This window comes from Falsiroseomonas sp. E2-1-a4, assembly GCF_051433165.1.
Taxonomy (GTDB): domain Bacteria; phylum Pseudomonadota; class Alphaproteobacteria; order Acetobacterales; family Acetobacteraceae; genus Falsiroseomonas.
This window is the reverse complement of the sequence record NZ_JBHMFS010000009.1, coordinates 111,161-165,119: the sequence shown is the minus strand read 5'-3', so window position 1 is coordinate 165,119 and position 53,959 is coordinate 111,161. Positions and strand designations below refer to the sequence as shown.

General features: G+C 70.4%; 54 protein-coding genes, 4 tRNA genes and 1 pseudogene (2 of these 59 cut by a window edge). 32 read left to right on the top strand and 27 right to left on the bottom strand.

Annotation, left to right across the window (positions count from 1 at the left end; translation table 11 throughout):
• The 3 genes and pseudogenes from ACFHNC_RS12250 to ACFHNC_RS12240 all read right to left on the bottom strand — a co-directional run.
• Window positions 1-1,529: the 5' portion of an ABC transporter substrate-binding protein gene (locus ACFHNC_RS12250; RefSeq protein ID WP_437169499.1), read on the bottom strand. Its footprint begins 40 nt before the window's first position; the window shows 1,529 of its 1,569 coding nt (coding positions 1-1,529); it begins with the start codon at window positions 1,527-1,529; the stop codon falls past the left edge of the window.
• Window positions 1,530-1,544: 15 nt separating this feature from the next.
• Window positions 1,545-1,816, bottom strand: a pseudogene (locus ACFHNC_RS12245) (alpha/beta hydrolase family protein).
• A 688-nt stretch (window positions 1,817-2,504) separates the two neighbouring features.
• Window positions 2,505-2,594: transfer RNA gene (locus ACFHNC_RS12240), tRNA-Ser, on the bottom strand.
• A gap of 142 nt (window positions 2,595-2,736) precedes the next feature.
• Here ACFHNC_RS12240 and ACFHNC_RS12235 point away from each other — a divergent pair.
• Together ACFHNC_RS12235 and ACFHNC_RS12230 are read left to right on the top strand one after the other, a co-directional pair.
• Complete coding sequence (locus ACFHNC_RS12235; protein ID WP_437169498.1) at window positions 2,737-3,060, top strand: hypothetical protein; 324 nt, start codon at window positions 2,737-2,739, stop codon at window positions 3,058-3,060.
• Window positions 3,061-3,136: 76 nt separating this feature from the next.
• Entirely contained in the window at window positions 3,137-3,385 is a 249-nt protein-coding gene (locus ACFHNC_RS12230; RefSeq protein WP_437169497.1) for a DUF3126 family protein, read from the top strand.
• Window positions 3,386-3,395: 10 nt separating this feature from the next.
• Here ACFHNC_RS12230 and ACFHNC_RS12225 read toward each other — a convergent pair whose 3' ends face one another.
• The 3 genes from ACFHNC_RS12225 to ACFHNC_RS12215 are packed head-to-tail and all read right to left on the bottom strand — an operon-like array spanning window position 3,396 to window position 6,846.
• Complete coding sequence (locus tag ACFHNC_RS12225) at window positions 3,396-3,707, bottom strand: hypothetical protein (protein WP_437169496.1); 312 nt, start codon at window positions 3,705-3,707, stop codon at window positions 3,396-3,398.
• 43 nt (window positions 3,708-3,750) lie between these two features.
• Window positions 3,751-5,814: a protein-disulfide reductase DsbD family protein gene (locus ACFHNC_RS12220; protein ID WP_437169495.1), complete on the bottom strand. Its 2,064-nt coding sequence runs from the start codon at window positions 5,812-5,814 to the stop codon at window positions 3,751-3,753.
• Window positions 5,815-5,856: 42 nt separating this feature from the next.
• The gene (locus ACFHNC_RS12215) at window positions 5,857-6,846 is read right to left on the bottom strand and encodes an alpha/beta fold hydrolase (RefSeq protein WP_437169494.1); all 990 of its coding nucleotides are present in this window, start codon (window positions 6,844-6,846) and stop codon (window positions 5,857-5,859) included.
• 490 nt (window positions 6,847-7,336) lie between these two features.
• On the opposite strand from ACFHNC_RS12215, the gene ACFHNC_RS12210 reads away from it, so the two are divergent.
• Window positions 7,337-7,413, top strand: a tRNA-Pro gene (locus tag ACFHNC_RS12210).
• A 539-nt stretch (window positions 7,414-7,952) separates the two neighbouring features.
• On the top strand, window positions 7,953-8,597 hold the full coding sequence (locus ACFHNC_RS12205) for a class I SAM-dependent methyltransferase (RefSeq protein WP_437169493.1): 645 nt from the start codon (window positions 7,953-7,955) through the stop codon (window positions 8,595-8,597).
• 77 nt (window positions 8,598-8,674) lie between these two features.
• Here the strand turns inward: ACFHNC_RS12205 and ACFHNC_RS12200 are convergent, their stop codons facing one another.
• The gene (locus ACFHNC_RS12200) at window positions 8,675-10,006 is read right to left on the bottom strand and encodes a PRC-barrel domain-containing protein (protein WP_437169492.1); all 1,332 of its coding nucleotides are present in this window, start codon (window positions 10,004-10,006) and stop codon (window positions 8,675-8,677) included.
• A gap of 315 nt (window positions 10,007-10,321) precedes the next feature.
• Between ACFHNC_RS12200 and ACFHNC_RS12195 the strand changes: the two genes are divergently transcribed.
• Window positions 10,322-10,471, top strand: coding sequence for a hypothetical protein (locus ACFHNC_RS12195; protein WP_437169491.1), 150 nt, complete (start codon window positions 10,322-10,324; stop codon window positions 10,469-10,471).
• Window positions 10,468-11,826, top strand: a complete 1,359-nt coding sequence (locus ACFHNC_RS12190; RefSeq protein WP_437169490.1) for a sigma-54-dependent transcriptional regulator — start codon at window positions 10,468-10,470, stop codon at window positions 11,824-11,826. Before ACFHNC_RS12195 ends, ACFHNC_RS12190 begins: the two co-directional genes overlap by 4 nt.
• A gap of 37 nt (window positions 11,827-11,863) precedes the next feature.
• On the opposite strand, the gene ACFHNC_RS12185 is transcribed toward ACFHNC_RS12190, so the two are convergent.
• Window positions 11,864-11,934, bottom strand: a tRNA-Leu gene (locus ACFHNC_RS12185).
• Window positions 11,935-12,065: 131 nt separating this feature from the next.
• On the opposite strand from ACFHNC_RS12185, the gene ACFHNC_RS12180 reads away from it, so the two are divergent.
• The 5 genes from ACFHNC_RS12180 to ACFHNC_RS12160 all read left to right on the top strand — a co-directional run bounded on the left by ACFHNC_RS12180 (window position 12,066) and on the right by ACFHNC_RS12160 (window position 18,006).
• Window positions 12,066-13,319 carry a tyrosine-type recombinase/integrase gene (locus tag ACFHNC_RS12180; RefSeq protein WP_437169489.1) on the top strand — a complete coding sequence of 418 codons (1,254 nt, stop codon included), beginning with the start codon at window positions 12,066-12,068 and terminating at the stop codon, window positions 13,317-13,319.
• A gap of 837 nt (window positions 13,320-14,156) precedes the next feature.
• Entirely contained in the window at window positions 14,157-14,408 is a 252-nt protein-coding gene (locus ACFHNC_RS12175; RefSeq protein ID WP_437169488.1) for a hypothetical protein, read from the top strand.
• Window positions 14,395-15,402 (top strand): hypothetical protein, encoded by a 1,008-nt coding sequence (locus ACFHNC_RS12170; protein ID WP_437169487.1) that lies wholly within the window; start codon window positions 14,395-14,397, stop codon window positions 15,400-15,402. The genes ACFHNC_RS12175 and ACFHNC_RS12170 overlap by 14 nt, the downstream gene beginning before the upstream one ends.
• Window positions 15,399-16,898: a YfjI family protein gene (locus ACFHNC_RS12165; RefSeq protein WP_437169486.1), complete on the top strand. Its 1,500-nt coding sequence runs from the start codon at window positions 15,399-15,401 to the stop codon at window positions 16,896-16,898. Before ACFHNC_RS12170 ends, ACFHNC_RS12165 begins: the two co-directional genes overlap by 4 nt.
• A 670-nt stretch (window positions 16,899-17,568) precedes the next feature.
• On the top strand, window positions 17,569-18,006 hold the full coding sequence (locus tag ACFHNC_RS12160) for a hypothetical protein (protein WP_437169485.1): 438 nt from the start codon (window positions 17,569-17,571) through the stop codon (window positions 18,004-18,006).
• 1,076 nt (window positions 18,007-19,082) lie between these two features.
• On the opposite strand, the gene ACFHNC_RS12155 is transcribed toward ACFHNC_RS12160, so the two are convergent.
• A tRNA-Thr gene (locus ACFHNC_RS12155) sits at window positions 19,083-19,157 on the bottom strand.
• Between the two features lie 101 nt (window positions 19,158-19,258).
• Between ACFHNC_RS12155 and ACFHNC_RS12150 the strand changes: the two genes are divergently transcribed.
• The 3 genes from ACFHNC_RS12150 to ACFHNC_RS12140 are packed head-to-tail and all read left to right on the top strand — an operon-like array spanning window position 19,259 to window position 22,253.
• Window positions 19,259-20,329, top strand: a complete 1,071-nt coding sequence (locus ACFHNC_RS12150) for an efflux RND transporter periplasmic adaptor subunit (RefSeq protein ID WP_437169484.1) — start codon at window positions 19,259-19,261, stop codon at window positions 20,327-20,329.
• Entirely contained in the window at window positions 20,326-21,570 is a 1,245-nt protein-coding gene (locus ACFHNC_RS12145) for an ABC transporter permease (protein ID WP_437169483.1), read from the top strand. The genes ACFHNC_RS12150 and ACFHNC_RS12145 overlap by 4 nt, the downstream gene beginning before the upstream one ends.
• A complete protein-coding gene (locus ACFHNC_RS12140) occupies window positions 21,570-22,253 on the top strand; it encodes an ABC transporter ATP-binding protein (RefSeq protein WP_437169482.1) in 684 nt (227 codons plus the stop codon). The genes ACFHNC_RS12145 and ACFHNC_RS12140 overlap by 1 nt, the downstream gene beginning before the upstream one ends.
• Window positions 22,254-22,257: 4 nt before the next feature.
• On the opposite strand, the gene ACFHNC_RS12135 is transcribed toward ACFHNC_RS12140, so the two are convergent.
• The 4 genes from ACFHNC_RS12135 to hemC form a co-directional block, all read right to left on the bottom strand.
• Window positions 22,258-23,529, bottom strand: coding sequence for a heme biosynthesis HemY N-terminal domain-containing protein (locus tag ACFHNC_RS12135; RefSeq protein ID WP_437169481.1), 1,272 nt, complete (start codon window positions 23,527-23,529; stop codon window positions 22,258-22,260).
• A 10-nt stretch (window positions 23,530-23,539) separates the two neighbouring features.
• Entirely contained in the window at window positions 23,540-24,793 is a 1,254-nt protein-coding gene (locus tag ACFHNC_RS12130) for a hypothetical protein (RefSeq protein WP_437169480.1), read from the bottom strand.
• Window positions 24,794-24,855: 62 nt separating this feature from the next.
• A complete protein-coding gene (locus ACFHNC_RS12125) occupies window positions 24,856-25,599 on the bottom strand; it encodes a uroporphyrinogen-III synthase (RefSeq protein WP_437169479.1) in 744 nt (247 codons plus the stop codon).
• 7 nt (window positions 25,600-25,606) lie between these two features.
• A complete protein-coding gene (hemC, locus tag ACFHNC_RS12120; protein WP_437169478.1) occupies window positions 25,607-26,635 on the bottom strand; it encodes a hydroxymethylbilane synthase in 1,029 nt (342 codons plus the stop codon).
• Between the two features lie 75 nt (window positions 26,636-26,710).
• On the opposite strand from hemC, the gene tsaD reads away from it, so the two are divergent.
• The 4 genes from tsaD (at window position 26,711) to ACFHNC_RS12100 (ending at window position 29,930) form a co-directional block, all read left to right on the top strand.
• Window positions 26,711-27,823 carry a tRNA (adenosine(37)-N6)-threonylcarbamoyltransferase complex transferase subunit TsaD gene (gene tsaD / locus ACFHNC_RS12115; RefSeq protein WP_437169477.1) on the top strand — a complete coding sequence of 371 codons (1,113 nt, stop codon included), beginning with the start codon at window positions 26,711-26,713 and terminating at the stop codon, window positions 27,821-27,823.
• A complete protein-coding gene (locus ACFHNC_RS12110) occupies window positions 27,820-28,038 on the top strand; it encodes a YMGG-like glycine zipper-containing protein (RefSeq protein WP_437169476.1) in 219 nt (72 codons plus the stop codon). Before tsaD ends, ACFHNC_RS12110 begins: the two co-directional genes overlap by 4 nt.
• 63 nt (window positions 28,039-28,101) lie before the next feature.
• The gene (locus ACFHNC_RS12105) at window positions 28,102-28,929 is read left to right on the top strand and encodes a 23S rRNA (adenine(2030)-N(6))-methyltransferase RlmJ (RefSeq protein ID WP_437169539.1); all 828 of its coding nucleotides are present in this window, start codon (window positions 28,102-28,104) and stop codon (window positions 28,927-28,929) included.
• A gap of 11 nt (window positions 28,930-28,940) precedes the next feature.
• Complete coding sequence (locus tag ACFHNC_RS12100; RefSeq protein ID WP_437169475.1) at window positions 28,941-29,930, top strand: NAD(P)H-dependent glycerol-3-phosphate dehydrogenase; 990 nt, start codon at window positions 28,941-28,943, stop codon at window positions 29,928-29,930.
• An 86-nt stretch (window positions 29,931-30,016) separates the two neighbouring features.
• Here the strand turns inward: ACFHNC_RS12100 and ACFHNC_RS12095 are convergent, their stop codons facing one another.
• The gene (locus ACFHNC_RS12095) at window positions 30,017-31,336 is read right to left on the bottom strand and encodes a UDP-glucose dehydrogenase family protein (RefSeq protein ID WP_437169474.1); all 1,320 of its coding nucleotides are present in this window, start codon (window positions 31,334-31,336) and stop codon (window positions 30,017-30,019) included.
• Window positions 31,337-31,536: 200 nt separating this feature from the next.
• Here ACFHNC_RS12095 and metW point away from each other — a divergent pair, with 200 nt between their 5' ends.
• Window positions 31,537-32,136, top strand: coding sequence for a methionine biosynthesis protein MetW (gene metW, locus ACFHNC_RS12090; protein ID WP_437169538.1), 600 nt, complete (start codon window positions 31,537-31,539; stop codon window positions 32,134-32,136).
• Window positions 32,137-32,226: 90 nt separating this feature from the next.
• Here metW and ACFHNC_RS12085 read toward each other — a convergent pair whose 3' ends face one another.
• Window positions 32,227-32,424: a hypothetical protein gene (locus tag ACFHNC_RS12085; RefSeq protein WP_437169473.1), complete on the bottom strand. Its 198-nt coding sequence runs from the start codon at window positions 32,422-32,424 to the stop codon at window positions 32,227-32,229.
• A 238-nt stretch (window positions 32,425-32,662) separates the two neighbouring features.
• On the opposite strand from ACFHNC_RS12085, the gene phbB reads away from it, so the two are divergent.
• Genes phbB through yddG form a run of 3 tightly spaced genes read left to right on the top strand, consistent with a single transcriptional unit; the run spans window position 32,663 to window position 34,903 of the window.
• Window positions 32,663-33,385 (top strand): acetoacetyl-CoA reductase, encoded by a 723-nt coding sequence (gene phbB / locus ACFHNC_RS12080; protein WP_437169472.1) that lies wholly within the window; start codon window positions 32,663-32,665, stop codon window positions 33,383-33,385.
• Between the two features lie 12 nt (window positions 33,386-33,397).
• Window positions 33,398-34,036, top strand: coding sequence for a YciI family protein (locus ACFHNC_RS12075; RefSeq protein WP_437169471.1), 639 nt, complete (start codon window positions 33,398-33,400; stop codon window positions 34,034-34,036).
• A gap of 21 nt (window positions 34,037-34,057) precedes the next feature.
• On the top strand, window positions 34,058-34,903 hold the full coding sequence (gene yddG, locus ACFHNC_RS12070; protein WP_437169470.1) for an aromatic amino acid exporter YddG: 846 nt from the start codon (window positions 34,058-34,060) through the stop codon (window positions 34,901-34,903).
• Between the two features lie 13 nt (window positions 34,904-34,916).
• On the opposite strand, the gene ACFHNC_RS12065 is transcribed toward yddG, so the two are convergent.
• The 4 genes from ACFHNC_RS12065 to gloB form a co-directional block, all read right to left on the bottom strand.
• Entirely contained in the window at window positions 34,917-35,525 is a 609-nt protein-coding gene (locus ACFHNC_RS12065; protein WP_437169469.1) for a methyltransferase domain-containing protein, read from the bottom strand.
• The gene (locus ACFHNC_RS12060; RefSeq protein WP_437169468.1) at window positions 35,522-35,971 is read right to left on the bottom strand and encodes a cupin domain-containing protein; all 450 of its coding nucleotides are present in this window, start codon (window positions 35,969-35,971) and stop codon (window positions 35,522-35,524) included. Before ACFHNC_RS12060 ends, ACFHNC_RS12065 begins: the two co-directional genes overlap by 4 nt.
• Window positions 35,972-35,984: 13 nt before the next feature.
• Window positions 35,985-36,584: a glutathione S-transferase N-terminal domain-containing protein gene (locus ACFHNC_RS12055; RefSeq protein ID WP_437169467.1), complete on the bottom strand. Its 600-nt coding sequence runs from the start codon at window positions 36,582-36,584 to the stop codon at window positions 35,985-35,987.
• Between the two features lie 95 nt (window positions 36,585-36,679).
• On the bottom strand, window positions 36,680-37,417 hold the full coding sequence (gene gloB, locus ACFHNC_RS12050; RefSeq protein ID WP_437169537.1) for a hydroxyacylglutathione hydrolase: 738 nt from the start codon (window positions 37,415-37,417) through the stop codon (window positions 36,680-36,682).
• Between the two features lie 62 nt (window positions 37,418-37,479).
• On the opposite strand from gloB, the gene ACFHNC_RS12045 reads away from it, so the two are divergent.
• Both ACFHNC_RS12045 and ACFHNC_RS12040 read left to right on the top strand, forming a co-directional pair.
• Window positions 37,480-38,337, top strand: a complete 858-nt coding sequence (locus ACFHNC_RS12045) for a class I SAM-dependent methyltransferase (RefSeq protein ID WP_437169466.1) — start codon at window positions 37,480-37,482, stop codon at window positions 38,335-38,337.
• Window positions 38,328-38,939: a hypothetical protein gene (locus tag ACFHNC_RS12040; RefSeq protein WP_437169465.1), complete on the top strand. Its 612-nt coding sequence runs from the start codon at window positions 38,328-38,330 to the stop codon at window positions 38,937-38,939. The genes ACFHNC_RS12045 and ACFHNC_RS12040 overlap by 10 nt, the downstream gene beginning before the upstream one ends.
• Before the next feature lie 13 nt (window positions 38,940-38,952).
• Here ACFHNC_RS12040 and ACFHNC_RS12035 read toward each other — a convergent pair whose 3' ends face one another.
• From ACFHNC_RS12035 to ACFHNC_RS12025, 3 genes are all read right to left on the bottom strand, one after another.
• The gene (locus tag ACFHNC_RS12035; protein ID WP_437169464.1) at window positions 38,953-40,140 is read right to left on the bottom strand and encodes an acetyl-CoA C-acetyltransferase; all 1,188 of its coding nucleotides are present in this window, start codon (window positions 40,138-40,140) and stop codon (window positions 38,953-38,955) included.
• A 116-nt stretch (window positions 40,141-40,256) separates the two neighbouring features.
• A complete protein-coding gene (locus ACFHNC_RS12030; protein ID WP_437169463.1) occupies window positions 40,257-41,351 on the bottom strand; it encodes an alpha/beta fold hydrolase in 1,095 nt (364 codons plus the stop codon).
• Entirely contained in the window at window positions 41,275-41,799 is a 525-nt protein-coding gene (locus ACFHNC_RS12025; protein WP_437169462.1) for a hypothetical protein, read from the bottom strand. The genes ACFHNC_RS12030 and ACFHNC_RS12025 overlap by 77 nt, the downstream gene beginning before the upstream one ends.
• Before the next feature lie 156 nt (window positions 41,800-41,955).
• On the opposite strand from ACFHNC_RS12025, the gene phaR reads away from it, so the two are divergent.
• Together phaR and ACFHNC_RS12015 are read left to right on the top strand one after the other, a co-directional pair.
• Complete coding sequence (gene phaR, locus ACFHNC_RS12020) at window positions 41,956-42,609, top strand: polyhydroxyalkanoate synthesis repressor PhaR (protein WP_437169461.1); 654 nt, start codon at window positions 41,956-41,958, stop codon at window positions 42,607-42,609.
• Window positions 42,610-42,787: 178 nt separating this feature from the next.
• On the top strand, window positions 42,788-43,219 hold the full coding sequence (locus ACFHNC_RS12015) for a helix-turn-helix domain-containing protein (RefSeq protein ID WP_437169460.1): 432 nt from the start codon (window positions 42,788-42,790) through the stop codon (window positions 43,217-43,219).
• Between the two features lie 8 nt (window positions 43,220-43,227).
• On the opposite strand, the gene ACFHNC_RS12010 is transcribed toward ACFHNC_RS12015, so the two are convergent.
• On the bottom strand, window positions 43,228-44,904 hold the full coding sequence (locus ACFHNC_RS12010) for a DUF6311 domain-containing protein (RefSeq protein WP_437169459.1): 1,677 nt from the start codon (window positions 44,902-44,904) through the stop codon (window positions 43,228-43,230).
• Window positions 44,905-45,146: 242 nt separating this feature from the next.
• Between ACFHNC_RS12010 and ACFHNC_RS12005 the strand changes: the two genes are divergently transcribed.
• A complete protein-coding gene (locus ACFHNC_RS12005) occupies window positions 45,147-45,887 on the top strand; it encodes a superoxide dismutase (protein WP_437169458.1) in 741 nt (246 codons plus the stop codon).
• 36 nt (window positions 45,888-45,923) lie between these two features.
• On the opposite strand, the gene ACFHNC_RS12000 is transcribed toward ACFHNC_RS12005, so the two are convergent.
• Window positions 45,924-46,256: an NIPSNAP family protein gene (locus ACFHNC_RS12000; protein ID WP_437169457.1), complete on the bottom strand. Its 333-nt coding sequence runs from the start codon at window positions 46,254-46,256 to the stop codon at window positions 45,924-45,926.
• 186 nt (window positions 46,257-46,442) lie between these two features.
• Between ACFHNC_RS12000 and phnC the strand changes: the two genes are divergently transcribed.
• Genes phnC through phnE (ACFHNC_RS11975) form a run of 5 tightly spaced genes read left to right on the top strand, consistent with a single transcriptional unit; the run spans window position 46,443 to window position 51,162 of the window.
• Window positions 46,443-47,255, top strand: a complete 813-nt coding sequence (gene phnC, locus ACFHNC_RS11995; RefSeq protein ID WP_437169456.1) for a phosphonate ABC transporter ATP-binding protein — start codon at window positions 46,443-46,445, stop codon at window positions 47,253-47,255.
• Between the two features lie 24 nt (window positions 47,256-47,279).
• Window positions 47,280-48,347: a phosphate/phosphite/phosphonate ABC transporter substrate-binding protein gene (phnD, locus tag ACFHNC_RS11990; protein WP_437169455.1), complete on the top strand. Its 1,068-nt coding sequence runs from the start codon at window positions 47,280-47,282 to the stop codon at window positions 48,345-48,347.
• A 27-nt stretch (window positions 48,348-48,374) separates the two neighbouring features.
• Entirely contained in the window at window positions 48,375-49,406 is a 1,032-nt protein-coding gene (gene phnD / locus ACFHNC_RS11985; protein ID WP_437169454.1) for a phosphate/phosphite/phosphonate ABC transporter substrate-binding protein, read from the top strand.
• 3 nt (window positions 49,407-49,409) lie between these two features.
• Entirely contained in the window at window positions 49,410-50,303 is an 894-nt protein-coding gene (gene phnE, locus ACFHNC_RS11980; RefSeq protein ID WP_437169453.1) for a phosphonate ABC transporter, permease protein PhnE, read from the top strand.
• Window position 50,304: 1 nt separating this feature from the next.
• Window positions 50,305-51,162, top strand: coding sequence for a phosphonate ABC transporter, permease protein PhnE (phnE, locus tag ACFHNC_RS11975; protein WP_437169452.1), 858 nt, complete (start codon window positions 50,305-50,307; stop codon window positions 51,160-51,162).
• Between the two features lie 77 nt (window positions 51,163-51,239).
• Here phnE (ACFHNC_RS11975) and ACFHNC_RS11970 read toward each other — a convergent pair whose 3' ends face one another.
• The 3 genes in view from ACFHNC_RS11970 to ACFHNC_RS11960 are tightly spaced (at most 4 nt apart) and all read right to left on the bottom strand, a layout consistent with a single transcriptional unit that may run on beyond the window.
• On the bottom strand, window positions 51,240-52,253 hold the full coding sequence (locus tag ACFHNC_RS11970; protein ID WP_437169451.1) for a cytochrome d ubiquinol oxidase subunit II: 1,014 nt from the start codon (window positions 52,251-52,253) through the stop codon (window positions 51,240-51,242).
• The gene (locus ACFHNC_RS11965; protein ID WP_437169450.1) at window positions 52,250-53,632 is read right to left on the bottom strand and encodes a cytochrome ubiquinol oxidase subunit I; all 1,383 of its coding nucleotides are present in this window, start codon (window positions 53,630-53,632) and stop codon (window positions 52,250-52,252) included. The genes ACFHNC_RS11970 and ACFHNC_RS11965 overlap by 4 nt, the downstream gene beginning before the upstream one ends.
• Before the next feature lie 4 nt (window positions 53,633-53,636).
• On the bottom strand, window positions 53,637-53,959 hold the 3' portion of the coding sequence (locus tag ACFHNC_RS11960) for a GbsR/MarR family transcriptional regulator (RefSeq protein WP_437169449.1). It continues 253 nt past the right edge of the window; 323 of the gene's 576 nt are visible here — the last part of the coding sequence; the start codon falls outside the window, past its right edge — the gene reads right to left on this strand; its stop codon occupies window positions 53,637-53,639.

The following is a 53,959-nucleotide window of genomic DNA, read 5'->3' as shown; positions in this document are numbered from 1 at the left end:
GGCACGATGTCCTGCACGCTGGTGCGATGGGCCGTCGGGTTGAAGTGCTGGCCCGTCGGGATGTAGGGCACCTCCTCGAGTGCGATCCGTTGCATCTGACGTGCAATGGACTTGCGGGCGTTGAGGTCCGGCGCGTCCAGCCACTCGCTCCGTAGCGCTTCGAGGCGCGGCGAGACAGGCCAGCCGAACCAGCCCGCAGGCCCGTTCCCACGCAGCGGGACGTGGGTGGAAGGATCGGCAACGGTCAGGCCTTCAAAGGTCGTGCAGAAGGCGCTCCAGCCGCCGCGGTCCACCGGCTCCTTGCTCGTGCGCCGCTGCACCAGCGTGCCCCAATCCATCGCGGCAAATTCGGTGTTCAGGCCGAGGCGCCTGAACAGGGCGTTCGCGACCTGGGCGAGCGCCATAGTCGCGGGATAATCCGTCGGCGCCATCAGTACTACGCGCTCGTTGTTGTAGCCGCTCTCAGCGACCATCTGGCGCGCTCGGGCCAGATCGCGCGGGCCGGTTAGCACCTCCATCGCCTCGTCATTCGCCATGGGCATCCCGGGGGTGAAGGTGCCGACGGGCACGCGGAAGAGCTCGGGCTCGCTGCCCAGCGCCGCGGTGACGAAATCTTCTTGGCTCAGGGCGGGCAGGAGGGCCTGGCGTAGCTTTTGGTTGTTGAAGGGCGGCTGCGTATGGTTCAGCGCGATCATGCCGGTCACACCGATCCGGTCGTTGACGGCAACGCGGATCCTACGGTTGCGGCGCATCAACGGCAGCAGGTCGACCTGGGGCTGCTGCACCCAATCCACCTCGTTGTTGCCGAGGGCAGAGACGGCCGTTGCGGAGTCCGGTATGATCCGCCACTCCACGCGGTCGAAATTCGCCACCTTGCCGCCGGCAATGAGGCTCGGCGCCTCGGGGCGGGGCTGGTAGTTCTCGTTCCGAAGATAGATGGCCTGGGCCCCGGAGATCCACTGATCCCGCACAAACCGGTAGGGGCCGGAGCCGACGTATTCATTGATCTGCGTGAAGGCGTTGGTCCTCGCCATCCGCTCCGGCATCATGAAGCAGGAGTCGCTGAAGGCTTCGAGCATCAGACCGAAGGGCTGCTTGAGGCGGATGACGAAGCTCCTGTCGTCGGGCGCGCTCATCTCCTCCGTGCGCTCGAGCAGCGTCTGGCCCATGGGGCGCCGGCGGCCCCAGCGCTGAATACTGGCGATGCAGTCGGCGCCGCGCACCGGCACGCCGTCATGGAAGACCTGTCCCTCGCGCAGCCGGAAGCGCCAGGTCAGGCGGTCCTCCGAGACCTCATGCGCTTCGACCATCTGCGGCCTGGGCGTGAAGCTCTCATCCAGTGCGAAGAGCATGTCCCAGATCATCAGCCCGTGGTTCCGGGCGACGGTCGTCGTCGTCCAGACCGGGTCGGGGTTGTTGAGATTGCCCTCGGGCACGAAGCGCAGCACGCGGGTCGGGTTCTGCGCGAGGGTGGGGCGAGCCAGGGCCAACAGGGCGGCGTTGGCGGCAATCAGGGTCCGGCGGTGCATGCTTCGTCTCCTGGCTCAGGCCTGCTTCAGTAGATGTCGCGCGAGGAAGGCCATGACTGCGCGATAGGCCGTCCGCCGGTTGTCGCGCTTGAGGAAACCATGGCCCTCACCGGGGAAGGTCAGATACTCCACGGGATATCCCGCCGCCACAGGGACGCGACGATCTGCTCGCTCTCATGCGGCGGCACGCGGGGGTCCGTCAGCCCCCGCGCCACGAGGAGCGGGCAGGCAATGGCATCGGCCTTGTGCAGGGGGGAGAGGGTCTCAAGCAGTTCCGCGTCCCGCACGGGATCGCCGTATTCGGCGGCGCGGTGCGCGATGCGCCAAGCAGTGCGCCCCCGTCCCTGGCGGACCGTGCTGGGCGGATTTCGTTGAAAAAGGCCGTTGAGGCGGGAGGCGCGAAGCTGCCGATCTCGGGCGCTAGCCAGCGATATCTGCTTGCGCCTCAACACCGCATATCAGCCGCGAGCACGAGAGTCGCCTTTGGTTCGACTTTTCCGCCGCTTTCTCCACGTCCTCTCTGCGGCCGAGGACGTGCGAGAGTTGGTCATCGAGGTCACTCGGATGCCGAGCGGAGATGCGAACCGCTCGGTTGGTCGGCTGCGGCAAACCACTGTTCTGCTTGGGTGTTGTCGGGCGTACTAAATCGGGCGGGTCAATAGGTTCGGAGAGAACGGGCACCTGGAGAGCGATTTCTGCGCTTCGCCGCCGTAGGCCAGTCAACAGGTCACCTCGGAACACCCCAGGAACCGTGCCAGTCAGCGCGGCGGTCGGTCCATCGGAGAGCGCGACGCCCAGGGAAACTGGCGGACCGAGAGCGATTCGAACCGACGGTACGCCACTGGTCCGGGTCCCGTTTGCGTTCTGACGTAGCCTTTCATCCGGCGCCGTTCGCCCGCAGCCGCCAAGCGATGTGGGGAAGGATGTGGGGAGACCCAATAACAATGTCAAAAAATGGCGGATTTGTTGCTTGTCTGGCGGACGGGGTGGGATTCGAACCCACGAGACGCTTTCACGTCTACACACTTTCCAGGCGTGCGCCATCGACCACTCGGCCACCCGTCCTGCGCAAGGCGGGCTATCTACCAGACGTCCCGCGCGCCGCAACCCCGCCACCGGTCCCTTTGCCGATTTTGCGCCCCGGCGTTGCCAGCGTCCGCCGAGGCGACCATACGCATCGCACCACCGGCCTCGGGAGAATCACGCCATGGACAAGGAAGAACTGACCGCCTGGGCGCTCGCCAATGGCTGGCAGATGCTGGCCGGCCACCCGAGCCTGACCAAGCCGCGCGCGCCCAAGGAAGCGATCGTCCGCCTGATCCTCAAGACCACGGTCGTGCATGTCGAGGTGAAGAAGCCGGCCGGAAAGTGGGAAAAGATGACCGGCGCGGCCTATGGCAGCATCAAGCCGGACCCCGACACGGGCCTGCCCATCGGCCTTGGCCTCGACAGCATCACCGGCTTCACCATGCTGATGCAGGACAACAAGGACCGCCAGGTTTTCGCCCGGATGACCGGCGGCGCCCCCTGAAACGCGGCACCGGCCTCGACCTGCGCCGCCCGCCGGTGCATAGGGGCCGCTTGCATGAGACTGGAGTTCCCCACGGATGAAGCCATCCGATATCGCCCGCGTGCAGGCCTATCTGCGCCGCCTGCTGGCCACGGACCGCATCACCCTGCTGGCCCCCGCCCGCCCCGGACTTTCGGTTGAGGTCATGGTGCAGGATGAGGTGATCGGCACGGTGCATCGCGATGATGAGGAGGGCGAAGTCTCCTACGCCGTGATGCTGACGGTGCTGGAGGAAGACCTGCCGCCCGCCTCCGCCCCCGCCGCGCCCCCGCGCGGCCGGCGCTGAAGCCGGCGCCTCACCATCGGCCGCGTTCCGGCTTGGCACCCGGCGGCAGGCTCTGCTGAAGCATAATCTCCGGCATCGGCGCTGACGGCATGGCCGGTGGCACGATCCCGGCGCCGCAGGCCGGGCGCAAGATCCCGCAATCCCAGGCGTGGCGGTCCGGCCGCCCGGTCATCGTGCCACCGCGGGTGAAGCGGCAGACGCAGAGCCGCCCGGCGAGGCAGGCCACCGCCCCTTCGCGGGCCGAGGTACAGGCCGGCGGGTCCTCCGCCCGGGCCGGCGTCGCGCCCAGAAGCAGGATCAGCAGGGTCAGGATCAGCCGCATGGCGCACTCTGCGCCGCCGCTGGTGAACCGAGCATTGACGGCGTCAGGCGCCGCGCAGCGCCTCCAGCACCACATCCTCGGTCAGGATCTGCGGCAGCAGGCGGGGCGCGGCGGCGCCGGGCGCCCAATACAGGTACATCGGCACCCCATCCCGCCCCTGATCCCGCAGCAGGGCGGAAATGGCCGGGTCACCGCGGGTCCAATCGGCCTTGAGGTAGGCAACATCCTGCGCCGCGAAGGCATCCCGCACCCCGGCCGCCCGCAGCGCCACCCGCTCATTCACTTGGCAGGTGATGCACCAGGCGGCGGTGGCATTGACGAAGACGGGGCGGCCGGCGGCGCGAAGCTCCGCCACGCGGGCGGCGGACCAGGGCTCGGCCTGGGCATCGGCGGCGGCGGCCACGGCGGGTGCGGCGGATAGCCGCGGCAGCAGCGCCAGCGCCACCAGCACGGCCACGCCGGCTGCCGCGGTGCCGGTGATCCGCAGGCGCCCCTCGGCGCGCTGCGCCTGGCCCAGCCCCCAAAGCCCGGCCGCCAGCACCACGGCGCCGGCCAGGCCGAACAGCACCCCATCCGGCCCCGCTTGCAGGGACAGCACCCAGATCAGCCAGGCGGCCGTGGCATACATCGGGAAGGCGAGCGCCTGGCGCAGCCTTTCCATCCAGGCACCCGGCCGCGGCAGCGCCCGCGCCAGCCCCGGCAGCACGCCGAGCAGCGCATAGGGTGCCGCCAGCCCCAGCCCGAGCGCCAGGAACACCGCCATGGTCGCCGCCGGCGGCATCACCAACGCGGCGCCGAGCGCCGCAGCCATGAAAGGCGCGGTGCAGGGGGTGGCCAGCAGCACCGCCAGCCCGCCGGTGGCAAAGGCACCCAGCGGCCCGCCCCGCCCAGCCAGTGCCTGCCCGGCACCCACCGTGCGGCCAAGCGCGAACACCCCCGAAAGGTTCAGCCCCACCGCCAGCACCAGCCAGGCCATGGCGGCGACGAAGGCGGGCTCGGTGAACTGGAAACCCCAGCCGGCGGCCACGCCCGCCGCGCGCAGCGCCACCAGCAGCCCGCCGATCGCGGCGAAGCTGACCAGCACCCCGGCGGTATAGGCCGCCGCATGCAGGCGGATCTCGCCCCGCGCCGCGCCGCCCATGCGGGCCAGGGCCATGGCTTTCATCGCCAGCACCGGGAAGACGCAGGGCATCAGGTTCAGCACCAGTCCGCCGGCCAGCGCCAGCAGCAGCGCGTACCACAGCGGCAGGGTCCCGGCCGGCTCCACCGGGCCGGTGATGGGCGCGGCGATGTCGAAGGCGGCGCGCTGGCCGCCGCCATCGCGCAGCACCAGCGTGCCGGTCAGCGCCGCGGGCGCGGCGTCGGGCAGCAGGGTCAGGTCGATCGTCAGGCTGCCGTCGCGCAGCCGCATCGGCTGGGCCGCGGTGTTGTCCAGCACGCCCGGCTCGGCCGGGAAGAAGAAGGCGTCTTGTACCGCCGCGGCGGTCAGGCCGGTGCCGGCGAGGGTCAGGCTCGCCCGCCCTGCCCCGCCACCGGCGCGCACGGCCCAGGGCAGTGGGCGCGGCAGGCTGGCCTCCGCGGCCTCGAACAGAGGCTCGGCCAGGGGGGACGGCACCGCCGCATCCGCCACCGGCAGGGTCAGGGTGAAGCTGCCTTCCTCCGGGATGCAGACATCGGCGCAGACCAGCCAGGTGGCCTCCGCGCGCAGCGTCAGGATCTCGCCCGGCGCCAAGCTGGCCGGCAGGCTCACCCGCAGCGGCAGCAGCACCTCACCGGTATAGCCGTAATTCACCAGCGGTCCGTAGGGGATGCGCTCCGGCGCCGGCCAGGTGATCGGCCCGGCGCTGGCGCCCTCCGGCAAGTCGAGGTCCAGCTCCGGCGCGGCGCCGGCATCGCCCGCGTTCTTCCAGTAGCTGTGCCAGCCCGGCGCCAGCCGCAGCCGCAACCCGGCCTGGAAATCCTGGCCCGGCGCCACCGCCGCCATATCCGCGACCAGGGTCGCCGTGGCGCGAGGCGATTGGACGGCGGCGCTCTCCATCGCCGAAGCGGGGGCGAGCGCCGGAAGGGCGAGGCTCAAGCCGAGCAGGAGGGCGGTGCGGCGCAGCATGCTGTCTACATAGCATGCCGCGGGGAATTTGCGCGGTCGGACTCAGGCGGCGGGCGGCCCGGGCGGCAGTCGCGCGGCCAGGTCCCGGATCGCCTGCGCCACCTCCTCCGGCGCCTGCCAGGGAATCTCATGCTCGCTGGCGGCGGTGATGCGCAGCGTCGCACCCGGCAGCCGGGCCGCCAGCCTGCGCTGTGCCAGCAGCGCCAACTCATGCGCCACAGCCGGCGTCAGGTCACGCGGCACGACAACGGCACCCTGGGTGGAGGCCAGCACGATGCAGGGCTGCAAGGGCGGCGGCGCCGCCTCGACGGTCTCGGTATCAGCCACCAGGCAGGCGAGTTCCGCACGCGTCGCCTCCAGCCCCCAGGGCGATTGCGAAAGCCGGGCCCAGGCGGCTTGCATGGTGGCGGGTGTGACCTGGGCCGGTCGCGGCGGCAGGCCCTGGCGCCAGCGCCGCAGCCGCCACAGGCCGAGCCGTGCCGCCGGCAGCTTCCACCACAAGGACCGCGCGAAGCTGGATTGTGTGATGGCGCCGGCGAGGTCGGCCGGGATCGTCTCCACCAGCACCAGCCCCGCGACTTCTTCCGGATGCCGCGCCGCGTGCAGCCGGGCGATGTGGCCGGAACAGGAATGCGCCACCAGCAGCCAGGGCGGCGCCAGGTGCAGCGCGGCCAGCAAGGCGCGCTGGTCCGCCAGGCTGGCCTCCACGTCACGCGGGCCAACGGCCCGGTCGCTCCACAAATGGCCGGCCCTGTCGAAGGACAGGGACAGCCACTCCGGCCCGAGCGCCGCGACCACGGCGGGCCAGGCCAGGCTGCCATTGGTCAGCCCGCCATCGAATACCAGCACCGGCTGCTCGACCCTCAGGCGGCGGCCCTGCAGCACCGCGTGGAGCCGCACTTCGCCGATGTCGACGAGGACCCCTGGCGGCGCGATCCGCCGGCGTTCGCGCGCCGCCTGCCATGCCTCCCACCCCATGCCGGCAAGCGACAGCACCGCAACCCCGGCCAGGGCCAACCAGAGTATCGTCATGCGGCGTAGCCAAAGGCTTTCATCGGCGCGCGGGGCGGGCGGTCGCGGCTTCGGCGCCGAGGTCACGGACGCCGCCCCGGGCCGGGGGCGCCACGCGCCTCGGCGGGCTGCTGCTCCGATGGGCCATCGCGCGGTCTCCGGGGTGGGTAAGGCGCTTAACCTGCGACGCATGTGAAGATGACGCAATGGGACAAAAGGATCGGTTGCGGCCGTCGATGCCAACGGTGCCGGAGGAGAAAGAGACGCGATTCATTGCGGCGTAGCCGGGTCGGTGGGAGGAAAAGGCCTGCCGGGTCGATGTCGCTAAAGGTCATGTCGTGCATGCTGGCGGGACCGGTGCTCCTCGGCATCTGGCGCCTGATGGGCGCAGCCGGGCGGTGCCGTGACCGGCCTGGCCCCAGCCGGGGCAGAAATCGCACACCGGCCAGGCTGCCCCCCGCTTGCCGGGGGGCGGGGGCTTCGCTATAGCCGACGCCTCACCGCGACCCGCCGGAGTGTAGCTCAGCCTGGTAGAGCACTGTGTTCGGGACGCAGGGGCCGGAGGTTCGAATCCTCTCACTCCGACCAATCGGAAGCGGTGGGCAGCACCCCGCCAGGACAATGTCCTGGCGGGGTTCTTTGTGTCCGGCCTGCCCGCCCTGCTGCGAGGCACTTGGCGGCCGGCGCGTGGCGACAGCCTGATTTGCGCTCCGCGCGAGGGGCGTTCGTCGGCTTCACCGCCCGTTCGCCGGACTTCACCGGCAAATCCGGCCTCGGCAGCCATCTCGATGGACCGGCGCCACGGTGTGCGGCGGCTCAGCCGACCACTCTGACGGGATTCCGCAGCGACTCCGCGATCCCATCCCGGGCGCCGCGGCATCTGGGCCGCGCCAGGCGGAGGCCGGCCTTCGCGCCCGCACGAACGGCCGCATCAATCCTGCAAATACCCCCCATGTTGGACTGGCCAAGCGGACGCGGAGATCGCATGTCTCCACAGGCATCCGGCACGGCCCCTGGCCTGTCCACATCAGGGTTGAACACCCCATGGGTTCGTGGCTCGAGGAACTGGACCACCGGCGCATGTCCGGCGCCACGCGCAAGGGCGCCGGCGCGCGGAGGTCCGCCATTTGATTTCCTGGTTCCATCAGCAGCGGCTGGATGCGGTGCATGCTGCCGTCATGGAAAGCGGTGCCACGACCGTGCTCGATCTCGGCTGTGGCGAGGGCCATCTGCTGACCCGCCTGGCGGAGGAGCCACGGATCCAGCGGATCGTCGGCATCGATCTGTCGCGCCCCGCGCTGGACCGCCTGCGCGGCCGGCTGGACGCCGCCCCGTGCAGGACCGGCGCCCAGATCGACCTGATCCATGGCTCGCTGGTCGAGGTGGGGCTGTCATTCCGGAATTTCGACGCAGCCCTGCTGGTCGAGACCGTCGAACATGTGCGGCCCGAGCATCTCTCGGCGATCGAGCGATCCGTCTTCGGGACGATGCGCCCGCGACTGGTCGTGATCACGACGCCGAATGCGGAATTCAATGCGCTGCTCGGCGTGCCGCGCCACCGATTCCGCCATCCGGACCATCATTTCGAATGGGACCGGGCGATGTTCGGGCGCTGGGTTGCCGGCGTTGCCGCACGCAACGGCTACGACGTGGTGCGGCACGATATCGCGGGGCGGCACACGGTGCTGGGTGGCGCGAGCCAGATGGCGGTGTTCACCCTCCGCCACGCCAGCGACCACCTGCCTGCCGGGCGGCAGGAGGTGGCCGGGTAGAACGAATTTGGCGTCGCACGGGCCGTGCCCGTGGCGTGATGCGCGGGCGGCGTGGTGTGCCGCCCGCGCCAGGCTCGTCAGCGATGCAGGCGCACGCCCTCGCCCCAGCCCTGCTGGCGACCGTAATTGGCGACCTGGCCGGCCTCATAGCGGGGCAGAGCCTCAAGCTGCGCACGGGTCAGATCCATCCGCACCCGCTCGCCTTCCGCACCGAAGCGCAGCTGCTCGATCGGCACGACGGCCTCTCGCGTGCCGATCCCGAGGAACCCGCCCCACTCGATCACGGCGGCCCGCACCTGGCCGTTGCCGTCGATCAGCAGGTTCTCGACCTCACCGGAGTCGCGGCCATTGGCGCCGACGACATTGGTGCCGACCAGGCTGGAGACGCGCGCCAGCGGCATGCCCATCGCGGCCTGCGTCGCGCCACCGGACTGTGCCGGCGCCGGCACGGCGGAGGCCCCCGTCGCGGTGCTGCGATCACTCGCCCCACGAGCCGGCGACGTCGCGGCCGGCTGCTGCTGGGCCTGGGTCTGGCCCTGCTGGGCGGCCGCCTGGCGCTCGACGCGGACCACCGGCTCACCGGTGCGCTCGAAGGTGATTTGCGGCTGACCCGGGGCCTGCTCCACGCGGACCCGCGGCTGCGCCTGCTGCACCTGCACGCGTGCCTCGCCCTGGGTCGCCTGCACCTGCGGCTGCGTCTCGGACACGCGGACCTGCGGCTGCGCCTGCTGGACGCCGACCCGCGGCTCCGGCATCCGCACCGTGATCTGCGGCGCCGGCTGGCGGACGATGATCTCGGGCTGCGGCACCATCACGGTAATCTCCGGCGTCCCCTGCTCCACGCTCACCTGCGGCGGCGCCTGGGTTACCTGCAGGGTCGAGGAAGCCTGCACCTGCGAACCTGCGGTGGTACCGGCCTGGGTGCCACCAGCCTGGGTGCCACCAGCCTGGGCAGTCTGGGCGCCCGGCATGGCCGCCAGCACGCGCTCCACGGCGGTCCGCGCCTGCGGCGCCTGGACGGCATCGCCCTGCAGGGTCTCGCGGGCTTCGGTCACGCGCTGGTCGAGGGTGCGGCTGCCCTGGCTGGCGCGCTGGTCGGCCGGCCGCTGCTCAAGCGCCTGGCCCAGCTGGTCGATCGCCTGGCGCGCCTGCTGCACGGCCTGCGGCTGCGCGCGGCCGGTCGCATTGCCGAGCTGCTGATGCGCCTGGCGCAGCCGCTGCTCCACCTGCTGCACGGAGCCCGGCTGGCCCGCCTGCTGGGCACCCTGCTGCTGGGCGGCGCCCGCCTGCGGCGCCTGCTGCGCCTGCGCAGCGGAACCGGCGACGAGCGCAAAGGTCGCGGCGGTGGCCAGCAGTGTCGCGCGGATCGGGCTGATGCGCCGGCTGTTCATGTTGATCATCATGGGCATGGTGTCCTTTTTCATGAGAAGTCCGGCTGGGCCGGTCCCGGGCTGCCGCCCCGCAGATGCGGTGGACAACCTGGCATTCTCGTCACCTGACCAGGACAGAACGAGGTCCCCGCTGGTACGTTCGGAAGTCTTCCCCCTGCCCAATGAGTTCTTGAATCCGCGTTGATTCGTTCAGAATCCGGTACTTTCTGTTCGGACCTGCCGACACGATGTTCAGATTCCTGAACTGGCATTCCACGCCCGGCCCATCAGGCATGCACCCATCGCCCGCGTCCCGCGTTGCTGCTGACGACACCGGTCGGTTTTAGCCTTTTCATGCATCTGCAATGGCCCTCCCTGCCCGTTTCGCTCGCCGCCGCCTTCAGCGGCATGGTCACCCATGTCGCGGAGCGGGAGCGCGGCGCGGCGCTCGGCCGCCTGCCACCAGCCGCCGCGCCGACCGAGGCTGAGGGGCTGCCGGCATGATCCGGGACCTCGCCGGCTGCACCGTGGTGATGATTGAGGATGATCCGGTTTTCGGTCGCGCCTTGGCGCAGCGCCTGCGCCTGGCCGGCGTCATCACCCATTGGGCACAGACCGCCGCGGCCGGGGAGGCACTGCTGCGCTGCCACCGCCCGCATCTGGTCCTCTGCGACGTCCAGCTGCCGGATGGCGATGGGGAGGCGCTGATGGTCCGGCTGATGCCGGAACTCGGCGGCGTGCCCGTGGTGATGACGACCGCCTCTGGCGGCCTGGACCAGGCGGTGCGGCTGCTGCGCGCCGGGGCCGATGACTACCTGGCGAAGCCCTTCCCGGCGCAACGCGTGCTCGACAAGCTGCGGGCCTCCGATCGCGCCGATGACGGGGCCGTGGATGCCGCGGACCTGGCCTCCGTGCTCGACCCGCCCGGCTGGCGGTCCCCGCCCATGCTGGCCTTCCAGGGAGAGCTGGAGCGCGTGGCCCGGGCGGAGGCCACGGTGCTGCTGACCGGTGAAAGCGGCGTCGGCAAGGGGGTGGCCGCGCGCCGGCTGCATGCCCTGTCCGGCGCCCGGGCCGCGGCGCCCTTCGTGGTGGTGGATTGCGCCGCCCTGCCGGCCGAGACGGCCGCGGCCGAGGCCGCCCTGTTCGGCGGCGAGGACACCCCCGGCCTGGTGGAGGCCGCCGGCGCCGGAACCCTTTTCCTGGACGAGGTTGGCGACCTGCCCGCCGCCTTCCAGGCCCGGCTGCTACGGCTGATCGCGGAACGCCGCTTCCTGCGGATCGGCGCCACGGCACCGGTGGAGACCGAGGCGCGCATCATCGCCAGCACCAATGCCGACCTGCCCGCGCGCGTCGCCGCGGGCGCCTTCCGCGCCGATCTGTGGTTCCGGCTATCCGGCATCCCGCTGGCCCTGCCGCCGCTCCGCACCCGTCCGGACGACCTTCAGGACCTGGCGCGGCACTTCCTGCAACGCTTCGCCCCATCCGGGCGCAGCTTCGCCGGGGATGGCATGGCGGCGATGCTGGCGCATCCCTGGCCGGGCAATGTGCGGGAACTGCGGAACCGGGTGGAGCGCGCGGTGCTGCTGGCGGACGCCCCGGCGCTCGGCGCCGCGGATCTGTTCCCGGAACGCGCCACGATGACGGTGCCGCGCCCGGTGCCGCCCAGCGAGGTGATGAATGCGGCGACCGAGACAGAGCCACTTTCCCTGGCCGAGGCGCGCGATACGGCGGAACGGGCGCATATCCAGCGCGTGCTGGCCCGCTGCGGCGGGCGGCTCGGTGATGCGGCCGGGGCGCTGGGCGTTTCGCGCACGACGCTGTGGGACCGGATGCGGCGGCTTGGGGTTTCGGCGCGGTGAAGGGTGGCGCCGGGCAAATATGTCGGCGGAGGGCGGATGGTGCCGACACCCGGGATTGAACCGGGGACCTACTGATTACGAATAAGCGTTTGGGGTCCGCCACGCGGCGACACGATGCGCCATAACCCTACGTTTTCCTTGCCTTTCAGCCCGGACCATCTGATTATTCCCGCCATGGATTGCCTTGCGGACCCGCCTGCCGGGTCCGCACGGGGTCCGCAGGTGGAGATAAGCGGGCCATGGCGAGACTGACCGAAAAGCTGATTGCGTCGCTCGACCTGCCGGACGGGAAGCGCGAGGCCTGGGTATCCGATGCCGAGGTTGTGGGGCTGCGCGTGCGGGCCACGGCAGGCTCCAAGACCTTCTATGCCGCATGGACCGACCGGGCGACCGGCGAGCGGCGGCGGGAACGCCTGGGGGTGTGGGGCGGCATCACGCTCGACCAAGCCCGGACGGCGACCCGCGCCATTCTGGGGGAACTCGCCAAGGGCGATGATCCGAAGGCCAAGCGCGCCGCGCGGAAGGCGGCGGCGGACCTCGACCGAGCCGAACGCGCTTTGACCCTTGAGACGCTGGTGGATGATTGGGCGAAGCTGCATCTGGCCGGAAAGCGCCCGCGCTATGCCGCCGAGGCGGTCCGGGCGATCAAGCACGCCTTCCCGGCGCATCTGACGAAGCCCGCCGTAAGCCTGACGCGCGCGGAGGCGGTGAACACGCTGGATGCGCTGGTGAAGGCCGGCACCGTCGCCATAGCTGGCCGGACCCTCGCCTATGGCCGCGCCTGTTATTCGTGGGGAGTGAAGCGCGGGAAGCTGGCCGGCAACCCGTTCCTCAATCTGCCCATTCCGGCCGGTGTGGTGGCCCGTGAGCGGGTTCTGTCCGATGCCGAGGTGGGGAGGGTTTGGACCGCCGCCGCAGCCATGGGTGAGCCTTGGGGGCCGCTGTTCCGCGTGCTGCTGCTGACGATGGGCCGGCGCGATGAAGTGGCCGGGATGCGCTGGTCGGAACTGTCCGCAGACCTCGCCACATGGACCATCCCCGGCGCGCGCATGAAGCGTGGCGCGGCGCATATCGTGGCGCTGCCGGAGGCTGCGCACGATGCGCTGCGCGTCGTCACGCGGGTGGATGGGCAGGACTTGGTTTTCTCCACCACCGGCAAAACCGCAGTCTCGGGATTCACCAAGGCCAAGACGGCGCTCGACGGGGCGGCGAAGGTTTCAGGCTGGCGGCTGCACGATATCCGTCGCACGGGTGTCTCCGCGCTGGCCGCGATGGGGTTCAACCCGATGGTGGCGGACAAGCTGCTGGCGCATCAGCCGAGCACGCTGCACGGGGCTGGCCGGGTGTATCAGCGTCACGATTTTGCGGAGGAACGGAAGCGCGCGCTGGAAGCGTGGGCCGCGCATATCCTGCGCTGCGCCGAGGCGAAGCCGGAAGCCGATCCGAAGGTGACGGTGCTTTCCGCGACACGGGCGAGGCACCGCGCGGTCTGAGAATGTTGCACTTTCTTTACGCGCACATTGCGGGGTGACACCGGACATTACGAAGCCCCGCCATTTGCGCTATCTACCCTCCATGGGCCGCGCCATCCGGGCATGGCCCTGACGCCAGAACAGCAGCTCGAAATCGACGCCGCGATCTGGCTTCGCAAAGTTTGGTCCGGCGGGATCATTGCCATGGTGGCAGCGATCCTCGCAGCACCCTCTACGGGGGAAAATCCGGCGCCGATCGGCACAAGGATGGCCCCCCCCACGTTTGCCGCGTGGAGAGGGCCGGACTTGATTGTCAGGATCAAGGGCGGCCGGGGCCGCCGGACGGGATCATAGTGCCGAACTGCACAAAGCAAAGCGTAATTGGCACGCCTTATGAAACGACCGGTGCCCGACTGACCCCTGAAAGGGGTATTCGTGGCAGTTATGTATTTGACGGAACGTGATTTTTCCGCGCGCTATCAAATCTCCACGCGAACGCTGCAACGCTGGCGTTTGACCGGGGACGGTGCGCCCTATGTCCGCATCGGACCGCGCCGGATCGTGTATCCGCTGGCCGCAGCCGAGGCCTGGGCCGCTGCGCGGACCTACCCGCACCGCGCCGCCGAATTGGCCGGCGCTGCGCCGCTCCGCGACCGCACCACCGCATAAAACGAAAACCGCCGGGCGCATGGAGCGACCCGGCGGCGATGCGTTTGGTGGTGGGATAAGGCGGTGGTGACGCTCGCCTTTTAGCATACCGCGCGCTTCGCGCCACGCTCCTGTTGCGTCCTGGCCTCGTGACAGGACCTCGACATGCGACCTCCGAATCCCTGCCCTACCTGCGGCCGGCGGCACCGGATGCGGCGTGCCATCACGCTCGCGCCGTTGCCTCTGTTCCAATGGATTGCGCCAGACCCGCCACCACCACCGCCGGCAGCGCGCCGGGACTGTGGTGCGCGCCTCGTGCTGCGCGATGACCTGCGCGATGCCGATGGCGAACCGCGCGCCTGCATCACGATCCCCGGCCGGCGTCTGCCGTTGGCCTATCCGAATCTCCGCGCCGCCCTGGCCGCGCTGCAATCCATGGAGGCCGCACATGCAGGCCGCTGAGACGCTCGACCCCCACGCCATCACGCTCGCCACCGCACGCGGCAGGCGCCTATGCAAAACGCGCCACGCGGACGGCACCACCGCAGATTACGACCGCGCGCGCATCCTCGACCTCAACGCGGTGGTGGCGCCCGACCTCAACGCGCTGCACCAGCTGCTGCACGACCTGCTGACGCGCCGCGACACCTGCATCCTGCGCGGCGCCATCCGTGATCCAGCACGCGCACGGGCGGTGCGCCGGCTGGTGCATCCTGACCCGGAAACCGGGGAGGCGCCGACGCTGGCCGAGGCGGCGCGGCAATGGCTGGCGCTGGATATGGACAGTCTGCCGCTGCCGGGCGGGACCGATATCCTGGATCTGATCTGCTGCGGTGAACTGGCGCGGGCTGCGCTGCCGCAAGCGTTTGATGGTGCCGCCTGCATCGTGGGTGCCACCGCCGGCCATGGCTTCAAACCGGGCGCCCGGTTGCGCCTTTGGTTCCTGCTGACGCGCCCGCTTGCTGGCGCCGAGTGCAAGCGATGGCTGCGCGGACACCCGGTTGACCGCAGCGTGTTCGGCGCGGCGCAACCGATCTATTCGGCTGCGCCGCTGTTCATCGGGATGGCGGACCCGCTGCCCTGCCGCATGGTGCTGCTGCCGGGTGAAGATCGGGTGACGCCACCAGCGCCTGCCGAACTGACGCCACCACCGCCACCGCAGACCATGGGGAGGCCGATAGCGCCCGCTGGAATTGATTGGGGTATCGGCAGCACCGAACGCCTGGCCGGGCTGATCTACGCGGTCCGCAGCGCGCCCGATGGGGAGCGGCATCCCATCCTGTTTTGGGCCGCCTGCCGGGCCGGTGAAATGGTGGCGGCCGGTGAGCTTGAAGCCGGCGCCGCTGCGGCGGTGCTGGCAAACGCCGCCATGGATGGGGGCGGACAGGACAAGCACCGCACCGAGGCCACCGCCTGCGACGGCATAGCGCGCGGCATCGCGGAGGGCAGCCGATGAAATCCGATCCTCGATTCCATGAAGCCCTGGCCGCCGCCAGCATGGCCCGCGGCCATGGTGAAAAGCGCCCGCTGTTCCGCCCGCTGCCGCCCGCACTCGACTACCCGGCGCAAGCCCTGGGTCCGCTGCGCTACGCGGCTGAGGCGGTGCAGATGCGGACGCAGGCGCCTTTCGCTCTCTGCGCGCAATCCGTGCTGGCGGCGACAACGCTGGCGGTGCAGGCGCAGCGGAATGTGGCGCTACCCGGTAGCGGGGAGAAGCCGTTGACCGGCCTGTTCGTTTCCGTGGCTGAAAGCGGGGAGCGGAAATCCTCTGTGGATCGCGTGGCGCTGGCGCCGGTCTATCGGATTGAAGAACGGTGGCGGGGTGAAAACGGGGCGCTGGTGGATCGGTTCCGCGCGGACCTCGCGGCGTGGAAAGAGGCCTGTGAGGCGATGAAGAAAAAGCACAAGGGCGACCGTGGCCTTATCCGTGATGGGCTGCTGCATCTTGGCTCCGAACCCAAGCCCCCGCCGCACCCAATGCTGCTGATCGCGGACCCGACGCCGGAGGCGCTGGTGCTGCACCTGGCGGAAGGCCGCCCCTGGGCCGGTGTGTTTACGGCGGAGGGCGGCGTGCTTATCGGCGGGTCCGCCTTCAACGATGAAAGCCGGATGCGGACCGGCGCGTTGATGAACACGCTTTGGGACGGCGATCCAATCCGCCGCCGCCGGGTGATGACCGGCGCCACCTTCCTGCCGGGCCGGCGGTGCAGCGCGCATATCATGATGCAGGCGGTGGTGGCGGACCGGCTATTCGGTGACGCTACGCTCGACGGGATCGGGATGCTGGCGCGGGTGCTGCTGGTGGCGCCGGAGAGCACGGCGGGAACCCGCATGTTCAGCACGCCACCGGATGCCTGCCGGGCCACGCTCGACGCCTACAACGACCGCCTGACCCTGCTGCTGACGCGCCCGCCAGTCACGCGCCCGGACGCATCCGACGTGCTCGACCCGCCCGCCCTGACCCTGACGCCAGAGGCGGAAGCGGTGTGGATCGCGTTCCACGACCACGCCGAGCGGGCCATCGGTGACGGTGGCGCATGGCGTCCGATCCGCGCCTTCGGTGCCAAAGCGCCCGAGCACGCGGGGAGGCTGGCGGCGGTGCTCGCCACCTATGCGGACCCGGATGCCATGGAGATCGGCGCCGAGTATGTGGCGTGCGGCATCGCGCTGGCGCAGCACTACGCCGCCGAAATGCTGCGCTTGATTGGTGCCGCCAGCGTCACGCCCGAACTGCGGCAGGCGGCGGCGCTGCTGCGCTGGTGGCAGGATCGGCGGGACCCGCAATGCCACCTGGCACAAATCTACCAGACCGGACCCGGCGCCATCCGATCCGCAGCGGCGGCACGGGCGGCGGCTGCGACCCTTGAAGATCACGGTTGGCTGCGGCGGCTGCCGGTCGGGAGCGAGGTTGATGGTGCGAGCCGGCGGGAGGCCTGGGAATTGGTGGAGTGAGCGAATCCGCTTTCGACCCCTGGGCCGCGCTGGCGAAAATCCGGGCCGAGGGGTCCGCCCCTGCTAAAGCTGCTAATCCTGCTAATCCGGCGCCTCCGATTAGCAGCCTTAGCAGGATTAGCAGGGGGCCACCCTGGCAACCGGAAAACCGGGATGCCGCCGCCGAGGCCGCCGCGATGGCTGCCGAGGCGCGCGGTGACTTCGGGCAGCCCGCGCCGGAGGCGGACCACCGGGCCACTGTGGCGGGCTATATGGCGGCCGGGCTTCAACGCCCGCCGTCATGGTCCGACCCGACGCCACCACCGGCCGGCGCCTGGTGTTCATGTTGCGGCCGGGCGGACCGGCGGGCCGGGCGATGGTGGACGGAAGTCAGCAATTCGCGCGGCTGGCGCTGCCGCACCTGTCACCCGCCGCCGCCGGGACTGGCGGTGGTGGAGCGCGCGGCCTGACTGAATTTTTTCAACTATGGGAAATAATCTCCGCGTGCGGATGGGCGCGGTCCCGGGGGGGGTGGAAGCTGGCGTGATTCTGCCCCCCCCCAAGCAGCACGAACAGTCACAGCCGCCGGGTTCCGTCTCCCTGTTTCGGGTGTGCGACCTACGCAAAATTGTGCGACACGGCAACGAAGCCGTGCCACCGTTGGCCTGTCAATGCGGCGGGGAATGGGGCCATGTTCCGGATCATTCAGTGGCTATTCAATCAACCGATTGATCCACCCGAGCAGCCGGAAACGACCAGCGACAGGTCAAACCCGGAACCGAACACCAACGAAGGTTACCGAACAAATGTTCGGACCGTTCTAATCCCGAACCTCGCGAGTGGAGGACACTACGAAAAAGACCTGAGCAGTCCATTTTGGAACGCAATGTCGAAAATGACAGAGGGTTCGTTTGTCCGTTACGAGAGTGTAGATCGGGAGTGGCATGTCTTTGCCGTGGTTGATCCGCCCGCCTACGGGCGACTTGGCCATCACGATCTGAGTATTGTCGTGCGCCGGGTTTCGACCCTGCGGGAGTTTACCATGCCAGCGAGGCTGCTGAGTCCGTGCGACGCATCATTCAGACGTCGCGATGGTAGCCGCATCCGGCCGGGCGAAGGGCACCGCTGAGGCACAGCCACGGGACGGCAAAACAGCGGGAGGGGAAGCCGCTTCGCCGAGTTGCCGCCCACGCTCTTGGTGCAGCTATGTGCCCCAAGGGAAAGGCGCGGCCCCTGCGAGCAAGGCGCGCGAAAATTCAAGGCCGCCCCAGAGGGGGGGTGTCATTTGTCGGATGGGGCTGCCGTCGGGACCGGCGGTAAAGGAAAATAGCCGCGTCCACGTTTCAAAGTGCAGGGGGGCGGATACTCTGGCCGGATTGCCTCCGGGACCGGCGCCAGGTCCGCAGATCAAACGCAAACACGGGAAATCACGCGCGCGCGCGCACGCAAGGGGGGGGTAAAATCTCTAGCGGCGAGCCAAGCCCGGACCGGACCTCCCGCACCGCATCTATAAACCACGACATTTCCGGTTCCCCGCGCGGGTCCCTCTTGGGAGCCGGCACCGAAGCGGTTCGGGGGGCGGCCGGACGTTAGGCGCCGAATGGACGAAGGGGTTCCTCATCCTCGCGAGGGGTGATGCTACCCGGCCGAGGCGGCACGACTACCTGACCTGCGCGCCAACGCCCCCCGTATTCACACGGTCCGGCCGAGGACCCGAACAGGCTTTGCCTCCTAGGCAATAGGCGTATTCTCTCCTAATGCCCCGCCAGCTTGATCCGGATTCGCGACACAACGGCCCTCTTGCTGCCGATGGCTATGTCCGCATCGGTCGCCAGCTTGCGGACGCGGACAGGATCTATTTCACAATCCATTGCGCGGGTGCGAGCGGATGCCATCGGGTCCGCCCCCTATCCATTCGGGCAGCCTTCCGGCTGTTAGGCCAGGACCCAGGCCGCAGCGTGAACGCTCTGCGGCGCCGGCTGGTGTGCGCCGCGTGTGGCGGGCGGCACATTGTAATCGACGTGCGGGCGGATGCGCGCCCTTGGGAATTGTTCGTGCAAGCCGGGCCGCTGCCGGAGACGCGAGCGGACCTAACCGACACCTAAAATTCGACCGAGTTTCTGCCCGACGGGTCCGCCAGGGGTCCGCAAGCCTAATCGAAATGTCCGATCCGGCCACATGCGCGCTCTAAGCCATTGGAAAGAATGGTGCCGACACCCGGGATTGAACCGGGGACCTACTGATTACGAATCAGTTGCTCTACCGCTGAGCTATGTCGGCGCACCAACAGCGCGGCCCTATAGCGCCGCGCGCGCCGCGCGACAACCCGCTTCCGAACCCTCCCATGACCGCGCGCCGCGAAGCTGCTAGCGTCGGCGCGCATGCGTCGCCTCCTCCTCCTCCTCGCCATCCTCCTCGTGGGCGGTCTCGCCGCCTGGGTCCGGTACGGATTGCCGCCGCGCGTCGGCATCGCGCTCGCAACCCAGGGCACGGCGCTGGAGGCGGTCTATGCCACCGGCACGGTGGAGCCGGAGCAATGGGCCCGCATTGGCCCCGCCATCCGCGGCCGCCTAACCGAAGTGCTGGTGGAGGAAGGCGAGCGCGTCACCGAAGGCCAGCCCCTCGCGCGGCTCGATGACCGCCAGGCCCGCTCCGCCGCGACGGAGGCCGAGGCCCGCGCCCGCTTCGCGGTGGAGGATCTGTCCCGCACCCGCACCCTGGTGGCGCGCGACATCACCGCCCGCACCACGCTGGAACGCGCGGAGCGGGATGCCCAGACCGCCCGCGCCTTCGCCGATGCCGCGAACCAACGGCTGGATGACTATGTCGTGCGCGCCCCCGCCTCCGGCCTCGTCCTGCGCCGCGATGCGGAACTGGGGGAGGTGGTAGACACGCCCGCCGCCCTGTTCTGGGTGGGCGAACCGCGCCCCCTGCGCATCACGGCGGAAGTGGATGAGCAGGACATCGCCCGCATCACTCCCGGCCAGCGCGCCCTGCTGCGCGCGGATGCCTTCCCCAATCGCCCGATGACCGGGGAAGTTGGCCAGATCACGCCAAAGGGCGATACGGTCCGCAAGGCCTATCGCGTGCGCTTGACCCTGCCGGATGACACGCCCTTGCGCATCGGCATGACCGTGGAGGCGAACATCGTGCTGCGCGAAACGCCGGATGCGGTGCTGGTGCCGCCGGCCGCCGTGGTGCTGCCGCCGGCGCCGCGCGATGCCTCCCCCACCGCCCCGCCCGCAGCACCCCCCGGCACCACGCGCCGCGCCCATCTCTGGGTGGTGGAGAAGGAAGTGACACAGCGGCGAGAGGTGGAGATCGGCGTGCAGGCGCCGCGCAGCATCGAGATCCTGCGCGGCCTGGCCGCCGGCGAAGCGGTGGTGCTGAACCCGCCGGAGGGGCTGCAGGATGGCGCCGCGGTGCGGCTGGAACGCACGGCCGCGCCATGAGGCTGCTGCTGGACCTGGCGCGCGGCATGCTGACGCGGCGGCTGCGGCAGACCCTGGTTTCGGTCACCGGCATCGCGCTGGGCGTCGCCTTCTTCATCGCCACCGCCGCCATCATGCGCGGCTTCCAGACCTATTTCGTCACCCAGATCATCGACGTCTCGCCCCACATCACCATCAAGGACGAGACCCGCCGCCCCACGGCGCAGGCGGCGGAGCTCGCGCATCCGGATGGCGCCGTGCTGGTGCATGGCGTGAAGCCGCGGGACCGGGTGCGCGGCATCCGCAATGCCGGGCAGAAGGTGGCGATCCTGGAGGCGATTCCGGGTGTCGCCGCCGCCCCCGTACTGCAGGCGCAATCCCTGTTGCGCTACGGGTCCCGCGATGTCTCCGCCGTGCTGACGGGGCTGGAGCCGGAGCGGCATCGCCGCGTCTCCAACATCGAATCGGACATGATCGCCGGCACGCTGGAGGATCTGCGCCGCTCGGCCAACGGCATCATCGTCGGTGAGGCGCTGGCCTGGCGGCTTGGCATCGGCATGGGGGATACGCTGTCGGCCGTGGCACCCAACGGCACGGTGCTGTCGATGAAGGTGGTGGGCATGTTCCGCACCGGCATCCAGGCGGTGGATCAGGGCCACGGCTTCGCGCTGCTGAAGGTGGCGCAGGTGCTGGCGGACCGGCCCAATGTGGTGAACCAGATCCTGATCCGCCTGGCGGACGTCACCCAGGCCGAGCCGATGGCCCGCCAGATCGAGGCCCGCTTCGGCGACCGCACCGAAAGCTGGGAAGAACAATCGGCCAATATCCTGACCGTCTTCGTCATCCAAAACGCCATCATGTTTTCCGTCACGGGCGCCATCCTGCTGGTCGCCGCCTTCGGCATCTACAACGTGATCTCGACGGTCGTGATCGAGAAGACGCGCGACATCGCCATCCTGAAATCCCTCGGCTTCACGGAAGGCGATATCCAGTTGCTGTTCCTGGTGCAGGGCATTGTCGCCGGGCTGCTCGGCGCGCTGGTGGGCTGCGTGCTGGGGGCGCTGATGATCGAGGGGCTGGCCCTGGTCCGCTTCGGCACCAACACCCCCTCCGGCCAGGGGCAATTCCTGCTGGACCGGGACTGGCGGCTGTATGTGCTGGCCAGCTTCTTCGCCATGGTGGCGGCGGCGCTCGCCTCCGTCATCCCGGCCCGGCGCGCCAGCCGGCTGGACCCGGTGCAGGTGGTGCGGGGCGCCGCCTAGTGCCGCCGCTGCTGGAGGCGCGCGGCGTCACCAGGCGCCTGCCGGAAGGCCCGGTGCTGGTGCGGGACATCAACCTGACCCTGCGGGCGGGGGAGTTCATCGCCGTCACCGGCCCTTCGGGTTCCGGCAAGTCCTCGCTGCTGTATCTGCTCGGCCTGCTCGATCGACCGAGTGAGGGGCATGTCCTGCTGGAGGGCAAGGATACGGCGCGGCTGCCAGCCTCGGAACTCGCGGCGCTGCGTCTGGCGCGGCTGGGCTTCGTCTTCCAGTTCCACTTCCTGCTGCCGGAATTCACCGCGCTGGACAATGTGCTGATCCCGATCCGCCGCCGCGGCCTGCTGCGCGGCGCGGCGGCGCGGGACCGGGCCATGGCGCTGCTGGATGCCTTCGGCCTGGCGCCAGCGGCGCAGAAACTGCCGGAACAGCTTTCAGGTGGCATGCGCCAGCGCTGCGCTATCGCCCGTGCCCTGGCCAACGACCCGGCGCTGATCCTGGCGGATGAACCGACCGGGAACCTGGACAGCGTCAACGCCGCCGCCGTCTTCGACATTTTTGCAAGGCTGACGCGGGAGGAGGGCTGCGCGGTGGTGGTGGTGACGCATGACGCGGCACTCGCCGCCCGCGCCAGCCGGCGGGTGAACCTGGTGGACGGCGTCATCGAAAGCGACGCCGCCCAGGGTTAGGCGCCTACCCCACCGTCGCCGGCAGCGTCTGCGGGCTGGCCCAGTTGATGGTGCCGACGGCCTGGCATTTCGGGCAGACCGGCGTCCACTGCTCATGGTCGGTGCCGCAGGAGGCACAGCGCCAGCGCGGCTCCGGTGCGGCCGTTGCGGCCTGGCGCAGCCAGCGGGCCTGGGCGGCGCGGCCCTCCGGCGTCTCGCCGTGCTCGGCCTCCTCCAGGTCGCTCATTGCCAGGAAGGCGCGGCGATCGGCCTGGCCGGAGGCGACCAGCGCATCCAGCTCCTGCCGCGCCCGGCCGGTCAGCCCGGCTTCCAGCGCCGCGCGGCCCACCAGCAGCCGGCTTTCGGCATGGCGCGGGTTGCCCTTGACCAGCACTTCGGCGGATTTCATCCGGGCCAGCGCATCCACGTCGTCGTGCAGATAGTCGCGCGCCAGGTCGGGATGCGGCTGCGCGGTCCAGGCCTGTTCCAGCACGGTCCGCGCCCGGCGCGGGCTGCCGCCATCCTTCAGGCGCTGCGCATGGGCCAGTGCCACCGGCGCGAAGGCCGGGTCGGCGGCAAAGCCTTGGCGTTCCAGTTCCGCGGCGCGCGCCACATCCGGCTCCTGCCCCGCCGCGGCCAGCGCCAGCGCGGCCTTGCCGGCGCCGGGCGGGGCCAGAGTCAGCGCCTCCCGCCAGTCACGCATCCGCAGTGCCAGCGTCTCGCGTTCCTGGCGCAGCCAAGCGGCGCCGGGCTGGGCGGCCTCGGCCTCCCGCGCCAGGCGCTGGGCGGCGGGCCAATCCTCGCGCTGGATCGCCTGGCGCAGCAGGCCGCGCAGGCCCAGGAAACGGGCATCCGGCGTGGCGGCGAGCTGGCGGAAGATCTCGGTCGCCGCTTCCTCCCGCCCGGCCAGGCGCTCAGCCTCGGCGGCCAGCAGCAGGGTCTGCGGCGTGTCGCCCAGCCCCTTGCGGGCGCGCTTGACCTCGATGCGCGCGGCATCCGGCGTGCCGGCGGCCAGCGCCACCAGGGCACGGGTCACCGCGGTATCGCCCTCGTCACGGCGCCGGGCAACCTTGCGGGCGCGCATCCGGCCCGGCAGGCGCCGCAGCGCGGAGATCGCCACCAGCAGCAGATGCAGCACCATGAACAGCACCGCCAGCAGCAGCAGCGCCACCGGCAGGCCGACCAGCACCTCCGCATCGCCGATGCGGATTTCCACCGCGCCGCCGACCTGGGCGAGCCACAGGATGCCGGCGATGCCGGCGATGAGAAGAACCAGGTAGATCAGGGCGCTCCGCATGATCCGGTCCTCAGCCCGCGGCCAGGGCGCGCAGCGCGGTGCGGGCGGCGATCAGCGCCTCCGCCTGCTCGACCCAGGGCTGCATCGCCGCCTGGGCCGCTGGCGAGAGGCGGCGCAGCGGCGGCAGGCTGCCTTGCAGGTCACCAGCTTCCAGCGCCCGGCGAGACTTCTCGATTTCCGCGGCGGCGGCGTCGCCCCACAGAACCTCCTCACCCCGCCGCACCGTCACCAGGCCGGAGAGGCGGGAGACGGCGGAATCCAGCACGCCCTGGCCCTGGCGGGCCGGGTCGCTGGCCGCATGGGCGGCGCGGGCGGCATCCTCAAAGGCGAGGCGCAGAGCGGATTCGGTCGGCGGTGCGACGGCCGCGAAGCGGGTCAGTGCCGCTGGCGCCTCGCGCAGCGTGCCGAGCGCGCCACCCAGCGGCGCGCCGGCCTCGAGCGCGGCGCGAAGCTGGTCCAGCGTGGCGAGCCGGCCGGCGCGACCTTCCAGCGCGGCGAGCCGCTGCGCCTGGCCTTCCAGTTCCTGGATGCGCGCCGCCTGCGCGGTGTTCTCCGCGCGGCGCTCGGCCAGTGCGGCGTCCAGCGCGGCCAGCCGCTCCGTCAGGCGCGTTTCCAGGGTGCCGAGGCGTTCGCCAACCTGCGATTGCGCCTGTTCGGCGGTGCCAAGCCGGGTCGCCAATTCGCGGGCCACGCCCTCGATGCGGGCGGAACTGGCGGTGGCGCGGGCTTCCTCCTGCTGGATCGCCGCCTCGGCGCGCTGCGCCAGGCCATCGACGCGCTGACCCAGGGCTTCAACCGCCGCACGCGGCGCCAGATTTTCCAGCGCGCTGCGCGGTGCGAGGCCCTCCAGCGCGCTGCGCGGTGCGAGATCCGCCAGCGCACTCCGCGGCGCAAGATCCTCCAGCGCGCTCCGCGGCGCGAGATCCTCCAGCGCGCTCCGCGGCGCGAATTCGCTGGTATCCGCCGCCGGCCGCGCAGTGGCCTCCCGCGCGGCCTGTTCGGCGGCGGCGATGCGGGTCTCCAGCGGTGCGAAGTCCGGCCCGCCACGTCCCTCCAGCGCGGCCAGCCGCTGCTCCAGCGCCGTGATCTGGCCGGTCAGCGCCGGGTCCGGCGCGCGGCCGGCCTCCTGCGGCAACGGCCGGGCCAGCAACCAGGCGACAGCGCCCACGAGCACCACGGCCGCGACCAGGATGGGCAGGGCGGCCGGGTCCAGGCGGAAGCGGCGGAAGCGCTCGGCGACGGAGGGGGGCGGGGTCTGGCTCATGGGTCTCCTGGCGCAGCTAGAGCATGTTCAGGTCGGGCAAGGCCGCTGTGACGTCTCGCAAACTAAGGTCGGGCTGCCCCGCTCCGCGGGACGGGGCCGAGCAGCGCCAGCAATGCATCCTCGGTCGGCCGTGCCGCAACCCGCAGGTCGCGCCACGACAACGGGGCGAGCGCCGTCCGGGCCGCTTCCGCAACCCGGGGGCTGATCACCAACGCCGCCATCCGTGCGATCGTCTCCGCATGCCCGGCCTCCCGAAACAAAGTGATGGCACAGCGCGCGGACCGAGGCGAGTGGAACAGGATGGCGGCCGGCACCGTACCCGCCGCCAGCGCATCCCGCACCGGGTCCGGCAGCGTGCTGGCGGGCCGTGCGGCATAGGCAATTCGGCGCATCACCCGGAAGCCGCGGCCGCGCAAATCCGTTGCAAGATCCAGCGCATAGCCTTGCCCCACCGCCAGCAGCAGCGGCCCCGCCTGCGGGTCGAGTCGCGCCGCGGCCAGCCGGGCGAGGTCCTCCGCCGTGCCCGCCGCCGCCTCCGCCAGCGCCCAGCCGGCGGCGCGTGCCGCCTCCGCCGTCGCGTCCCCCACCGCCAGCAGCGGCAGGGAAGCGGGTGCGGGCAGCGCGCGGGCGGCGGCGCGGCTGGTCAGCAGCACGGCCTGGCAGGGCGGCAGGGCAAAGCGGCGCGGCGCCAGCACCAGGGCGGGCGCAAGCAGCGGTTGCCAGCCCAGCGCGGAGATCCGCGCGGCGGTCTCAGCCCCGCCCGGCTCCGGGCGCGTTACCAGAACCGTGGGGCGCTCCGCCGGCAAGCGGCTCTCAGGCGAACAGGTCGGCGGGGCTGTCCCGGCGCAGGCTGTCGCCCAATTCCCGCCCGAGCGCCACCGCATCTGCCACCGTGCCGAGGGCGCTGCGCTTCAGCAGGAAGGACCCATCGGCGCGGGCCACCAGCCCGGTCAGATGCAGGCTGCCATCGCCCAGCAGCCGCGCATGTCCGCCGATCGGCGTGCGGCAGGAGCCATCGAGCGCGGCGAGCAGGCTGCGTTCGGCCTGGCTGACCGCCGCCGCCTCCCGGTCCTCGATGGCGGAGAGCAGTTCGAGCAGGTCCACATCATCCGCCCGCACCGTGACGCCGACGATGCCCTGGCCGGCGGACGGGACCATCGCATCCGGGTCCAGCACGACGGAGGCGCGATCCTCCATCCCCAGCCGCCGCAGCCCGGCGAGCGCCAGCAGCGTCGCCGCCGGGCCGCCCTCGGCCGCCAGCTTGGCGAGCCGGGTCTGCACATTGCCGCGGATCATCTCGATCTTGAGGTCCGGCCGCGCATGCAGGATCTGCGCCTGCCGACGGACGGAGGCGGTGCCGATCACCGCGCCGGCCGGCAGCGCGGCGAAGGGGTCCGATGGGTCCGGCGTGCCGCAGCGGGGGCCGAGGATCAGCGCATCCCGCGCATCCTCCCGCCGCAGGGTGCAGGCCAGCACGATGCCGGGCGGCAGTTCGGTTTCGAGGTCCTTCAGGCTGTGGACGGCGAAATCGATCCGGCCATCCAGCAGCGCCTCATGAATTTCCTTCGCGAACAGGCCCTTGCCGCCGATATCGGCCAGGCGCTTGTCCTGGATCCGGTCGCCGGAGGTGGCGATGGCGTGTTCCTCAAAGGCCTTCGCATCGCGCAGCACCGGGCAGAAGCGGGTGATGATCGACACGAAGTGCCGCGTCTGCCACAGCGCCAGCGGCGAGCCGCGGGTGCCGACACGAAGCGGTAGGCTGCGGAAATGCGGCCGGATGGGGTTCGGCGCCTGGAGGGCATTCGGCCCGTCATAGGGCTTGGCAGGATGAACGGCGGACATGCCCGCCTATTAGGCCCCCCATGGCGCCGTTGAAAGTAGCGCCGCTGAAAGATGCGGCCGATGAAAGGGGCCAGGATGATGGAACCGATGCGCGCGTTACGGAACGAGGATCTGGTGCTCGGCCTCGAATCCTCCTGCGACGAAACCGCCGCCGCGATCCTGCGCGCCGATGGCACCATCCTGGCGGAGGCCGTGCTGTCCCAGCTTGCGGAACACACGCCCTATGGCGGCGTGGTGCCGGAGATCGCGGCGCGGTCCCACCTGGCGCATCTGCCGGGACTGGTGCGGCGCGTGCTGGACCAGGCGGGCACCACCCCGGCCGGGCTGGCGGCGGTGGCGGCGACGGCCGGGCCGGGTCTGATCGGCGGGTTGATCGTCGGTGCCACCTTGGGGAAGGGCATCGCGATAGCCCAGGGCATCCCCTATCTCGGCATCAATCACCTGGAGGGCCACGCGCTGACGCCGCGGCTGCCGGGGGTGCATCCGGGTGGCCTGGCCTTCCCCTATCTGCTGCTGCTGCTCTCGGGCGGACATTGCCAATGCGTGCTGGTGGAGGGGGTGGGCCGGCACCGCCGCCTCGGCACCACGCTGGATGACGCGGTGGGCGAGGCCTTCGACAAATCCGCCAAGCTGCTGGGTCTGCCCTGGCCGGGCGGGCCGCATCTGGAACGGCTTGCGGCAGATGGCGATGCGAAGCGCTTCACCCTGCCGCGGCCGCTGCTCGGCCGGGCGGGCTGCGACTTTTCCTTCAGCGGGCTGAAGACGGCGGTGGCCAACATCGTGGCCAAGGGGCTGGATGCGCAGGGCCGCGCGGATCTGGCCGCGGGCTTCCAGGCCGCCGTCTCCGCCACCCTCGCGGACCGCGCGGCACATGCGCTGGCCATGGCGCCGGAGGCAACGGCACTGGTGGTCTCGGGCGGGGTCGCGGCCAACCAGGGCGTGCGGACGGCGCTGGCCGGGGTGGCGGCGCGGGCCGGGCTGCCGCTGGTGGCGCCGCCGATCCGGCTGTGCACGGACAACGCGGTGATGATCGCCTGGGCCGGGATCGAGCGGTTGCGCGCAGGGCTGACGGAAGGGTTGGACCACGCGCCGCGGCCGAGGTGGCCGCTGGCGGAACTGGCAGGACAGGAACCCGCAAGGTTCCCTGGCGTTCTGCCCGTCCAATCCCTCGGAGGCCACCCGCAATGACCATGCTCCCCCGCCTCGCCGCCGCCCTGGTTCTCACCGCCGCGGTCGCCGCCTGCGGCCAGACGCCAGGCCAGCGCGCCGTCTCCGGCGGCCTGCTGGGCGCTGGCACCGGCGCCGCGGTCGGCTCGCTTTCGGGCAATGCCGGCACGGGCGCGCTGATCGGTGGTGGCGTGGGTGCCGTCGGCGGCGCGGTGACCGCGCCCCGTCGCTATTAATGGGCCGCTACTGAACAACCAGCCGGGTTGCGCCGCCCCAGCGGCGGCGCTACCCGCAGCGGCGTGAATTACAGACACGCCTTCCACGCCGGCAACGCCTGCGACGTCGCCAAGCACGCGCTGCTGGTGGCCCTGCTCCAGGCCCTGCGCGGCAAGGACAAGCCGTTCCGGGTGCTGGACACCCATGCCGGCCTCGGCAGCTACGTATTGACCTCGGCCGAGGCGGAGCGCACCGGCGAATGGCGCCAGGGCATCGGCCGCGTCGCCGATATCACTGAAGGCCCGCTAGGGGATTACACCGCCCTGGTTCGCGCCGCCGGCTTCCCGGACATCTACCCCGGCTCCCCCGACATCGCCCGCGCCCTGCTGCGCCCGGATGACCGGCTGGTGCTGTGTGAGCTGCACCCGGAAGACCATGCCACCCTCCGCGCCCGCTACAGCCGGGATCGCCAGGTCGCCGTGCATCTGCGCGATGCGTGGGAGGCCGTGGGGGCGCTGACCCCCTTCCCTGAGCGCCGCGGCCTGGTCCTCATCGACCCCCCCTTCGAACAGCCGGGCGAGTTCGATCGCTGCGCCGCCGCCCTTGCCCGCCTGCGCCACCGTTTCCGCGCCGGCATCATCGCCTGCTGGTATCCCATCAAGCACCGCGCCCCCGTCCGCGCCTTCCACACCGCGCTGCGCGATGCTGCCGTGCCGGATTGCATCACGGCGGAGCTGCTGCTGCGCGAACCCACGGACCCCACCCGCCTGAATGGCTGCGGCCTGCTGGTCGCCAATGCGCCGCATGGCTTCGCCGAACAGGCGGAGGCGATCCTGGCCGTGCTGCTGCCGCATCTGGCCGCCGGCGAGGCCGGTGCCGCCGCCGCCGTCCAGCGCATCACCCCGGAATAGGAAGCCAGGCCATGCCGCGCGCCCGCCGCATCGCGATCCTCGGCGCCGGCGCCTGGGGCACGGCGCTTGCCCTGCAGGCGGCGCGGGCGGGGAATGGGGTGGCGCTGTGGACGCGCGACGCCGCCCGCGCCGCCGCCATGGCGCAGGCCGGGGAGAATACGCGCTACCTGCCCGGCCATCCCCTGCCCCCCGCCATCAGCGTGACCGCGGAGGCCGCAGCGGCGCTGGAGGGCGCCGCCTTCGCCCTGGTGGTGGTGCCGGTGCAGCATCTGCGCGCCGTGGTCGCGGGCCTGCCGCCCGGCGGCTGCCCGCTGGTGGTCTGCGCCAAGGGGGTGGAGCGCGGCACGCTGTGCCTGCCGCTGGAAATCCTGGCCCAGCTTCGCCCGCAGGCGCATGCCGCCGTGCTGTCCGGCCCCAATTTCGCGCATGAGGTGGCGGCCGGCCTGCCAGCCGCCGCCGTGGTCGCCAGCCGCGACGCCGCACTGCGCGGCCTGGCGGCGGATCTGCTCGGCACCTCGGGCTTCCGGCTTTATGGCGGCGACGATCCGATGGGCGTGCAGGTCGGCGGCGCCGCCAAGAACGTGATTGCGATCGCGGCCGGCGCGGTGATCGGCGCCGGGCTGGGGGAGAATGCGCGCGCCGCGCTGGTCACCCGCGGCCTGGCCGAGCTGTCCCGACTGGCCGTGGCCCTTGGCGGGCGGGCGGAGACGGCGGCGGGTCTGTCCGGCCTGGGCGACCTGCTGCTGACCACCACCGGGCCGGGCAGCCGCAACACCTCGCTCGGCATGGCGCTGGCGCGCGGCACCGCGCTGCAGGACATACTCGCCAGCCGCGCCGGGGTGACGGAGGGGGTGGAGACGGCGCCCGCTCTGGTGGCGCGCGCCGCGAAGACGGGGGTGGAGTTGCCGGTCTGCGCCGCCGTGGCGGATTTGCTGGCCGGCCGGCTGACCATCGAGGAGGCGATCGGCCGCCTGCTGGCTCGGCCGCGGCGGGATGAGTAGCGGGCCGCGCAGGACGCTCGCGGTTCGGCTCGTCACCTGCACCCAAACCCTCTCGCCCCGTTGGGGGGAGAGGGCTCCTGGCGGGCCTATGGCCGGCCGATGGACCGGTAGCTGAAGCCGGCTTCGCGCATCGTCTCCGGCTCATAGACGTTGCGCAGATCCTCCAGCACCGTGCCGCGCATCGCCTTCTTCAGGTTTTGCGGCGACAGGGCGCGGAACTCGTTCCACTCCGTCAGCACCACCAGCGCATCGGCGTCGGTGGCCGCATCCATGGCGCCGGTCGCATAGACCACGGACTCCGGCAGCAGGCCCTTGGCATGCTCCATCGCCACCGGGTCATAGGCCCGCACCGTGGCGCCGGCCTCCACCAGCTTGGGCACCACCACCAGCGACGGCGCATCGCGCATGTCGTCGGTCTCCGGCTTGAAGGCCAGGCCGAGCACGGCGATGGTCTTGCCCGCCACGCTGCCGCCGCAGGCCGCAATGATGCGGTCCGCCATCTGGCCCTTGCGGGCGTCGTTGATGGCAATCGTCGTCTCGATCAGCGTCAGCGGGCTGTCGTGGTCGCGCGCCGTGCGGGCCACCGCCAGCGTGTCCTTCGGGAAGCAGGACCCGCCATAGCCCGGGCCGGGGTGCAGGAACTTCCGCCCGATGCGGCCATCCAGGCCGACGCCGCGCGCCACGTCATGCACATCGGCGCCCACCTTTTCGCAGAGATCGGCGATCTCGTTGATGAAGGAGATCTTCATCGCCAGGAAGGCGTTCGCCGCATACTTCGTCAGCTCCGCCGTCTCCAGCGAGGTGTTGACGATCGGCGTCTCCATCAGGAATAGCGGCCGGTAGATGCGGCGCAGCAACTCCCGCGCCCGCTCCCCCACCGGGCCATCCTCGGTGCCGACCACGACGCGGTCCGGCCGCATGAAATCGCCGATGGCGTTGCCTTCGCGCAGGAATTCCGGGTTGGAGGCGACGGCGATCTCCAGGTCCGGCCGGATGCGGGAGACGATCTCCTTGATCTTGCGGCCGGTGCCGACCGGGACGGTGGATTTCGTCACCAGCACGATCGGCGTCTTCGCGGCGCGGGCCACCTGCTCGGCGGCGGCGAAGACGTAGGTGAGGTCCGCATGGCCATCGCCGCGGCGGGACGGGGTGCCGACCGCCAGGAACACCGCATCGGCACCGGCCATCGCCGCATCCAGGCTGGTGCTAAATTCCAGCCGGCCGTCGCGGACATTATCCGCGACCAGCGCATCCAGCCCCGGCTCATAGATGGGGATACGGCCTTCCTTCAGCGCCGTGATCTTGCTGGGCTCAGCGTCCACAACATGCACCTGCATGCCGAATTCGGCGAAGCACGCGCCAGACACCAGGCCGACATATCCGGCCCCGATCATCGCAATCCGCACGCGCCACTCCGTTGCGTTGGGGAACCGCTGTGTATCCCGTGCAACCGCCCCGATCAAACCCCGCTGCAACGCAGCATTGCGTGAGGTCGCGGCGTGGCGCTGGACGCCGCACCGGCTGGCGGCTAGACGGGCCGCCGCCAGCCAACCAGATGGGGGTGCGCGTGCCGGACGCGGTGGAAGTGCGCTTCGTCGCCAAGAACATGCGGCTCGACCTCCGGCTGATTGCGGAGATGGTGCAGCCGGGCGCGCGGGTGCTGGATATCGGCTGCGGCGACGGCGTGCTGATCGACTACCTGACCCGGGAAAAGCGCGCCGATGCGCGCGGCATCGAGATCGACATGGCCGAGGCGACGGAGGCGGTGGCCGCCGGACTGCCCGTGATCCATGGCGATGCCGACAGTGACCTGGAATTCTACCCGGACGGCGCCTTCGACTATGTCGTGCTGTCGCGCACGCTTCAGGCCGTGGAACGGCCGCGGGAGGTGCTGCGCCAAATGCTGCGCATCGGCGGCCGCGCCATCGTCTCCTTTCCCAATTTCGGCCATTGGCAGCTTCGCATGCGGCTGCTGCTGTCCGGCCGGATGCCGGATAACGAGACCTGGGACCGCGCCTGGTACGAAACCCCCAACATCCATCCCTGCACCATCCGGGACTTCTTCGAACTGTGCCGGATGGAAGGCTATGTGGTGGAAAGCTGGCTGGCGGTGGATGAAAAGGGGCTGCGCTCGCCCTGGAAACGCTCGCCCTGGCTGGCCAACCTGTTCGGCGAACAGGCGCTGTTCCTGCTTCGCCGGCGTTGAGTGACCGTTTGAAATCACCTGCGGGTCCTCAGCCGCCGGCATTCTAAAACGGCCACTGAAGCCGCCCGGCTGGGCGGCCCTTGGCTCCAACTAGTGCAGCCGCGTGCCCGCAGGGACATGACTGCCCGGCATCATGGCCGCCGCCAGTGCCGCATGGCGCGCCGCCGCATCCGCGCCCAGCCGGCGACATTCAGCCTCGACATACTCCAGGATCAGCAACAGGGCCGTACGGTCCGTCGCTTCGGCATCGGCAGGCTTTGGAGTCTTGCTGGGCATCGGCGTGGGCATGGGTCCTCCGGCGGACAAGTGTTCAGGCGAGGCAACCAGCGTCACCTATGCCCGACGCTCACGGGCACGTGAAGTCCGAAAAAACTATCTTGTATTTCAACCAGGGGTATCGCCGAGGAAACGTTCGCGCCGCAGAACGCACAGGGAATTGCGCGCCTCGGCCCGGCGGGTGAGGATGCGGTGCTCAGCAGGCGACCGGGCGCATGATTCCGGCGCGGCGAACAGGGAGGAGGCCGGCATGGCACGGGTGGCTTTGGTGACAGGTGGGCAGCGCGGCATTGGCGCCGCGATCAGTGAGGCGCTTCAGGCCGCCGGCCGGACGGTCGTGGCCTCCTACGCCGGGAACGAGGCCGCGGCGCAGGCCTTCACGGAACGCACCGGCATTGTCTGCTACAAATTCGATGTCGGCGATTTCGAGGCCTGCGTCGCCTCGGTGGCGAAGATCGAGGCCGAGGTCGGGCCGATCGAGGTCCTCGTCAACAATGCCGGCATCACCCGCGACGCCATGATGCGGAAGCTGACGCGGCAGATGTGGGACGACGTGATCGATACCAACCTCGGCTCCTGCTACAACATGTGCAAGGCGGTCTGGGACGGCATGTCGGCCCGGAAGTTTGGCCGCATCGTCAATATCGGCTCGATCAACGGCCAGGCCGGGCAGCTCGGCCAGGTGAATTACGCCGCCGCCAAATCCGGCATCCACGGCTTCACCAAGGCGCTGGCGCTGGAAGGCGCGCGCAACCAGATCACGGTGAATGCGGTCGCTCCCGGCTATGTGGATACGGAAATGGTGCGCGCCGTGCCGCCGGATGTGCTGGAGAAGATCATCGCCCGCATCCCGCGCGGCCGCCTCGGCACCGCGCAGGATATTGCCCGCGGCGTCGCCTTCCTCACCGCGGATGATGCGGATTTCGTCACCGGATCGACGCTGTCGATCAATGGCGGCCAGCACATGTATTGAAGGCCGCGCGCCGTGACGACCGCGATCCTCGCCTTCGACGGCACCGACGCCGGGGCCCCCGCCCGCCGGGCGGCGGCGCGGGGGGCGCATGTCGCCTTCATCACGGCAGAGGCGGCGGCCGGTCGCCTGGTGCTCGGCCTGCCGCTGCATGACGAGGCCGGGCGCAGCCTGGGGTCGCTGATGCTGGTGGAGGGCGGGGCGGCGGAGCGCGACGCCTACCTGGCCGCCGAGCCCTTTGCCACCTCCGGCGTCTGGCAGCGGATCGAGGCGCATGCCTTCCGCATCGCCGCCCTGCCCTACCAGGCCTGGCCGGCACCCGATTCACCGCCGCCCAGCGGCCGAACCCATACGGTGCTGATCGGCTGGGACGGCACCGATGAAGCGGCGATGGACCGCCGCATGGCCGCCCGCCCGGCACATTTCGCACGGGTCCAGCCGATGGCGGAGGATGGTACGCTGCTGTTCGGCGGCGCGCTGCTGGACGAGGCCGGCCGCATGATCGGATCCCTGGTCGCGACGCGCCACACCAGCCATGCGGCGGCGCAGGCCTGGCTGGATAAGGACCCCTATGCCACCGGCGATGTCTGGCGCGAGGTGATCCTGCACGCCACCGCCTTCCGCGCCCTGCCCTACGCGCCCCTGCCGCGCTAGGCGCGGCCGTCGCAGAACCCGATGTCGACTGCCACCCTGGCCGGCTGCGGCGCCCTGGCCTTGTGGGCCTTCCTCGGCCTGCTGTCCCGGCTGGCCGCGGGCGTGCCGCCGCTGCAGATCACCGCCATGGGCTTCGCCGTGGGCGGCCTGGTGGGCCTTGCCGTGGTCGCGGCCACCGGGCGGCTTGGCCTGCTGCGCCAGCCCGGGCTGGCCTGGCTGCATGGGGTGGGCGGGCTGTTCGGCTACCACGCGCTGTATTTCCTCGCCTTGGCGCTGGCGCCGGCGGTGGAGGCCAATCTGCTGAACTACCTCTGGCCGCTGCTGATCGTGCTGCTGTCCGCACCGCTGCGCGGGCTGCGGCTGGGGCCGGCGCGGCTGGCCGGGGTGGGGCTGGGCTTCGCAGGCTGCGCCCTGCTGGTCGGCACCGGCGCATCCTTCCCGCCCGGCGCGGGGCCGGGCCTGCTGGCGGCGGTGGGTGCCGCCGTGATCTGGGCGGTGTTCTCCGTCACCGCCGGCATGAAGCGGCTGGTGCGGGTGCCGACGGAGGCCGTGGCGGGCTTCTGCCTCGGCACCGCGTTGCTGGCCACCGCCGCGCATCTGGCCTTCGAGGCGACGGTCTGGCCGGATGCCGGGCAGGCGCTGGCGGTGCTGCTGCTCGGGCTGGGGCCGGTGGGAGCGGCCTTTTTCCTGTGGGATATCGGCATGAAGCGCGGCGACCCGCGGCTGCTCGGCACGCTGGCCTATGCCGTGCCGGTGGTCTCGACCCTGCTGCTGATCCTGGCTGGGGAGGGGGAGTTCAGCACGAAGATTGTGCTGGCGACGCTGATGGTGGCGGGCGGTGGGTTCGTCGCCGCCCGGGCCAAGTGATGGGGCACGCTGATCAGGCCGGCTTTCGCAGCAGTGCCCGCACCACCTCCGCATGACCCTGGTGACGCGGGCCTTCATCCAGCGCGACGGTGCCTTCCAGCAGCTCCAGCACCTCCAGCCTGCCGAACAGATCCTCCACGATCGTGCGGGACCATAGCAGCTCCGGCATTTTCGGCCCGCCGCTGCGACGGCCCTGTTGCGCCGGCGTGAAGCATTCCAGCGCCAGCAGCCCGCCCGGCGCCAAGGCCCGCAGCGCACCGGCCGCCGCCGCCGCGCGATCCGCCGGCGGCAAATGCAGGTAGATCCAGGCGACCAGATCGAAACCGGCCTCGGGATAGGCCCAGGTGCTGGCATCCGCCGTCACGGTCTCCAGAACCACGCCACGCGCAGCCGCCAGCGCCGCCGCCTTGGCGGAGCCGACGGGCGACCAGTCCAGCGAGGTCGTCACCAGCCCCTGCCCGGCCAGCCAGGCGCCGTTGCGCCCTTCCCCATCGCCCAGCGCCAGCGCCCGCATCCCCGGCCGCAGCCAGGGCGCCAGGCTTTGCAAATAGCGGTTCGGCGCCTGCCCGAACTGGAACTCGCCGCCCTGGTAGCGTTCGTCCCAGGCGAGGGAGGTGCTCATGATCCGGGACTCCATCCTGGAGGCGCCAACTCGAAACCCTCGAACTGGAAGGCGGGGGAGACGGTGCAGGAGACCAGGCTCCACCGATCCCCGACCGGCCAGGCCGCCTGCCACCAGCCCGGCGGCACCACGCCCATCAATTCCTGCCCCGCGCCCGGTGCCGGCCCAAGCAGCACTTCGCGGTCCACCGCCGCGCCGTCCCGTGACAGCGCCAGCAGCAGCGGCCCGCCGCCCTGCCAGAACCAGCATTCGGCGGCGTCCACCCGGTGCCAATGGCTGCGCGCCCCGGCCTCCAACAGAAAATGGATGGCGGTGCCTGCACCACGCCCGCCGCCTTCCGGCTGATCACGCCAGACTTCGCGGTAATGCCCGCCCTCGGGGTGCGGTTCCAGGCGCAGCGCGGCGACCACCTCCGCCGCGCCGACCGCGGGATCATCCAGGCGCATCAGCCGACCCTCCTCACCCCGGGGGCGCCGTGCGGGCCAGCGCCGGCAGGCGCGAGACCTCGGCGAACCAGTCGGCCAGCCGCGGATGCGCGGCGCGCCAAGGCTCATCAGGGAAGCGGAAATCGAGGTAGCCGAGGGCGCAGGCCGCCGCGACCTCCCCGATATCGGCCAGGCCCGTCGGCGCATCCTGCTCCAGCGCCGCCAGGCCGCGTTCCATGGCCGCCTTCTCGCGGGCGATGAAGGCCAGCCGCGTCTCGTCCATCGGCTTGCCGAAGCGCATCCGCCGCGCCACGGCCGCATCCATGATGCCATCCGCCAGCGCGTGCCGCACCTGCGCCGCCAGGCGGTCCATGCTGCCGGTCGGTGGGAACAGCGGCGGGGCTTCCCCCACCGTGTCCAGGTATTCGCAGATCACCCGGCTATCGAAGACCGGGCGGCCATCCTGCGCCACCAGAGTCGGGATCTTGGAAAGCGGATTGTCCTGCAACAGGCTGTCCGGGGAGGCGTGCGGATCGGTGACAACGATCTCGATGCGCCCCTCGATGCCGCGCAGGATGGCGCTGGCCATGACCTTGCGGGCAAAGGGGCTGGCATGGGCGTGGTGCAATTTCATCGGGCAATCCCTGGTTGCGGCGCAGCATGCCAGGGATTGGCGCCCAGCGAAATGATGGCTTCGCGAAGCTTCACCCCCGATGGAGCAACCCGGGTTCAACCCCGGAAGTGGTTCTTCGCCTCCCGCCGCGCGGTGAATTCGGCCAGGTCGCGGGCGCGGAAATAGGGGTTGGCCACCAGCTCCTGCGCCAGCGTGGTCGGCACGGTGGGGCGGCCTGCGGCGCGCAGGGCCCCGGCGGCCTCGGCTTCCGCCCGCAGCGCCTTGTTGCCAGGCTCGATCGTCAGGGCGAAGCGGGCATTCGCCTCGGTGTATTCATGGCCGCAATAGAAGCGCGTCTCCGGCGGCAGTTTCGCCAGGCGCTGGAACGAATTGTACAACTGCTCCATCCCGCCCGGCTCCAGCGGCCGGCCGCAGCCGAGCGCGAACACCACGTCGCCGCACAGCAGGAAATGCGCGCCGGCGAAATGGAAGGCGATGTGGCCGGCGGTGTGGCCGGGCAGGTGCATCACCTTGGCCTCGGAGGCACCGAAACGCACCGTATCGCCCTCATCCACCACCTCATCCAGCTTCGGCAGGCGGTGCAGGTCGGGCCTGCCGCCGATGATGCGGGCCTCCGGGAAGCGCGCCTTCAGCTCCGCCACGCCGTCGATGTGGTCGGCGTGGTGATGGGTCAGGAAAATCGCATCCAGCTTGCCGCCGGCGGCCTCCACCGCCGCGATGGCTGGCGCGGCCTCACCGGGGTCGCAGATCGCGACCGCGCCGGTCGGCTGATCCCGCAGCAGCCAGATGTAGTTGTCCTCAAGGCAGGGAACCGCTTCCACCTTCACCGACATTGCGTGCACCTTCCCGATCCGCCCCGGTCCAAACCGGGGCCCTTCCCCCCTATATCCCCGGCATGACGACTGAGGTCCATGGTTTGCTGGGGTTCTACCAAACACCCGGCGGTGCGGTGGCGGCCCGGCTCGTGCGGGACCGGCTTGCGGCGCTGTGGCCGGTGCTACCCGGCCAGGCCGTGCTCGGCATCGGCCATGCCGCGCCCTATCTCGGCCTGTGGCAGCGGGAGGCGGAGCGCTGCATCGCGCTCACCCCCGCCCAGGGTACTCTCGCCCCCTGGCCGCCCGATGCCCGCAGCGCCAGCCTGATGGCGGAGGAGGAAGCCCTGCCCTTCGCCGATTCCAGCTTCGACCGGGTGCTGCTGGTGCATGGGCTGGAAGCGGCCGACCACGCTCGGCGCATGTTGCGGGAGGTCTGGCGCGTGCTGCGCGACGACGGGCGGCTGATCGTGGTGGTGCCGAACCGCATCGGCCTCTGGGCGCAGTTGGAGCGCACGCCCTTCGGCCATGGCCAACCCTATTCCACCGGCCAGCTTTCCCGCCTGCTGGCGCGGCACCTGTTCCGCGAGCGGCAGCGGGAGGCGGCGCTGTTCGTGCCCCCTTTCGGTCTGCGCTTCCTGGCCACCATCGCCACGCCCTGCGAACGCTTCGGCCGCGCCGTGCTGCCGCGACTGGCCGGGGTGGTAATGGTGGAGGCCGAGAAGGACCTGCTCTCGGCAATGCCGGCCGGCGCATCCGGGCAACGGCGGCGCGTGGTGATGCCGGCCTGGCAATCGACCGCCTCGGCCACGGAAACCCATTCTTCACCCACCGATGCGAGACTGCCACTCCCCCGCGAGGCGCCTGACTGCGCGTCGAGGTCGACCCGGCCTCGGGCCGGCCCCAGGGAACGCCACGGAGATGACGGCCCATGTCAGTGACGACCCAACCGACAGACCAGCTGCGTGACGCCGTGCGCGCGGAACTGCACCCGGCGCTGGCGGATCTGCAACGCTTCATGGACCGCCGTATCGCCGAGCTGAGCGCGGAGCTGCATGCCAGTGTCGAGATCGCCGATATGGGCGAGGAACGGATGACCACCGAACTCGCCCGCATCCATGACCAGATCGGCCAGCTCGTCGCCATGCCCGCTGCCGCCACGCGCAACAGCGGGCTGGAGCTGGAGGCGGTGGTGCAGGCCACGGAAGCCGCCGCCAACACCATCATGGAAGCGGCGGAAGCGATCCAGGATTGGGTGGCGGGCGGCGCCCAGGACAAGGACGCGGTGGCCGCCATCGCCGCAAGGGTGAACTCGATCTTCGAGGCCTGCAGCTTCCAGGACGTGACCGGCCAGCGCATCCGCCGCGCCATCCAGCACCTTCAGCAGGTGGAGAACATGCTGGAGACGATGATCCCGGACGGCGCCCGCCCGGAAGTGCCGCGGGAGCAGGTGAAGGTGGCCACCGCCATCCGCACGGTGGAAACCCCGGCGGGCGGCGATCTCGGCCAGGCCGCGATCGACGCCCTGCTGAATGATTTTTAGCGCGGCTGAAGGATCAGCCGCGTTCGACGCACATCGCCACGCCCATGCCACCGCCGATGCACAACGTCACCAGGCCGCGCTTCGCATCCCGCCGCGCCATCTCGAACAGCAGCGTGTTCAGCACGCGCGCGCCGGAGGCGCCGATCGGGTGGCCCAGCGCGATCGCGCCGCCATTGACGTTGACCTTCGCCGGGTCCCAGCCGAGGCCCTTGTTCACCGCGCAGGCCTGCGCCGCGAAGGCTTCATTCGCCTCGATCAAGTCGAGCGAAGCCACGTCCCACCCCGCCTTGGCCAGCGCCTTCTGGCTGGCCGGGATCGGCCCGGTGCCCATGATGGCCGGGTCCACCCCTGCCGTGGCCCAGGAGACGATGCGCGCCATCGGCGTGATGCCGCGCTTCGAAGCCTCGGCGGCGGACATCACCACCACGGCGGCCGCACCGTCATTGATGCCCGAGGCATTGCCCGCGGTCACCGTGCCGTCCTTGCTGAAGGCCGGGCGCAGTTTTGCCAATGTCTCCACCGTCGTGTCGGGGCGCGGATATTCGTCCTCCGTCACCACCGTATCGCCCTTGCGGCCCTTCACGGTGACCGGCGTGATCTCGTCCTTGAAGCGACCGGCCTTCATCGCCTCGCCAGCCTTGCGCTGGCTGGCGGCGGCGAACTCGTCCTGTTCCTGGCGGGTGAGCTGGAACTTCTGCGCCACATTCTCCGCCGTGTTGCCCATGTGGTAGCCGTTGAAGGCGTCCCACAGCCCGTCCTTGATCATGGTGTCGATCATGGCGAGGTCGCCCATCTTCTGCCCGGCGCGGAGGTTCGCGCAATGCGGCGCCTGGGTCATGCTCTCCTGCCCGCCGGCCACCACGATGGCGGCGTCGCCACAGGAAATCTGCTGCGCCGCCAGCGCCACCGCCCGCAGGCCGGAGCCGCAGAGCTGGTTGATGCCAAATGCGGTGCGCTCCACCGGGATGCCGGCGGCGATCGCCGCCTGGCGGGCCGGGTTCTGGCCGGCGCCCGCCGTCAGGATCTGGCCGAGGATGACCTCATCCACCTCCTCCGGCGCCACGCCGGCGCGTTCCAGCGCGGCGCGGATGGCGATTGTGCCCAGCGCATGCGCGGACAGGCTGGCGAAGGCGCCGTTGAAGGACCCGACCGGGGTGCGGGCGGCGGAGGCGATGACGATATCGGAGGTGCTGGCGGACATGGGCCCTGGGGCTCCTTGGCTCGTGTGACGAATTCCGGCGGAGTGTGGTGCGATGCGGCATGATGGACAAGCGCCGCTGGCGCGATGAAGGACAAGCGCCGCTGGCGCGGCGGGCTCTACAAGCCACGCAGCCAGTCCAGCAGCGGTCGCCACAGCGCGGCCTCCGCGTTGCTGCCGGCGACCATGCCGATATGGCCCGCCGCCGCCGCATGGATGGTGGCGCCCGGCAGCCGGGCGGCCAGCGCCAGGGCGGAGGCCGGCGGCACGATGCGGTCCCGCGCCGGCACCGCGACGAAGCTCGGCATGGCCAGCCCCGCCGGGTCCACCGCGGCGCCGGCCACGCGCCAGGCCAGGCGCTGCGGCGTGTTGACGCCGTACCAGCCGCCCAGCACCTCCCGCGCCATGGGGGCGGCCAGTGGCACGCCGTCATTCAACCAATCCTCCAGCGCCACGAACTGCGCGGCGCGGTCGGATGCCGGGTCGAGCCGGGCGAAGGCGCGGAATTTTTGGGCGATTGCGAAGGGGTCGAGGCCGGCGAACAGGGTCTGGATCGCATCCACCGGAAGGGTCCCAGTCGCCTGCATCACCGGCTCCAGCCCCGGCAGCAGGGCGGCGATGGCGCGGGCAGACTCGGCCGCGTCGGCATGGAAATCCCACGGCGTCGCCAGCAAGCCGAGTGCCGCCACCCGGTCCGGCCGCCGCAGCGCCGCCGCCAGGGCCAGCAGCCCGCCCATGCAATAGCCCACCAGCACCACCGGGCCGGGCAGCGCCATCAGCGCGCGTTCCAGCCTTCCGGCGATGTAGTCCGTCAGGCTGAAGCGGCGCTCCGCCTCCTCCGGCCAGCCCCAGTCCAGCAGCAGTGGCCGCAGCCCCTGCCCGGCCAGGAAGCGCATTAGGGACCGGCCCGGCATGAGGTCCAGCACCTGCGCCCGGTTCACCAGGGACGGCACGAACAGCACCGGAATCCCGGCCCCACCCGGCGCATAGTCCAGCAGCCGCGATCCGCCCTCCGCCCAGATTGCCGGCGGGTCCGGCACGGTGCGGCTGTAGGGGTGGCGGCGATAGGCGGCGAGGCCGGCCAGCAGCGCCCGGTCGGCGCGCAGCAGCCGGCGGATCACCGCCGCCTGGAAGGCCTCAGCCGGCTGGTTTGCGGCGGCGAGGGCGGCGGCGATCCTTCGCATCTCCACCTGCCCCGCCGGGGACAGGCGCATCGCCGGGCTCCAGGGCGGCCAGCCGGCGCTCGAGCCCGGCGAGCCGGGCCGCGAGGGCAGCATCCCCGCGCTCAGGATCGCGGCCATCCCGCGGCTTGCCCCCAGGATCAGGTGCAGCGGCAGCGGGCGCGGGCCGCGGCGGCGTAGCGGCCCGGTCAGCGGTACCATCATGGGCAGGGCCGGGCCAGGCGGGCATGCCGAAGGGGTTCGGCACCCCGCCCGGCGGTGGCCGGCCGAAGGGCGGGGAGGCTGCGGCGCGCAGCCAAGCGGCGCCGAGCGCCGACCAGATCGCCGTCATCGCCGCCCAGCCCTCTGCCGCCTCCCGGTCCGCGGCGAGGCCGGCGATCTCGCTTTGCCACAACGCGATCCAATCCTCCGCCAGGGCCTCCAGCTCGGCCGCGGCGTCCCGGCCCGGGTCGCCGTCGCGGGGGTCGTCCCCTTGCATCATGCATCCTCACGGGCGCGCGCCCACCCTTGCCCCAACGCTGCCGGGTGGCACCCTGGTTGCAGCGCAATACGAATTTCGGAAACAGGTGTTTCGCACCGCAGCGCAGCGCATGATAGGATTTCGGCAGCGGCAGGGCCGCCAGGGGAAACAAGACGCATGGCGCAGGATACAATCCAGGCAGGTGCGGGCCAAGCAGGCTCCCAATCGGGACCGGCCGAAGCCTCCGATGCCCTGGCACAGCCGCCGGTTGTGGTAAAGAAATACGCCAACCGACGCCTCTACAACACGGAATCCTCCTCCTACGTCACGCTGGAGGATCTGGCGGTGATGGTCCGCCATGGCCGGCATTTTGTGGTCTATGACGCGAAATCCGGGGATGACATCACCCGCGGCGTGCTGACCCAGATCATTGTCGAGGAGGAGTCCAAGGGCCGCAACCTGCTGCCCACCTCCTTCCTGCGGCAGATCATCGGCTTCTACGGCGACAGCATGCAGTCGCTGGTGCCGCGCTACCTGGAATCCATGATGGGCGCCTTTTCCCGCCAGCATGAACAGGTGCGGAAGACGGTGGGACAGACCATGGTCGGCTTCATGCCCTTCCCGAACCTGGACGAGATCGGCAAGCAGAACCTGGCGATGATGGAGCGGGCGATGAGCCTGTTCGCGCCCTTCCGCCCCACCGCCGACCAGCCCGAGCAGACCCCGGAAGCCGCCCGGCTCGCCGCCTTGCAGCAGGAGCTGGAAGTGTTGCGTCAGCAGATCGAGCACTTCAAGGCGGCCGCGGCGGCGGTCGAGAAAGACAAGTCCTGACGAAAAACATCTTCTAATTCGGCCACAGAGCGCGCGTTTCTGTTCGCGCTCGCGCCGCCTTGGGCGACAATCACGTCCTTGTCATGCGCGCCAAAGGCGAACGCGTGAGCATTGTCCCAATTCATGTGGGCGGTGCAACACGCCACCGGCACCAGCGCCGGCACCGGGGATCAAACCGATGATGGATATTGAGCACGAGGCCGGCCAGGAAACCGCTGGGGAGCGGCCTGGTCAGCGCGCCAGCGCGGCGGACCGGCATGTGGGCGCGCGCATCCGCGAACGCCGCGTGATGATGGGCCTGTCGCAGCAGCAACTGGCGAAACTGATCGGCGTGACCTACCAGCAGGCGCACAAGTATGAGCGCGGCCTGAACCGGATTTCAGCCGGGCGGCTGTTCGAGATCGGCCAGGTGCTCGGCGTGCCGGTCTCCTGGTTCTTCGAGGGTCTGACCCGCGACAGCGCCGAGCCGGAGGTGTCACCACGCCAGCGCATGTGCCTGGAACTGGCCCGCAACTTCGCGCTGATCGACAACGAAAAGCACCAGGAAGCGCTGAGCCAGATGGCCCGCGCCCTGGCGGCGCAGTCCCAGGCGGAACGCGGCGACGGCTGAGCGACCCCTTACGGCGCGCGCCAGCCCGGCGCGAAGACCCACAGCCCGTCCCGCTCGGCCAACAGATCCCGCGACGGGTCCGCCTGGGCCGCCACCAGACGGCGGGTCGCCTCATCCCGCAGCACATACAGCGTGCCCGGCTCCCACCGCCCCTGCTCGAAGGCGGCCAGGGTGCGGCGGCGCAGGGTGGCCAGGGCGGCGGGGTCGACGCGGGAATGGTAGGCGGCATCGGTCGGCAGGCCGCGCGGCGCGGCGAAGCGGGCGATCGGCTCCCAATGCGCCCCGAAATTCTCGGCCGGTACGGCGCGGATGCGCTGGTAGCGGCGCGCGGCCTCGGCCCAGAACGGATCCGGAAGGCGTTCCGCCGCCACCGCCGGCGCCGCGGCGACCAGGGCGCGGAAGCGGCCCATGCCGGCCTGGATATCCACGATTTGCAATGTCAGCAGCCCGGCCAGCACCCAGCGCAGCCGCAGCCCATGCAGGCGCTGCGCCAGCACGGCGATGGCGGCGAAGATCGCGGCATAGGCCAGCGGCCAGAAGAAGCGTTCGGAGGCGCGCAGCATATCCGCAAGCCGCAGGATCGGCGGCGGCAGGTCGAAGCTGGCCACGATCCGCCCGCCGATGGCGACCTGGTTTGAGATGGCAAAGCCGAGCATTCCGGCCAGCATCAGCAGCAGCACCGCATGCCGCCGCAGCAGTGGCCGCCAGGCGCCGCGCGGCGCCAGCACCAGGCCGAGCGCCAGCGCCAGCAGCGCGCCGGCACCGAGATAGGACCCGCCAGCCTCCCAATGTCGCAAGCCGGGCAAGACGGGCAGCAGCAAGCCCCATTCCACCGCATCGAAGGGCGCCGTCAGGTCGAACTGGGACTGGCCGTAATGCACGCCCATCGGCAGCACCTCCCCGCCCAGGGTGAAATAGCCGGCCAGCCACAGCGCGCCGGCCATCACCGGCAGCACCGGCCATTGCGCCAGCAGCGGCCGTGGCGATGCCAACCGCAGCGCGCGGCCGAGCGTATCCGCCACCCACAGCCCGCCGCACATCGCCATGACATAGGGGTTCAGCATCGCCTGAATGCCGAGGCAGCCGGCCCATTGCAGCGCCTGGCGCCTCGGATCGGGCCGCAGGCACAGCCATAGCGCCCAGAGCAGCGACCATTGCGAGCACAGCGCGAAATGCCCACCCATGCGGTTCAGCAGCAGCGGCTGCCAGGCGAAAAGCAGCGCGCCGAGGGCCCGCGCCACCGGATCGGGCACCGCCAGCCCCAACAGCCGCCAGGCAAAGCCCGCCTGCAGGGCGGCGCACAGCACCATCCAGGGGCCCCAATATTGCGGAATTTCCACCAGGGGCCGCAGCGCCTTGGCCAGCAGCGCCGCCAGCGGCACGGCATCGACGTAGAAAATGGCGCTGGACAGTTCCAGCCCGTAATCCGGGTTCAGCGTCGGCGGCCAGGACCAGGGTGTGCGGGCGAAATAGGTCCAGGCCGAGAGATAGGCCACCGGGTCCGGCCCCAGCGTGCCATGCAGCAGCCAGCCGAGATCGTTGATGTCGAGGATGCGCGGCCCAAGCGTGGCGAGCGCCGCCAGCGCCCCGCCAGCCACCGCCAGCAGCGCCATCACCCGCCGCAGCGTGCGGCTGCCGGAGGCGGGGATCGCCAGCGGCGGCGCGGCGGCGGTCAGTGCAGGCATTCGCGGCACGGCATGCGAGCGTCCACCCGGACTTGTCGCGGCGGGTATGCCCTTCTGGCGGGGCAGCCGGCCCGATCCGCGATTCCTGGCAGGTGGATCGGCCTTCCACTCACCATTGCGTGAGCCTAGGTCTGGCAAAGGGCGCGGGCAAGACAGGCGCGTGAGCGTCCCTTGGCGCGCGGCAGAACGGCTCCAACCTCCCGAAGCGCGGTGCAGACCCCGCCTTCCGAAGGATGCCACAGATGATGTTCATGCCGCGTCGCCGCCTGCTCCAGGGCGCCCTGTCGCTCTCCGCCGCCCTCGCCTTGCCGGGCCTTGCCCGCGCCCAGGCCCAGGCCACCGGGGATGCGCCCTCCGGCCCGCACAGCCAGGCTCCCCTGCCCTACGCCTTCGGCGCCAATGAGGCGGCGATCGATGCGCGGACGATGGAGCTGCATTACCGCTTCCACCATGGCGGCCAGGTCGCCGGTCTGAACCGCGCGCTGCGCGACCATGCCCAGCTTGCCGCCCTGCCGGTGGATGAGCTGCTGGGCAAACTGAATGAGGTGCCGGAAGCCATTCGCACCGCCGTGCGCAACAATGGCGGCGGCCACGTCAACCACACCATGTTCTGGGAGATCATGGGCGGGGCGGGCGGCGAACCGCAGGGCGAACTGGCCCAGGCCATCACCCGCGACTTCACCGATTTCGCCACCTTCCGCGGCCGCTTCAACACTGCCGCGAATGGCGTGTTCGGCAGTGGCTGGGCCTTCATCACGGTGAACCGGGAAGGCCGCCTGGCCCTGGTCACCAAGGGCGGCCAGGACAGCCCGCTGATGGATGGCCAGCGTGTGCTGATGGGCAACGACGTGTGGGAGCACGCCTACTACCTGCGCTACCAGAACCGCCGGGCCGAATACTCTACCAATTGGTGGAACGTGCTGGACTGGCAGAAGATCGGCGCGCGCTACGCCGCGGCCAAGGCCGGCACGCTGCGGGTGTGAGGTGGTGGGCGGGGCCGCGGACCCCGCTCCCTTCCCCTACTTCTTCGCCTGGAAGGCGCTGAAGAAGCCGGTCGGCTTGATGATGCGGTTTTCCATCTTCACCAGCAGGCTGCGCGCGCCGGCCTCGGCCAGGTATTCGCCCCAGGCCGGGTCGGCGGCCATGGCGGTGCGGCGGCGTTCCCGGTCGCCCTGGTCGGCATAGCCCCACATATGCACCACGGTGTTCAGCGCGCCTTCCACCGTCGTGTACCAGCCGAGGCAATTCTCCAGGTACTTCAGCTGCAGGGGCCAGGCCTTCGCCTCGTACAGCGCAACGAACTCAGGCAGCTTGTTGGGCAGCGTGGTGTAGATTCGCAGGTCGACGATCATCTCCGGTCCTCCCGTTCCGATGCCAGCATGGCGCGTCGTGGGGGCGGCGGCCAGACCGGGCGGCCAGACGGGGTCCCCGGAGGGGTTCGCGTCAGGGCGCCGCAGCGGCTGCAATTCCTCCGTCATGCGAATCACATTTAGACGTCATCTGGTGCTTGTATAGGCGCCGCTGCGAAGGGGCATCCGATGCTGGAACTGCGGGGACTGACACGGCGCTTCGGCGACGTCACGGCCGTGAACGACATCAAGCTGGTGATTCCGGACGGCCAAATGGTCGGCGTGATCGGCCGCTCCGGCGCTGGCAAATCCACCATGCTGCGAATGATCAACCGGCTGACCGAGCCATCCTCCGGCCAGGTCATCTACGGCGGGCGAGACATCACCGCGCTGCGCGGCCGGGAGCTTCGTCGCTGGCGTACCGATTGCGCCATGATCTTCCAGCAATTCAACCTGGTGCAGCGGCTGGACGTGCTGACCAATGTGCTGGTGGGGCGCCTCAATCACCGGCCGGGCGCGGTGGGCATCCTCACCAGCATGTTCAAGATGTTCACCGCCGCCGAGCGCGCCATGGCGCTGCGCGCGCTGGATCGCTTCGACTTGGCCGAGACCGCACTGCAGCGAGCCGATACGCTTTCGGGCGGGCAGCAGCAGCGCGTCGCCATCTGCCGCGCCCTGTTGCAGCAGCCGAAGCTGATGCTGGCGGATGAGCCGATCGCCAGCCTCGATCCGCGCAACGCGAAGACCGTGATGGACGCGCTGCGCCAGGTGAACCGCGAGGACGGGCTGACGGTGCTGGTGAACCTGCACCACCTGGATACCGCCCGGCAGTATTGCGACCGCATCGTCGCCATGCAGGCCGGCCGCATCATGTTCGACGGCACGCCGGCCGAGCTGACCGCCGCCCGCGTGCGCGAGATCTACGGCGTCAGCGAGGACGAGTTCGAGGAACAGGCGCAGGACGCCGTGAAGCCGCGCACGCCCGCCACTGTCACCGCCTGAGTTTTCCACCGGAGAGACCACGCCATGCTGAACCGCCGCACGCTTGCCGGGCTGATCGCCAGCGCCGCCATGACGCCTTCGCTTGGTCTCGCCCAGGGCGGAACGCCCCCAGCGCCTCAAGGCGGAACGCCCCCCGCGCCTCACGGCGCGATGCCCGCCGCGCCGACGGATCGCCGCCGCCGCTCGCTCGATGCCGATGTGGCCTTCCCGCAGGCCGGCCGGCGCGCCTGGGCCTCGCAGGTACCGCTGCTTCGCATCGGCCTGCTTGGCGGGGAGAACGAAGCCGATCGCATGGGCCGCTACGGCGCCTATCGCGACCTGCTGGCCAGCACCTTCGGCGTGGAAGCGCGCCTGTTCCCGGCCGCTGATTTCGGTGGCGTGGTGCAGGCGCTCGGCGCCCGGCAGATCGAGATGGCCGGCATGGGCAGCAGCGGCTACGCCGCGGCGTGGATGGACAGCGACGGCAATGTCGAGCCGCTGCTGGTTTCCGAGGAGGCTGATGGCTCGATCGCCTACATCGCCGCGATGGTGGTGCGGCGCGACAGCGGCATCACCAACCTGGAGCAGATGCGCGGCAAGTCGCTGGCCTGGGCCGATCCCAACTCCACCTCCGGCTACCTGATCCCGCGCTTCCAGCTTCGCGCGGCCGGCATCGGCGTGGAATCTGGCCAGTATTTCAGCCGCACCGGCTTCGCCGGCGGGCATGAGCAGGGCGTCATCGCCGTGGTGCAGCGGCAGTACGACGCCGCCGTCACCTGGGCCTCCGGCCAGGGCGCGGAGGATGAAGGCTTCACCCGCGGCAATCTGCGGGCGATGGTGGATAAGGGCCTGCTGGACATGCGGCAGATGCGCGTGATCTGGCGCAGCGAGCCGATCCTGAACGGCCCGCTGACGGTTCGCCGCGACCTGCCGGAATCGTTCAAGGAAGACATGCGGCTGTTCCATCTGGGCCTGCCGAAGGCGCATCCGGCACTGTACCGCCAGATCGAGCGCGGCGCCGGCACAGGCTACCGCGAAGTGCGCCACAGCGACTTCGAGCTGTTCGTCCGCATGCGCCAGGAAGAGGCCGCCGCGCGCCGTCGCCGGTCCTGATCTCGCATCAATACAGGGGAATACGCCATGTTGAGCCGTCGCGCACTCGCCGCCCTGATGGGTGGTGCCGCCATCCTGCCAGCCCGCGCCTATGGTCAGACGGCCGTGGATGAGGTGCCGCCCGGGCCGGGCGGGCGCCGACGCCTTCGCACCCAGGACGCCGAGGTGGTGTTCCCGACCGCCGGTCGCCGCGACTGGGCCGCACAAGTGCCGCAGATCCGCATCGGCCTGCTTGGCGGCGAGAATGAGGCCGACCGGCTCAACCGTTTCGACGCCTACCGCCAGCTGCTGGAGCGGACCTTCGAAGTGCCGGTCCGCCTGTTCCCGGCCTCCGACTTCGCCGGCGTGATGCAGGCCTTCAGCGCCGGCCAGATCGAGGCCGCTGGCATGGGCCCCTCGGGCTATGCCGGCGCCTGGATGGACACCAACGGCGCGATCGAGCCGCTGACCATCACGCGGCAGACCGACGGTTCCATCGCCTATGTCTCCGTAATGATCGTACGCCGCGACTCCGGCATCGAGACGCTGGAGCAGATGCGCGGCAAGAGCCTCGCATGGGCGGATCCGAACTCGACCTCTGGCTACCTGATCCCGCGCTTCGCGCTGCGGCGCCAGGGCATTGGCGTGGAGCCGGGCCAGTATTTCGGCCGCACCGGCTTTGCCGGCGGGCACGAGCAGGGCGTGGTCGCCGTCATCCAGGGTCAATACGACGGCGCCGTCACCTGGGCGTCGGGCATTGGCGATGTCAACCAGGGCTACAGCCGCGGCAACCTCCGCTCCATGGTCGATAAGGGCATGATGAAGATGGAGGATATGCGCATCATCTGGACCAGCGAGCCGATCATGAACGGCCCAATGGCCGTTCGGAAGGTGCTGCCGGCCACCTTCAAGGCAGACCTGCAGATGTTCCACCTGGCGCTGTTCAAGGCCCACCCGGAGATCTCCCGCCAGATTGCGCGCGGCGACAGCCTCGGCGCCGTCGAAGGTTTCCACGCGGATTTCGAGCTGTTCGTCGAGATGCGTCGCGAGGAAGCCGCGGCGCGCCGCCGGCGTTCCTGAGCCGTGTCGGTCGTCTTCGCCACGCCGGCCGTCCTGCGCGGCGAGGCGGCCTTCCAGTCGGCGCGGCGGGATCGCCGCCGCGCCACCCTCACGGCGCTGGTCGTGCTGGCCGCGTGCCTGGTCCTCAGCGGCTGGGTCAGCGAGGTCAACTTCGCCACGCTGGCCGCCGGCATCCCGCGCATCGGTGAATATTTCGGGCGCATCGCCCCCGATCTGCGCTGGGCCACGCTGTTCTCGAACGCGGAGACGGAGGGCAGCATCGCCTTCTGGTTCTACCGCGCCGATGCCTGGGCGCTGCTGCTGCTGGAAACCGCGAACATGGCGGCGCTGGCGACCCTCGGCGGCGCTTCCATCGCGCTGATCCTCTCCTTCTTCGCCAGCCGCAACCTGGCGCGCAACACCTGGTCCTACCAGTTGGCACGCCGCTCGCTGGAAGCGCTGCGGACCGTGCCGGAGATCGTCTATGCGCTGATCTTCGTCTGGGCCTTCGGCGTCGGCGCGCTGGCCGGCATCCTCGCCATCATGATCCACACCATCGGCGCGCTCGGGAAGCTGTTCTCCGAGGTGATCGAGAATGCCGAGATGCGGACCTGGGACGGCGTGCGGGCCTCCGGCGGCACCTGGTCGCAGGCCTGCCGCTTCGCGATCCTGCCGCAGGTGGCGCCAAGCCTGATCAGCTACACGCTGCTGCGCTTCGAGATCAATGTGCGCGGCGCCAGCGTGATCGGCTTCGTCGGTGCCGGCGGCATCGGCCAGGAGATCTACAGCGTGATCGCCTTCAATTATTATGAGGAAATCAGCGCGATCATCGTGATGGTGATCGTGGTGGTGGCGATGATCGACCTGCTGAGCGAGCGGCTGCGCCACCGCATCACCGATGCGGCCGGAGTGCGCTGAGATGCAGGCGGAACTGACCAGCGCGCAGGTCGCGCAATACCGTGCGCGCTACCCCCGCGCCTTCAGCCGTCCCCTGAAGGAACGGGTCGCCACCTGGGCGGGCGGCGCACTGCTGCTGGCCTGGCTGATCTGGGTCTTCTGGCTGTTCGACATCACGCCGATGCGGCTGTGGAACGGGCTGTCGGGCCTCGGCACCATAATCGTGCTGATGATCCCGCCCTCCCCCGGCGAGCTCTGGATGGATATCCTGAAGGGCATCGCGGAATCGGTGGCGATGGCCTTCCTCGGCACCTTCATCGCCGCGGTCATTGCCGTGCCGCTCGGCTTCATGGGCGCGCGGGGCATGCTGCTGAACACGCTGGCGCGGTTCTCGCTGCGGCGGCTGTTCGACGGCATGCGCGGCATCGATACGCTGATCTACGCGCTGGCCTATGTGCGTGCCGTCGGCCTCGGCCCGCTGGCCGGCGTGCTGGCCATCGCCACCGCGGATATCGCGGTGCTGGCCAAGCTCTATGCCGAGGCGATCGAGAATGCGGAGAAGAAGCAGGCCGAGGGCATCGATGCCGTCGGCGCCCATCCCCTGCTGCGCACGCGCTTCGGCGTGCTGCCGCAGGTGCTGCCGGTGATGCTGGCGCAGGCGCTGTATTTCTTCGAGAGCAACACACGTTCCGCCGCAATTCTCGGCGTGGTCGGCGCGGGCGGCATCGGGCTTCAACTCGCAGAGCGGATCAAGGTCAGGCATTGGGACGAGGTCGCGTTCATCATCATCCTGATGGTGATCACCGTATCGATCATCGACGCCATCTCGGGCCGCATCCGCCGCAAGCTGATCGGCGGGCGGGAGTTGGCGGTCGGCTAAATTGATCGGAGGCGCGGGCCAGGTCGCGATCCGCCGGGTGTTCTGCCCGGCAGCGACTTAGACCCGCGATTCCTGCGTCAATAATAGGTCAGGTCGCGCGCCTTGCCGCCGAACACCCGCCAGGCGAAGACCGTGTAGAGCACGATCACCGGCAGCACGAACAAGGCACCGGCGAGGATGATCGAGAGGCTCTCCGGCGCGCTGGCGCTTTCCCAGATGGTCATCCGCTCCGGCACCACATAGGGGAAGAATGACCAGGCGAGGCCGGCGAAGAACAGCACGAACAGGCCGGTCGCGCCCCAGAAGGGAATGTGGTGCCAGGCATCCTCCGCCAGCGGCATCCGCGCCAGCAGCCGCGCCAGGCCGAACAGCAGCAGCGCCGTCAGGATCGGCAGCGGTGCCAGCATCAGGATGCCCGGCCAGTCGAACCAGCGCGCGGCAATGCGGGCCGAGACCAGCGGCGTCACGGCGGAGACCAACAGGATGCCGAGCGCCACCGGCCACAGCGCATGCCGCGCCCAGGCGATGGCGTGCGCCTGCAACGCGCCCTCGGTCCGCCAGATCAACCAGCAGGCGCCGATGAAGGCGTAGGCGATCGCAAGCCCGATCGCGGCCATCACCGCGAAGCCGGTGGCGGCCCAGCCATCGGCGAAGCCCAGCACGTAGCGCCCGAGCATCCAGCCCTGCGCCAAGGCGGATACCATGGAGCCCACGAAGAACCAGCGGTCCCAGCGCCGCTTCTGTGCCTTGTCCCGCGCCTTGGCGCGGAATTCGAAGGCCACGCCGCGCAGCGTCAGCGCCACCAGCATGATCGCAACCGGCATGTACAGCGCCGTCAGGATCACGCCATGCGCCACCGGAAAGGCCACCAGCAGCAGGCCGACACCGAGCACCAGCCAAGTCTCGTTGGCATCCCAGAAGGGGCCGATGGCGGCGATCATGCGGTCGCGCTCATGCTCCTCCGCCACCGTCTCCAGCAGCATGCCGACGCCGAGGTCGAAGCCGTCCAGCACCACATAGGCGAGGATCGCCACCGCCATCAGCCCGGCGAAGATCAGCGGCAGCCATTCATCGGGCAGGAAGGGGGTCATGCGGGCGCCCCCTGGCCCATCTTGTCGCTTGCCGCGTCGCCGGGCGCGCTGCCCGGCTTCATCATGGCGCCGTCCACCTTCTCCGCCACCCGACCGGCCGCGGCCAGGCGGAAGATGGTGGCGATGTAGGCGACCATCAGCAGGCCATAGAGCACCAGGTACATCGCCAGCGTGGTGGCGATGGAAGACGCCGGTAGCGGCCCCGCGGCCTGGGCGGTGTTCAGCACGCCGGTGACCAGCCAGGGCTGGCGGCCGATCTCGGTCACGTACCAGCCGGCCAGCGTCGCCACCCAGCCGCCGAAGCTCATCAGCACGAAGCCACGCAGCAGCAGGTTCGGCACCTGGCCGCGGCGCCAAAGATACCAGGCGCCGAGCCAGCCCATCGCCAGCATCAGCATGCCGATGCCGACCATGATGCGGAAGGCGAAGAACACCGGCGCCACGGGCGGATGCTCGCCGACGAAATCATTCAGCCCGGGCACCACGCCCGCGGCTTCGTGCCGCAGGATCCAGCTGGCGCCATCGGGGATAGCGATCTCGAAGCGGTTCTCCCGCGTCCGCTCATCCGGGATGGCGAACAGCACCAGGGGCACATTGCCGCGGGTTTCCCAGTTCGCCTCCATCGCGGCGACCTTGGCAGGCTGGTGTTCCAGCGTGTTCAGCCCGTGCAGGTCGCCCAGCACCACCTGCAGCGGCGCCAGCAAGGCAGCCATGATGATGCCGGTGCGCAGGCCAAGGCGCACGCCTTCCGCCCGGTCGCCGCGCAGCCAGCGCCAGGCGGACAGGCCGGCGAGCAGGAACGCCACCGTCAGGCCGCTGGCGGTGAGCATGTGGCTCAGCCGGTAGGGCATGGAGGGGTTGAAGACGATGGCGAACCAATCGGTCGCATGCGCGACGCCATCGCGCATCTCGAAGCCCACCGGCGTGTGCATCCAGGAATTCAGCACCAGGATCCAGAAGGCGGACATGGTGGTGCCGAAGGCGACCAGGAAAGTGGCGCCGGTATGCACCCAGCCGGGCACGCGGTGGAAGCCGAACAGCATGATGCCGAGGAAGGTCGCCTCCAGGAAGAAAGCGGTCAGCACCTCATTGGCCAGCAGCGGGCCGGCGATATTGCCCACACGCTCCATGAAGCCCGGCCAGTTGGTGCCGAACTGGAAGGACATCGTAATCCCGGAGACGACGCCGAGCGCGAAGGACAGCGCGAAGACCTTCACCCAGAAGCGATAGGCATCCATCCAGGCTTCGTTCTTCGTGGCATTGAAGCGCAGCTTGAAGAACAGCAGCACCCAGCCGAGCGCAATGGTGATCGTGGGGAACAGGATGTGGAAGGAGATGTTGGACGCGAACTGGATGCGCGCCAGCAGGATCGGGTCCACGGTCTCAGCCCTCCTTTGCCGATGAGGTGCGGCCGCGGACCAGGCCGACCACCTTGTCTTTCGCTTCGAGCAATTTGGTAACGCGCGCGCCGAGTGCCAGCAGCGAGGCCAGGCGCTCCGTCTCCAGGCGCTTGACGTCGTCGTACCAGGTGGTGAGCTGCTCGATCAGCCCGTGCATCTCCGCCATGCGCTGCTGCGCGTGGCGTTCCTCGGCACTGCCGGGGGTCTGCATCAGCAGTTCGCGCAGCACGGAGAGCGTCGGGTCCACCTCCCGCTTCTTCCGTTCCTCAGCCAGGGTGCGAAGGATCTGCCAGACATCGTCGGGCG

Bases quoted from the DNA above. Each gene is read 5' to 3' on its own strand.
- ACFHNC_RS12190 (WP_437169490.1), top strand. From the start codon at position 10,468: ATGATCCGGGACCTCGCCGGCTGCACCGTGGTGATGATTGAGGATGAT.
- ACFHNC_RS12065 (WP_437169469.1), bottom strand. From the start codon at position 35,525: ATGAGCACCTCCCTCGCCTGGGACGAACGCTACCAGGGCGGCGAGTTC.
- ACFHNC_RS12085 (WP_437169473.1), bottom strand. From the start codon at position 32,424: ATGCCCACGCCGATGCCCAGCAAGACTCCAAAGCCTGCCGATGCCGAA.
- ACFHNC_RS12130 (WP_437169480.1), bottom strand. From the start codon at position 24,793: ATGAGCCAGACCCCGCCCCCCTCCGTCGCCGAGCGCTTCCGCCGCTTC.
- ACFHNC_RS12180 (WP_437169489.1), top strand. From the start codon at position 12,066: ATGGCGAGACTGACCGAAAAGCTGATTGCGTCGCTCGACCTGCCGGAC.
- yddG (WP_437169470.1), top strand. From the start codon at position 34,058: ATGTCGACTGCCACCCTGGCCGGCTGCGGCGCCCTGGCCTTGTGGGCC.
- ACFHNC_RS11970 (WP_437169451.1), bottom strand. From the start codon at position 52,253: ATGACCCCCTTCCTGCCCGATGAATGGCTGCCGCTGATCTTCGCCGGG.
- ACFHNC_RS12165 (WP_437169486.1), top strand. From the start codon at position 15,399: ATGAAATCCGATCCTCGATTCCATGAAGCCCTGGCCGCCGCCAGCATG.
- phbB (WP_437169472.1), top strand. From the start codon at position 32,663: ATGGCACGGGTGGCTTTGGTGACAGGTGGGCAGCGCGGCATTGGCGCC.
- phnD (WP_437169455.1), top strand. From the start codon at position 47,280: ATGCTGAACCGCCGCACGCTTGCCGGGCTGATCGCCAGCGCCGCCATG.
- ACFHNC_RS12225 (WP_437169496.1), bottom strand. From the start codon at position 3,707: ATGCGGCTGATCCTGACCCTGCTGATCCTGCTTCTGGGCGCGACGCCG.
- ACFHNC_RS12060 (WP_437169468.1), bottom strand. From the start codon at position 35,971: ATGCGCCTGGATGATCCCGCGGTCGGCGCGGCGGAGGTGGTCGCCGCG.
- ACFHNC_RS12195 (WP_437169491.1), top strand. From the start codon at position 10,322: ATGCATCTGCAATGGCCCTCCCTGCCCGTTTCGCTCGCCGCCGCCTTC.
- ACFHNC_RS12030 (WP_437169463.1), bottom strand. From the start codon at position 41,351: ATGCGCCTGTCCCCGGCGGGGCAGGTGGAGATGCGAAGGATCGCCGCC.
- ACFHNC_RS12040 (WP_437169465.1), top strand. From the start codon at position 38,328: ATGTCAGTGACGACCCAACCGACAGACCAGCTGCGTGACGCCGTGCGC.
- ACFHNC_RS12015 (WP_437169460.1), top strand. From the start codon at position 42,788: ATGATGGATATTGAGCACGAGGCCGGCCAGGAAACCGCTGGGGAGCGG.
- ACFHNC_RS12230 (WP_437169497.1), top strand. From the start codon at position 3,137: ATGAAGCCATCCGATATCGCCCGCGTGCAGGCCTATCTGCGCCGCCTG.
- ACFHNC_RS12000 (WP_437169457.1), bottom strand. From the start codon at position 46,256: ATGATCGTCGACCTGCGAATCTACACCACGCTGCCCAACAAGCTGCCT.
- tsaD (WP_437169477.1), top strand. From the start codon at position 26,711: ATGATGGAACCGATGCGCGCGTTACGGAACGAGGATCTGGTGCTCGGC.
- ACFHNC_RS12170 (WP_437169487.1), top strand. From the start codon at position 14,395: ATGCAGGCCGCTGAGACGCTCGACCCCCACGCCATCACGCTCGCCACC.
- ACFHNC_RS12175 (WP_437169488.1), top strand. From the start codon at position 14,157: ATGCGGCGTGCCATCACGCTCGCGCCGTTGCCTCTGTTCCAATGGATT.
- ACFHNC_RS12215 (WP_437169494.1), bottom strand. From the start codon at position 6,846: ATGACGATACTCTGGTTGGCCCTGGCCGGGGTTGCGGTGCTGTCGCTT.
- phnC (WP_437169456.1), top strand. From the start codon at position 46,443: ATGCTGGAACTGCGGGGACTGACACGGCGCTTCGGCGACGTCACGGCC.
- ACFHNC_RS12005 (WP_437169458.1), top strand. From the start codon at position 45,147: ATGATGTTCATGCCGCGTCGCCGCCTGCTCCAGGGCGCCCTGTCGCTC.
- gloB (WP_437169537.1), bottom strand. From the start codon at position 37,417: ATGTCGGTGAAGGTGGAAGCGGTTCCCTGCCTTGAGGACAACTACATC.
- ACFHNC_RS12145 (WP_437169483.1), top strand. From the start codon at position 20,326: ATGAGGCTGCTGCTGGACCTGGCGCGCGGCATGCTGACGCGGCGGCTG.
- ACFHNC_RS12025 (WP_437169462.1), bottom strand. From the start codon at position 41,799: ATGATGCAAGGGGACGACCCCCGCGACGGCGACCCGGGCCGGGACGCC.
- ACFHNC_RS12235 (WP_437169498.1), top strand. From the start codon at position 2,737: ATGGACAAGGAAGAACTGACCGCCTGGGCGCTCGCCAATGGCTGGCAG.
- ACFHNC_RS12200 (WP_437169492.1), bottom strand. From the start codon at position 10,006: ATGCCCATGATGATCAACATGAACAGCCGGCGCATCAGCCCGATCCGC.
- hemC (WP_437169478.1), bottom strand. From the start codon at position 26,635: ATGTCCGCCGTTCATCCTGCCAAGCCCTATGACGGGCCGAATGCCCTC.
- phaR (WP_437169461.1), top strand. From the start codon at position 41,956: ATGGCGCAGGATACAATCCAGGCAGGTGCGGGCCAAGCAGGCTCCCAA.
- ACFHNC_RS12100 (WP_437169475.1), top strand. From the start codon at position 28,941: ATGCCGCGCGCCCGCCGCATCGCGATCCTCGGCGCCGGCGCCTGGGGC.
- phnE (WP_437169452.1), top strand. From the start codon at position 50,305: ATGCAGGCGGAACTGACCAGCGCGCAGGTCGCGCAATACCGTGCGCGC.
- ACFHNC_RS12045 (WP_437169466.1), top strand. From the start codon at position 37,480: ATGACGACTGAGGTCCATGGTTTGCTGGGGTTCTACCAAACACCCGGC.
- phnD (WP_437169454.1), top strand. From the start codon at position 48,375: ATGTTGAGCCGTCGCGCACTCGCCGCCCTGATGGGTGGTGCCGCCATC.
- ACFHNC_RS12110 (WP_437169476.1), top strand. From the start codon at position 27,820: ATGACCATGCTCCCCCGCCTCGCCGCCGCCCTGGTTCTCACCGCCGCG.
- ACFHNC_RS12055 (WP_437169467.1), bottom strand. From the start codon at position 36,584: ATGAAATTGCACCACGCCCATGCCAGCCCCTTTGCCCGCAAGGTCATG.
- ACFHNC_RS12220 (WP_437169495.1), bottom strand. From the start codon at position 5,814: ATGCTGCGCCGCACCGCCCTCCTGCTCGGCTTGAGCCTCGCCCTTCCG.
- ACFHNC_RS12010 (WP_437169459.1), bottom strand. From the start codon at position 44,904: ATGCCTGCACTGACCGCCGCCGCGCCGCCGCTGGCGATCCCCGCCTCC.
- ACFHNC_RS12035 (WP_437169464.1), bottom strand. From the start codon at position 40,140: ATGTCCGCCAGCACCTCCGATATCGTCATCGCCTCCGCCGCCCGCACC.
- ACFHNC_RS12150 (WP_437169484.1), top strand. From the start codon at position 19,259: ATGCGTCGCCTCCTCCTCCTCCTCGCCATCCTCCTCGTGGGCGGTCTC.
- ACFHNC_RS12135 (WP_437169481.1), bottom strand. From the start codon at position 23,529: ATGCGGAGCGCCCTGATCTACCTGGTTCTTCTCATCGCCGGCATCGCC.
- ACFHNC_RS12160 (WP_437169485.1), top strand. From the start codon at position 17,569: ATGTTCCGGATCATTCAGTGGCTATTCAATCAACCGATTGATCCACCC.
- metW (WP_437169538.1), top strand. From the start codon at position 31,537: ATGCGGCTCGACCTCCGGCTGATTGCGGAGATGGTGCAGCCGGGCGCG.